Raw genomic sequence first — 57,193 nt, 5'->3', positions numbered from 1 at the left:
AGATTCCACCTCGCGATGGACACCCTTGCCCTTGGCTAGCGGTTCCGACTACTACGGCCCGCAGTGGACTTTCACCACCAAGTTGGCGCCCATGCCGGGCGCACCACCAAAAAAACGGGCTGCCCGGAGGCAACCCGTTTCCTACAGAGGCGGTAATTTAGTTAGAGGCAGTTAATTAGTCAATATCGATCTGGTGAGGATCTTGCTCCTGCTCGGTCAGCTTTGGCAAGGTGATGGTCAGAACTCCCTTGTCGTATTGCGCCTTGATGTTCTGCTCATCCACGTTCGGCAGGCGGTAGCTGCGGCTCATTGCCCCATAACTGCGCTCGCTCATCAGCACATTGCCCTTGTTGTCGGCGTGATCATTAACTTCCTTCTTGTTGACCGAAATATTCAGCACATTGTCTTGATAATTCAGGTGAATGTCCTGCTTGTCGATCCCCGGGACATCGACCTTGGCAACATAACTCTTGTCAGTTTCTTGAATGTCAGTCTTGAGCACCCGGCTCGTGTCGCTAGGCATGAAACGATCGAAGAAACGCGCGCCCAGATCATCGAAGAACGGATCCGTCAACCAGTTGTCACGATTCATAATCTCATTAGCCATGATGCAAAACTTCCTTTCATAATTGTCTGTTGGGTTAGTTCAAACAGGGAAAGCAGCCGCCCTGGCAACCGTCCGGCTCACATCTGCTCACCTTTCGATCGGGGCTTTAGCTCCTTACCTTGTTTACATAAAGTATTATGGCACGGTTTAGCACTCTTGTCAACAGAGTGCTAACTTTTTTCGAAAAAAATCCCAACGATTCGGCGGAACCGTTGGGGCTGTAGTGATTGTGAGATTAAATAAAGTGAGGAAAGCGTTAGGCAAGGCAAGGCGTAGGCGCGCTCAACTGGCAAAAGTGGGAATGGCTGACTGTGGTTGCCGTCCCGCTAAAACCGGCCACTTTCGCAGCCGGGAGTTAACAAACTTTTGCACCGAGCGCCTTCATTTCCTCACGGCGGGCCTGTTCATCGGCCGGGAGCGGCTGGGCGAAGTCGATCGTCACGGCGCCGTCCAGCACGCCGGAGTCATCATGCAGGTTCAGCATGCCGCTGTGATAATCCAGCGCCAGGCCGTGGCCGAGGTAGGACAACTCAAGCGGCCCGGTGGTCAGGTTCAGCTTCGTATTGCTGGCCAGCGGCTCGGTGTAGTCCGGATCCGGGGTGTCCGCGATCACCAGCTGGAACTTGTTGCCGATCGCACAGGTCCCGCCGAGCTTGGAGTATTTGCTGGAGCCGTCGTCAAGCGCCAAAAGCAGGCGGTCGCCCGGCACGAGCTTGTGGTTCAAGTAATCCTTTGCTGCCTCTGTAATGGTAATTTCCATATCGGTCACCCTTTCAACTAGATTGTACACAACTATTATGTCTTCATCATACCGGCTTGTTCACATCCTGTCAATTATAACTAACCAAATACTAGTGTTTGCTGCTTTCACACACAGGCTTGCACCAACTATCCCCAGCAGTTATCCACATCACCCCCTTGATCAACCCTAGCGCTGGTGTTCAGAACATTTTTTGATACCAGATTTCGTGCCCGGAAAAATCAAGCACTTTATTTTTGGCCGGGACTTATCCACGGTTTTGAACATCGGCATTTCACAAAGTGAGGCGTCCAAAATCGCGTCCTCATCGCCCGTACAAGCGTTTGGTTCACAAAGAAAAAAGTTTATCCACCGGCTTTTGACCCCCTGTGGATAAGTCTGTGCACGGGCTGAAAAGTGAGTTATAAACACTATCCACAGAGTTATCCACAAGCAAGGGGTGTGATTATCCTCAAGGCGAATTCACACTTGACAACCCTCATCCGAACAATCCTGGCCATCGAGTGTCCAACTGCCGGAAATTGCCGAAAATAGCGCACCAAAAAACCGCGCATCACTGCGCGGCTGATCTGACTCTAATTCAGTTATTTCGCGTTCCCGGTGGTGCTATCCAGCTGGTCCGTGGTTTGTGACAGCTTGACGTTGACCGTCTTCTTGTCGCTGCCGCGGTAGTAGGTCAGGGAAATGGTGTCGCCGATTGCGTGCTTGTACAGCTGGGTGTGCAGGGTCGCGACGCTGTCCACCGCGTTGCCGTCAACGGCGACGATCACGTCGTACTGCTTCAGCCCCGCCTTCTTGGCGATGCTGGTCGACGTGAAGCCGGCCACCACGACCCCGTTAGTGACACTGGCAGGCACCTTCAGCAGACTGGATTGCTGGCTGGCCGAAACGCTGGAAAGATCCCGCGCCTCGATGCCCAGTGCCGGCCGAACCACTTTACCGTTGGCCACCAGCTGATTGATGATGGACACGACCTCGTTGCTTGGAATGGAGAAGCCCATCCCTTCGATGGTGGCGTTCGAGTTGCTGGTGCCGGACAGCTTCATCGAGTTGATCCCGATGACCTGGCCGTTCAGGTTGATGAGCGGGCCGCCGGAATTCCCGGAGTTGATCGCGGCGTCGGTTTGAATGACGGTCGCCTGGCCGGTCACTTGGCCGGTTTGCTCGTCGCTGACGTCAACGGTGCGGCTGGTGGCGGAGATGATTCCTTGCGTGACCGAGGTCGCATACTGGGAGCCCAGCGGCGAGCCGATCGCAAGCACCGTTTGCCCGGCCTTGATCGCGCTGGAATCACCGAAGCTGGCCACGGTATCGACCTTGCTGCCGTCGATCGACAGCACGGCGAGGTCTGAGTCCTCATCGGTGCCGACTAACTTCGCGGTGACCTTAGACCCGTCAGCCAAAATGACTTCCAAGGCGTCTGAGCCCTCAACCACGTGGTTGTTGGTGACGATGTACGCCTTGCCGTCCTTTTTTTCATAAATGACCCCAGACCCTTCGCTGGCGTCCTCAAGCTTGCCGCTGTCTGAGCTGGACGAGCTCGAATCGCTGCCGGAGTCGCCGAACAGGTCACCGAAGGCATCCAGGCCGCTGGAGGTCGACTGCGTCTTTTGCATGTTCACGACTGAAACCACGGCGCCTTTGACCTTGGCGAAGGCCGTCGCGCTGGCGCTGCTTTCGTTCACGCTGACGTTTGAGACCTTAGTGGTCCCGGGCTTGCCTGAACTGACCGCCTCGTTGACCGAGTTGGTCGGATTGCGGCTCATGATGCCGTATGCGACACCGCCGCCCACGCCACCACCGACGACGGCCGCCACGACCGCCACCAGCGCAAGCTGCTTGATCCCCGACCGCCGCTTTGGCGGCTGCGGGGTGGGCTGCTGATTTTCTTCGGAAAAGTGATGTGATTGGTTATCCATAATGACCCTTCCTCTCTTTTTCTACATAAACCAGTGTACGGGATTGGTTTGACGAAAGTATGAAAAAGCCTGGGCTTTTTCGGCGATGATGCGCCTTAAGCTCAGGCCCCGACGGTAAATAAGGGATCGGCCACGGCGGGATCGGTGTCGAGCACCTGAAAGTCATGCCCAACGGCTAAGCCCTGCTCCTTCAGCAGGTTGACCACGGTCACATGCGCCAGCGGCTTCATATTATTGTGCGGCGACAGGTGCCCCAAGTACACGCGCTTGGTTTTCAGGCCGATCACATCCATGATCGCGTTGGCCCCGTCCTCGTTGCTTAAATGCCCAAAATCGCCCAAGATCCGCTGCTTCAGCGGCCACGGGTACGGACCCTCGCGTAGCATTTCCAGGTCATGGTTGGTTTCCATCACGTAGGCGTCGGCGTCTCTGATGGTGCCTTCGACGCGGTCAGACACGTACCCGGTGTCCGTCACGATGGCGAAGCGCTTGCCGTCGTGTTGGAACTGGTAGAATTGCGCCTGCGCGGCATCATGAGAGACCCCGAAGCTTTCAACGTCCAAGTCGCCCAAATCGAGCTGGGCCCCTTCGTCGAACACGCGGATCTGATCCTGCGGCAGCACGCCGACGCTTTTGGGCAGCGCCGCGATCGTTGGGGCGTTGGCGTACACCGTCAAGTTAGGATACTTGCGGGCCAACACGCCCACGCCGCGGCAGTGGTCGGTGTGCTCATGCGAAATAAACACCGAATCGATGTCCTTGAGGTCGCGGCCGATGCTGTGCAGCAGCTCGTTCAGCTTCTTGCCGGACAGACCGGCGTCCATCAGCACGTGATGCTGAGGCGTTTCAATGTAAGTTGCGTTGCCCGAACTGCTGGAGGCCAAAACGGACACCCGCATGCCAAAATCTTCTGTCACTCTGCTCACTCTTTTCGCGGCTATCGTACCATACGAACACCCCTCGCTAAACTGAGCGGGCTCGCCCACTAAAAAGCGGTGGAGATGAGCTGCCCCACCCGCACCGCGGGTTGCGTTATTCTTCGGCGCGGGTTTTCAGCACCGTTTTATTGATGGCGTTCACTTTTTTCACGGTCAAGTTCTTGGAGCCCTGGCTTTCGATGCCCACCGACCAGGCCGGCACGTAAACGGTGCTGCCCTTGGCGTTCAGCAGGTAGGTGTAGGACAAACGCGTCCAAAGCACCTTCGAGTTGCTGGTGATCTCGTTTTCGCGGTACAGCGTGGTGACCGCGTCCTGGGCCGAGCACAAGTTAACGTCCTGGCGCAGGGTGACCAGGTTTGGCAGGTAAGTCTGCGTGTAGCCGGTCAAGTGGCCATCGCTCACGTGAAGGGTCAACTGCGCGTGCGGATCGTTGACCAAGTGGCCGCTGATTTTTTGCGCGAACACGTAGCTGGTGGCGGTGGACAGATCCTTCTGGTAGACATAGGCGCTGCCATGCGCGACGTTGTCAGCGCGCGCGACCCACCGCTGCAGCCGCGCCGAGGCGTCGGTCTTGACGTTCAGCGCAGTGGCTAAAGTCGCCGTCAGCGTGGTGCCGTTCACGTCGCTGAAGTGCAGCTCTTGGCCCTTGACGCGGCTGGCGTCCTGGCGCAGCGGCGACGGGGTCGTGTTGGCCAGATAAGCGCCGCGCTCGGTGCTGGTGCTCAGCTTAGGCAGCTTGATGTCATCGCGCTTGATGTCCGCCAGAATCGCGGTCGTGCCGGCAGCGTCCGTTGCCAGATCGACCTGCTGGCTTTGAAAGAAGCTGATCCCCAGGAAGACGTTCAGCGCGATGAAGACGAAGAGAAAAATCATTTCGATGCGGCGAAAGTCCATAAGGCCTGCTCCTTTCTAGCGAATTGCCTGCGCGGCGGACTGGTTCTGGTTTTCCGCGGTTTGCGGGGTCAGCCACTCGGTGTAGCGCTTGTACTGCCCATTGAGCTCAACAAAGTACGTCGGTGTCAGGTCCACGACCTGCGAGCTTGCGCTTTGCGGCCGCCAGTAGTAGCCCAGGCGAATGTCTTGAATCGTCGATTGCGCGTAGCCGGCGGTGGCCAGCTGGTTCAATACCTCCTGCGTGGTCGGCAGGGTTTTGGTGGCCTGCGCGGTCGGGATGGCCACGGTCAGGTTGTTCAGCGAGAAGGTCGTGGTCAAACCACTTTCGCTGCTGACCGTTTGCACCAGCCCGTTATCCAGGCTGTTGAAAATTGGCAGCCCCTGGGCGTATGACCGAAAGCCCACGGTGCGACTGCCCTTATCGTAGCTGAAGTAATGCATCGAGGTGATACCCTGCAGGTTCAGCTGCGAAATGGCGGCCTCTCCTTTGGTCAGGGCCGTGCCCAGACTCTTACTCTTGGTGACCTTGCCCGGGTCCTCGTACTGCATCACACTGGACGAGCTGTTCAGGGTCATGCGCGTATCCCCGAGCGTGTAAATCGATTCGTCGCCGATCTCCCGGCTGTCGACCGCCGCGGCGGAATTGGCCGGCATCAGCAGCGACACAAAGTGGTTAGCGGTTTGCTGGTCCAGCAAGAAGGCGTAGGGACTGAGCGCCACCGGTTTCGCGTAGTACGGAATCAGCTTCCCGTTCAGGCGTTTTTCCACCACCGGCAGCCCACTGGGCTGAGCCTTGTTGAGGTAAGCGCGCAACTTGGTGGTCGAGCTGCTGGCAAGGGTCGCAGTGCGGCTCATGCGCGTGGCGTCGTCCACCAGCGTCAGTTTAGGCGTGCGCTTTTTCAGATCGATAATCAGCCGATCAAACTGAAAGGCGGGTGGATTCTTCAGCGGCTGGTTAAAGTAGTGCGCGTTGAACACGCCGAAGGTCACCGGGGCGCTGAACGTCAGCTGCAGCGTCTCATCCTGCGTCAGCAGCGCCGCAAATGCACTGGTGCTGAGCTGAACCGAGCTGCTGATTTTTTTGAGCCGCCACGGCCGAATTGTCCGGTGAATCTGGCCGGTCGCCGACTGGTCGGCCTGCATCAGCTGCACCTTTTGACTGCCTGTTTGATAATAGGCGGTCGTCGGGACAAACAGGTAGGCCGCCTGCTGGTTGGCCGACGCGGTCTGCGTGGTTTTAAGCGCACTGGAGGTGTCCGTGCGACCCAGCCGCGACGGATTGCGCCAGATCAGTGCCGAGAACACGAGGCTGAGCAGCACCATGGCGGTCAAAGAGACCCGTAAAATTAAGCCACTAAGCTTCATCCCAATCGCCTCCCTCATCAAGCGGCTGATACGGCAGCGAAATGTAGAACGTGCTGCCCTTGCCTTCCTGGGAATCGACCCAGATGCGGCCGCCCAGGGCCTCGACGACTTCCTTGGAAATCGCCAGGCCCAGGCCCGTGCCGCCTTGCTTGCGCGACCGGGCCTTGTCGACCCGGTAGAAGCGATCGAAGACCTTGTTGATGTCCTGGCGCGGAATGCCCAGGCCCTGGTCTTGAATCGACAAAATCACGTGGTTGTGCGTTTCAAGCAGCCGCGCCGTGATCACGCCGCCGTCCGGGCTGTACTTGATCGCGTTATTCATGATGTTGTCGATCACTTGCATAAACTTGTCCTGATCGATGTCGACCCACAGATCGCGCTTGGTGATCTCGCGGCGCAGCGTGTAGTGCTTGTGTGGGGTGGTCTTCAGCGGCTCGACCTGATTATTATCGGCGCCGGCGGCTTCGTTGTCGGTTTTCAGCATCATGTCAAAGCGGTCCAGAATGTAGTTGAAGAACTCGTTCAGGTTGACGGTTTCCTTTTCGATCTTGGCCGTGCCGGAATCCATCCGCGACAGCGACAGCAGGTCGTTGATCATGCGGATCATGCGGTCGGTTTCCTCTTGAGTGACCTTGAGGAACTGCGGCGCAATCTTCGGATCCTTCCAGGCCCCTTCGTTCAGCGCTTCAATGTACGAGCGCATCGAGGTCAGCGGCGTGCGCAGTTCGTGCGAGACGTTCGACACGAACTCGCGGCGCTCCCGCTCGTTTTTCTGCTGCTCGGTGACATCGTGCAGCACGGCGACAATCCCGGAGATAAACCCGGTTTCGCGCTGGATCAGGCTGAAGTCGACCCGCAGAATCAGCTCATGGTCGAGCTGTTCGGTGAAGTCCAGCAGCAGCTCCTTCTGGTTTTCCAAGAGGTCCCGCAGCGTGTAGTCCTTTTCAATGTTCAGCAGGCGCAGGATCGACACGCCGATCACGTCTTCATTCTTGGTATCCAAAAATTCCAGCGCGGTTTCGTTGATAATGATGACATTGCCGCGGCGATCCGTGGCGATGACCCCATCGGTCATGTGGGCCAAAACAGAATCCAGCCGGCGCCGTTCGGCCTCGCTGGCCTCCTGGGCTTCTTCGACCCGCACACTCAAGTTGTTGACCGCAACGGCCAGCTGGCCCAACTCATCCTGCCCGTAAATGCGGACCTGGCCAGAATAGTCGCCGCGGGCCATGCGAATGGCCTGCTTTTTCATTTCATCGATGGGCCGCGTGATGGCGCGGGAGATGACAATGGAGATGATCACCCCGAGAAGGCCGGCGACCAGGCTGGCGATCAGGAAAATCCGGACGATTTGATTGATGTTGTTGTACACCGTCTCCATCGAGGCCGTGATGGCCACCGCGCCGATCACCGCATTGCCGTCACCGGTCGCGTTAGGATTTTTGATGGGAATGATCTTGGTGTACATCGACCCGGACGAATCGCTGTATTCGTAGCCCTCGAACAGTTGGCCGCTGTACAGGACGTTCTTAATGCTGTTATTGGCGGACTTGGTGCCGACATCATTTTGGGAATTGATGTTGGAATTAGCGCGCACCGTCCCCTTGGCGTCGACGACCACGATCGTCGCGGTGTTGGCGACATCAGCCTGGGAAATCGTGGACTTGAGGGAATCATCGGCGGCTGAGGTATCGGACTTCATCAGATCCGTGGCGACCTTGTCCTGCAAGTAGGGATCGAGGTTGATCGCGGTCTTAAACGTATCGACGTTCTGCTGTTCCAGGGACCGCACAAAATACGCGCCAATGATTTCCACCGTCACCAAAAGCAGCAGAATAAACACCAGCGCGATCTTAAAGTTGATCGATTGAAAAAAACGAATCTTCTTGTTCAATGTAAATCTCCAAGTTGTGAGGCACGACGGTCTTAGCCCGACAGCTAGCCTAGCCTAAGGCATTGTCGGCGCTTTTTGCCGACGAGGCCTTAGGCGTAGCTAGATGCTCGGGCGTTGTCGTGCCGAGCACGATTACGCAAGTTGTGAGGAGCGGCGCACTTAGCCCGATGGCCAGCCGCTACGCATGTCAGACTATACGCCATAAATGGCTACAGTCTGATCATAGCCTAAGGCATTGCCGGCGCTTCTTGCCGGTGAGGCCTTGGGCGTAGCTGGACACTCGGGCGTTGCCGCTCCGAGCACGATTGGCCTACTCCTCGTTCGGGTTCTTCAGATAATACCCAACGCCGCGCCGCGTGACCAGCCACTCCGGATGGGACGGGTTGTCTTCGATTTTTTCGCGCAGCCGGCGAACCGTCACATCAACGGTCCGAACGTCGCCGAAGTAATCGTAGCCCCAAACCGTTTGCAGCAAGTGCTCGCGCGTCATGACCTGACCCAGGTGCTGCGCCAAGTAATGCAGCAGTTCGAACTCCCGGTGGGTCAGCTCAATTTTCTCGCCCCGCTTCGTGACGGTGTAAGCATCCGGATGAATCGTCAGGTCGCCGACGGTCAGCTCCTGATTCTCCGGCTCCTGCGCCTCGGCTTGCACCGGCGTGCCGGAGCGGCGCAGATTCGCCTTGACCCGGGCCACCAGCTCACGGTTGGAAAACGGCTTGGTGACGTAATCATCCGCGCCCATTTCCAGTCCGAGGACCTTGTCGATCTCGGAATCCTTCGCCGTCAGCATGATGATTGGGGTGTCGTGGTCCTTGCGCACCTGACGCGCCACCTCCAGCCCGTCGATCTTCGGCAGCATCAAATCGAGGATGATGAGGTCGGGATTTTCCTCGCTCACCTTGGTCAGCGCCTCTTCACCGTCTTCCGCGGTGACAACGTCGTACCCTTCCTTATTCAGATTAAATTTGACGATGTCCAGGATCGGCTTTTCGTCGTCGACCACTAGGATCTTTTTTGCCATAATTGGCCTCCATAACGTAGACGTGTTACCTACATTATAACGGTTTCGCAGAGACGGGGCAAAAGCGGGAGAATCTGACTGCATCTTGAATATATTTTGCATATTTCTCAATTTTACTTGCATATTTTCCAAAATGGGTATATATTCATTAAAAATTCAAGTTTGAGGGGTTGGCACTTATGCATAAACTTTATCGTTGGGTCATCGGCCTGCTGGCGGCGCTGCTGGTAGCCGGCACGGCACTCACCACATCTAACGCCCAGCCGGTCGCGGCGGCGGGCAGCGGCACGAGTTCGGTGCAAAAAATCAAGCAGCGCGGCTACGTCATTTTGGGCGTGTCCGCGGACTACGCACCGCTGGAGTTCCACGCCACGGTTGATGGCTCGGATACCATCGTCGGCGCCGACATTTCCCTGGCCAAGCAGATCGCCAAAGACATGGGCGTGAAGCTGCAGATTAAGGAAATGGGCTTTGACGCCTTGATTGGCGCCTTGAAGACCGGCAAAGTCGACATGGTCATCTCCGGCATGAGTGCCACGCCTGAACGCGCCAAGCAGGTCAACTTCTCCAAGTCTTACACAGAAGAGAAGCAGATCATGGTCGTCAAAAAAGACGAGGCTTCCAAGTATAAGAACATCGCGGACTTCTCCGGCAAAAAAGTCGGGGCCCAAAAGCAGTCCACGCAGGAACAAATCGCCAAGGCCGAACTGCAAGGCGCCAAGATCGTGCCGCTGGAAAAAGCCAACGACGTCATCGCGCAGGTTGAGTACGGCAAGATCGACGCCGGCGTCATGTCCAACATCGTGGCCGGCGCTTACGTCGAAAAGACCCCGAGTCTGAAGATCATCGATCCTAAGTTTGCCACTGGGAAAGCCCCAACCGTCGTCGCGCTGGCAAAAGGCGACACCGCCATGACCAACCAGGTCAACGGCACCATCAACAAGGTTCGCAAAGACCACCTGTGGGCCGGCTGGATGAGCCAAGCTTACAAGCTGCAAAACCAGAGCAACAGCTTCTGGTCCAAGTACAGCAGCTTCTTCATCAAAGGTGCCCTTTACACCTTACTGTTTGCACTGCTGACCGTCATCGCCGGGACCATCCTTGGCACCATCCTCGCCTTGATGCGCCGCTCCAGCCTCTGGCTCCTCAAGGCCATCGCCGTGGTTTATGTTGAATTCATTCGCGGCACACCGCTGATGGTTCAGGCCTTCATCGTCTTCTTCGGCCTGCAAGTCCTCGGCCTAAACCTCTCCGCCTTTGTTTCCGGCGCGATCGCCATGGGCATCAACTCCGGCGCGTATGTCGCCGAGATCATCCGCTCCGGCCTAAACTCCGTGCCGATCGGGCAAACCGAAGCCGCGCGCAGCCTGGGCCTGAGCAACGGGGAAACCACCCGCTACGTGGTTTTGCCGCAGGCCGTCAAGAACATCTGGCCGGCGCTTGGCAACGAGTTTGTCACTGACATCAAGGAATCGTCCGTCCTGTCCGTCATCGGCGCGACCGAGCTGATGTTTGAAGGCACCACCGTGCAAGGCGCGTCGTTTGAGCCGTTCTTCCCGATCATGATCGTGGCCTTGATTTACTTCGCCATGACCTTCATCCTCAGCCGCGCGTTGGGCTTTGTGGAACACCGCATGAACTAGCTTCAACTTGAACTAAATGGTTAAACGCGCCCCGCGAGCAGCCGCGGGGCGTTATGATGTAAGCGAGTACTAAACTTTTAGGAGGAATTCTTTTATGACTGAAAAAATCGTGTTGGCATATTCTGGCGGCTTGGATACTTCCGTGGCCATTCCGTGGCTGCAGGACAAAGGCTACGACGTCATCGCCGCCTGCCTGAACGTCGGCCAGCCGAACGCCGACATGGACTTCATTCAAAAAAAGGCCAAACAAGTTGGCGCCATTGAGAGCTACGCGATTGACGCGCAAGACGAGTTTGCGGACGAGTACGTGACACCTGTCATCAAGGCCAACGCCTTGTACGAAGGCGACTACCCGCTGGTTTCCGCCCTGTCGCGGCCGCTGATCATCAAGCACCTGGTCGAGATCGCCCACCAGCACGGCGCCGTTGCCATCGCGCACGGCTCCACCGGCAAGGGCAACGACCAGGTCCGCTTTGAGGCCGCCATCCACGCGCTGGATCCGCAGCTTAAAATCGAGGACCCGATCCGCGACTTCCACTGGTCCCGTGAGGAAGAAATCGACTACGCCAAGGAGCACAACGTCCCGGTCCCAATCGGCAAGAAGTCGCCGTACTCGATCGACGCCAACCTCTGGGGCCGCGCCAACGAAGCCGGCATTTTGGAAAACCCGTGGAACCAGGCGCCGGACGACGCTTGGGGCATGACCGTCTCGCCTGAAGAGGCACCGGACAAGCCAACCTTTCTCGATCTGACGTTTGAAAAAGGCATCCCTGTCGCCATCGACGGCAAGCAGATGAAGCTCTCGGACCTCATTAAGGCCTTGAACAAGCTGGCCGGCGACAACGGCATCGGCCGCATCGACAAAATTGAAAACCGCATGGTCGGCATCAAGTCGCGCGAAGTCTACGAGGCCCCGGCTGCCGCGGTGATCATGGCGGCCCACCACGAAATGGAAAACCTCACGCTGGAGCGTGACGTCGCCCACTACAAGCCGCTGATCGAGCAGCAGCTGACCAACATGATCTACGAGGCCAAGTGGATCACCCCGCTGTTTGACAGCCTGATGGCCTTTGTTGACGACACCCAAAAGGTCGTCAACGGCGTCGTCAAGATGAAGCTGTACAAAGGCTCGGCCGTACCGGTGGCGCGCAAGTCGGACACCAACTCCCTGTACGACGAGAACCTCGCGACCTACACCTCTGCCGACACCTTCGACCAGGAGGCCGCGGCCGGCTTCATCAAACTCTGGACCCTGCCGGCCACCGTTTACGAGGAAGTCAACCACGTGCACTCACAGAAGCCGGAGGATAAGTAATGACCGATAAGCTCTGGGGCGGCCGGTTTACCGCCAAGGCGGCCGAATGGGTCGATAAGTTCGGCGCGTCGATCTCTTTTGACCAGCAAATGGCCAAAGAAGACCTGACCGCCTCCATCGCCCATGTTAAAATGCTCGGCAAACAGGCCATCATCCCCGCGGAAGACGCCAAGACCATCGAAGACGGCCTTAACACGTTAATGCAAAAGCTTGAGGCCGGCGAGCTGCACTTCACCGTTGAAAACGAAGACATCCACCTGAACATGGAGAGCCTTTTGACCGACCTGATCGGCCCGGTCGCCGGCAAGCTGCACACCGCGCGTTCTCGCAACGATCAGGTGGCCACCGACTTTCACCTGTGGCTGAAGAACCGCCTGCCAGAGATCAAGGAAGCCATCACCAACCTGCAAACCGTGCTGGTGGAAAAGGCCGAGGAAAACGCCGGCACCATCATGCCGGGCTACACCCACATGCAGCACGCCCAACCGATCACCTACGGGCACTACCTGCTGGCATATTTTGAAATGCTGCAGCGCGACTATGAACGCTTCGAATTCAACCAGAAGCACACGGATATGCTGCCGCTGGGCGCCGCCGCACTGGCCGGCACCACCTTCCCCATCGACCGCGAGTACGTCGCCGAAGAGCTCGGCTTCGATCAGGTATACCATAACAGCCTTGACGCCGTGTCCGACCGTGACTTTGCCCTGGAATTTCTGAGCAACGCCGCGATCCTGATGGAACACCTGAGTCGGCTAGCCGAAGAGCTGATCCTCTGGTGCACCTACGAGTTCAACTACATCGAAATGGACGACAAGTTCGCCACCGGCAGCTCGATCATGCCGCAGAAGAAGAACGCCGACTTCGCCGAGTTGGTCCGGGGCAAAACCGGCCGCGTGTACGGCGCCTTGATGGGCCTGCTCACCACGATGAAGAGCCTGCCGCTGGCCTATAACAAGGACATGCAGGAGGACAAGGAGCCCGTGTTCGACACCTACAACACGATCCTAGGCTCGCTGCATATTTTCGCCGGCATGCTGGAATCCGTGAAGGTCCACAAGGAAAAAATGCACGATGCGACCAAGAACGACTTCAGCAACGCCACCGAGCTGGCCGACTACCTGGCGACCAAGGGCATGCCGTTCCGCACCGCCCACGGCATCGTCGGCAAGTTGGTCCTGCACGGCATCGAAACGCACCAGAGCCTGCAGGATATGCCGCTGAGCGAGCTTCAGGACGCTGCCCCGCAGATCCAAGAGGACGTTTACCAAGAACTGACGTCTGAGGCCGCGGTCAATCGCCGCACCAGCCTCGGCGGCACGGCCGTCACCAACGTCAACAAAGAAGTGGCGCGCGCCAAGCAGATCATTGCCGCGCACCACTGATCATACGAAGTCAAAATTAGGACCCTGCTCAGTTGCAGGGTCCTAATTTTATTTTGTGGTCAGAAACTGCTGCCGGAGCTGTCCGGCCAGGTCATTGATCGCATTGCGATTGCGGCCCTGCACATTGCCCAGGATCACCACGGCGTCTTTCCCATCTACCGACAGCTGCAGTGTGGTCATGTACCCGTAGCCAGACCCGTTGGCACGCAGGAAACCGGGCACATTTTGATAAAACCCGCCGTCATACATCAAGGCAGGCGTGCCCGGGCGATAGATTTGTGCCCGGCTTCCTTTGAGCAAACTGCCGGTCACCAATGAGCGCGTCGCTCGGTAGAAGTCCAGCGCACTCATGTAGACTTGCCCAGTACCGAGTTCAGCGTGCATCTGGTCAAGGCTGGTCAGCTGCTGCGTCGCGTAAGGGTTGGCACCTTGAAGAAGATACCCCGAGGCGTAGTTGCTCGTCGGGTCCAGCTGGTATGCCATCACAGTCTGCTTCAGGTGAAGCCGGTCGATATAGGTCTGTTTGAAAAGCGCCTCATACGACTGCCCGGTGATTTGTTCCACGATGCCCGCCATGAGGACATAGTTCGCGGGCGTGTAGGCCCAAGTCCCGAACTGCTTAGGGACGAAGGTCAGGTGTCTGGCGACATAATCGACCAACTGTGCGTCCGACTGGTAGTGCGGCGTGGCCATCGGGGCCTGTTTGAGCCCGGAATGCATTTGCAGCAGTGCCCCCACCGTCAGCTGCGGCACGCGCTTGAAGCGCGGGTAGTAATCCCCAATCGGCGTGGTCAGCTTCAGCTTGCCCGCGTCGATCAGCCGCATCACCAGGCCTGCAGTCAGGCTTTTCTGCAGCGAATCAATTTCAAACATGGTGTCCTCACGGTTGGCGAGGTGCCTTTTCACACTCGCCTGCCCCAGGCTCACCGAAGCGACCAGCTTATCGTGCTTGATCACAATCGCTGTGCCGGAAAAATTCTGGGCCTGCAGATTCGTTTTCAGCGTTTGTTCAATATTGGGGTTAATGGCTCGCGGCACCGCAGACACCGTCTTCGCGGCAGCGCGCTTAGCTGCGGACCGGCCGCGGTGCACCTGAGCGGGCGCTTTGGCCGCCGTTTTGGGTGCCGTTACGCGGCCCAGGGCAAACCCCGCGCCAAGCAAGCAGATGGCTGTAATCGCAAGGACCGCCAGGCGCAAGCGAACCGCCTGTATGTGGCGTTTTTGATGTTGCGCACTTCTCATCCAATTACCTCACATTAGTCGTGTTCGCCCAAGTGGTGCCAAAAAACGCATCATTCAGGTGGTAGTGTTCCGCCGGCTGCGGCTGGGTCAAAAACGGGTCAACGGTCTGGTCGACCGCCAGCCAGCCGCGCCAGCCCAAGTGGATCGTGTCCTGCATGAAGTAAGGCTGTCCGCCGTCTCGGCTCAGGTCCTCAACGTGTGTAAACCCTTGACTGGCGAGCTGGTACTTCAGCTTGGCGACCGCTTGCGCATAGTTCCCCATTGGCAGCCCAGTGTATGCCGCCCACTTGGCGTTGATCGGCGGAATGATGAACTGGACCGTCGTGTGATTTTTCGCAAATTGCTGCAACAGCAGTTCAAAATCACCGTACTCCGGCCCGTACCGGTACTCGAAGTGACGCTGACTGCCGCGGAGTGAGGCCAGCTTGCCATGCCCAAGGCGCTGGCGGTAAAAAGTATCGTCAATCCCTAACCGATTGTGCTTAGTCTTATTCTTGGCGATTTTGCCAGCGAGTTGTTCCAGTTGTTGCGGCTCATCCTTAGCCGGCAGCTGCTTTTCCCCGTCTTTGATCCTCCGCCAATTGGTCGAATGCGTGAACCGGGAAAACAGCTGATCCTCATTGTTCAGCATGCGCAGCCGTGCCTGAAGCGCCAGCCGCGCCCAGCCCCTCACTGGCCGCCCAGCGGCAATTTGATACAGCGATTGCCGGTCGAGCGTGCTTTTGGCCGGGGCATTCATTTGGAGCAGGCGGCGGGCCGCATACCGGTCGGCAACGTTCCCCTTCGCCCGCAGCAGCCAGGTGGAAAGCTGAAGCGGCGAGTAATACATGTCGAAGGCCGCCGGGATCTGCCCCTGCCTGGTAAACCATTGCATCGACACGATGAAGACGACTTTCTTGCCTTTGAGCTGGTTAAGTTCAGACTGGTCGTCCACAAAATGGGTCAGCGACTGGGTGCCCGGATTGCCCAAAAGCAGCGGCTGGTATGGCCGGTGGTACTTGGCGGCCAGCGTCGACGGGTGGAACGGGTCCATCCGCGCCAGCTCCGACGAGCCCAAAAAGGGCACGTAATGCTGGGCCAGCGCCTGCGCTTTGACCCTGGCGCCGCCAAGGACATTCGGCGACAGGGAGACCGCATCCGCCTGCAGCCGCGTTTTACTGATGTGACCATTTGGCAGCGGGGCCAGCAAAATGCCGACCACCAGCAAGGCGGCCAGGATGACCGGGCCAAAAATCTGCCAGAGGCGCCTTGTCATTAGTCCGCGTCCTCGGCTTTCTTGATGATCTTGGCTGGCGTGTTCCACTGGTTGCGGTCAAACTCGGACACCGGCACGTCCATCCCCAGTTGGGATTGCAGCTGAAGCAGCAGTTGCACCGTGTCCATCGAGTCGATCAGGCCCGAGGCAAATAAGTCTTCGTCCAGGTTGTTGGTGAAGTCCTCACCGGTGAGATCGTTCAAAATTGAGAGTACAGTAGCTTTTTTATCCATGATTGAGTTCTCCTTTTGTTGAAAAGATAGTGAGTGCACCTAGTCGCGCTCGGCGGGCTAAAACCGCCCCGCTTCGCAGCCTTACTTAAACCACAACGTATTCAAAAATCCCGAAAAGATCAGGAAGCTGAAGCAGACGACGCAGAAGGTGGTCGCGATGGCCAAAGCCTCGGTCCAGCGGTTGTGCGGTAGCTGCTTGCGGTGCTTTTTCTTGAAGCGCAGCCAGATGTCGTTGATGATAATCGCGCAGGCGTGAAACAGGCCATAAACGATGTAGTACCAGGTCACCCCGTGCCAGAAGCCCATGATCAGGAAGTTGATCAGGTAGGCGACCTGGGAGACCCGGATCGGGTTTTTGATCAGCTTGTGCTTCATGATGAAGAAGGTCACGCGCATGAAAATGAAGTCGCGGAACCAAAACGACAGGGTCATGTGCCAGCGATTCCAGAAATCCTTGATGTTATGCGCCTGAAACGGCCGGTTGAAGTTCATCGGCGTGTCGATCCCCATCACCAGACTGGTGGCGACGGCAAACAGCGAGTACCCGGCAAAATCAAAGAACAGGTACATCGAGTAGACGAAGGCGACGCCGATCAGCGCCGGGCTGAGGCCCAGCCAGTACATGTGCCGCGCGGCCAGCGCCGAAAACTCGATGCGCGGCAGCAGTACCGTGCCAAACAGGTAGCCGAGCATGTACTTGTAAAAGAAGCCCAGGAACAGGTACCAAATTGCGCGTTCCAGCATTCCTAAATACTGCGTCCGTTCGGGCACCTGCTCGTAGTCTTTTTGGAAACGCCGGTAGCGGTCGATCGGGCCGCTGGAGATGACCGGCATGAACAGCATGAACCGCAGAAATGGCATCAGCTCAACGTCCTTCATCGTGCCGTCGCGCAGCTCCATGATCACCTGCACCGCCTTGAAGGTCAGATACGAGATCCCCAGAAAACCCAGCAGCGACGGGTGCAGTACGACAGCCGGGGTCACCTTCACGATGACCAGCGGCAGGATGCTGAGCAAAACGGTGAGCACAAACACCCCTGTTTGATTACGCTGCTTGCGGTAATGCAAGTAGCCGAACACGATGGCCAGCTGCCACAGTATGTATCCGATCAGCGCCACGCCTTGCTGCCACTTGGCGCCGGTGAACATCAGGATGATAAACAGCAGTGAAATCAGGGTTTCGTACGTTTTGAAGCGGCGCCCGTGGTACAACCCGATCATGACCGGGAGCAGCCCCAGCATCAGGAGCAGGAAGTACTGCGGATCCGCGTAAGGTTGTAGGTTCAGCATTAGGCATTGACCTCACTGATGAGCGCCTTGACCGCGACCTTACCGTTTTGCGTCAGCGGCAGACTGTCCTTGTAGATGAAACGCTGTGGGATCATGTAGGGCATCATCACCTGCTGCAGATGCGCCCGAATTTTCTTGGTCAACGCCAGCCCGCCTTCCTCGCCTGCCGCTGGCACAACATAGGCCAGCATCTGCTGGACCTTATGCTCGGCGTTGTACTTCGGCACGGCGACGGCCTGGTGGATCATCGGCGCCTGGTTGAGGTAGTGATCGACTTCCTCCAGCTCGATGCGGTAGCCGTTGAGCTTGATTTGAAAATCGGTCCGGCCGCGGTAGAAAATCAGCCCGTCCTCGGCAATCGTGCCCAAGTCCCCAGTGCGATAGCCGCGCATGCCGTGTTCTTCGGTGAACGCCGCCGCAGTTTTCTCCGGCCGGTTCAGGTACCCCTTGGAGATGCTGGGGCCGATAATCTCCAGCTCGCCGACCTGCTGATCGTCCTCCTCGCGAACGGTGCCGGGCACGAGCGTCATCGTGGTGTCGGGCTTGGCGTAACCAATTGGCAGCCGCGGGTAATCGGCCAGCACGGCATCCGTGATCTGAATCGCCGTCACCGCCACGGTGGCCTCCGTTGGCCCGTAGGTGTTGTAGAGCTTGGCCTGCGGGAAGCGCTGGCGCAACTTTTCGGCGGTCGCGTGGGTCAGCTCCTCGCCGCAGAAGTAAAACTGCTTGAGCGCAGGATAAGCGGTCGCGTCAAACAGCGGCGACAACAGGCAAATGTCGACAAAGCTGGGCGTTGAGACCCAGACGTCGACCGGCACATGCGGCAGCGTTTCAAACAGTGCCTTCAGGTTGTCCGTTTTCTCCTTGGGCAGGATCTGCAGGCAGCCACCGGACGTCAGTGTCGGGTACAGGGACATCACCGACAGGTCGAAGGAAAACGGCGCCTGGGCCAGCATCCGCGGCCGGCGCGGCAGTTTGAAGCTCGCCATCCAGGACACAAACGAGATCAGGTTGGCGTGCGAGATCTGCACCCCCTTGGGCTGCCCGGTCGTCCCGCTGGTGAAGATGATGTAAAAATTATCGTCTGCCGCAAGCGCCGCGTTCTCCACCGGCGCCGTGGTCATCATTTCGCGTAATTGAGCCGCTTCGACGGTCTTGGTCTGCAGTGTCAACGGCAGCGGGATCGTCGCCAGCACCAGTGCCGGATGCGCGATTTCCTCGATCATGGTCAGGCGGTCGTTAGGTGAGTGGCTGCCGACCGGAATGTAGGCATGACCCGCCTTCACGCAGCCCAAAAACGTGGCGACCGCGGTGAAGCTTTGGTCGCAGTACACCATCAGCGGCGCCTTGGCGGGGAGCCTTTGCGCCTGCAGCGCAGCGGCGATACCGTCTGAGGCGGCCTTGAGCTCGCCGTAGGTTTTGAGGTCGCCGAGCGTGTTGACTGCGGGCCAGTCGGGATGGGACAGGGCGATCTCATCAATGATTTCGATCAGAGATTTCATAGGTGCCTCCTAGAATTCGTTATAGATAAAGTGCCCACCGGCAACACCGCGATAGCTGTACAGGTACACCAGCGCCAGCAGCACCACGGCGTAAAATAACGTTTTTAACACAAACCGGACGCCGTGCCGGGCAAAGAATGGTTTCATCGGGAAGCCTCCTTGGCATAAAAAAATAAGCAACGACCACAGTGTAGCGGTCATTGCTTATTCGGTCAGGAGCGGTTTCTAAAGGTCACATTAGAGATTTTCAGAATCCGGTGTTTTTAGATTAATGATGAAGCGGCTGCCGCGCGGCTGATTATCGACCACGCGAATCGTCCCGCCGCTTAGTGTGATCAGCCGGCGGGTGATGGCCAGCCCCAAACCGGTGCCAGAAATGGCCTTGGACCGGGATTCATCCAGCCGGAAAAAGCGGTCAAAGACGTGGCTTTTTTCGCTGTCCGGGATCCCGGGGCCCAGGTCAGCCACGCTGAGCTCGACGTGGCCGCCCACTTTTTCGCCGCTCACGGTGACAATAGTGTTAGCCGGCACATACTTGTTGGCGTTTGAAAGCAAAGATAACAGTGCGTGCTCGACGCTTTCCGCGTTAGCGAGAACCGGCAGCTGCTCAGGGAGCACAACTTTGAGCGTCTGCTTGCTTTGAGGCGAAAAGCGGCTGACCACGCGGCGGGTCAGCCCGGCAAGGTCAAACGGGGCTACCTGGACCTCGGCGTGATCCATGCGCGACAGGGCCAGCAGGCTTTCGATCAGCTTTTGCATTTTCATTGATTCGTCGTCGATCACGGCCAAGGAATCCGGGATCAGCTCGGGGTGAGCCTGGCCGTGGCGCCGCAGCAGCGCGACGTGCCCGCGGATGGCCGTCAGCGGCGTGCGCAACTCGTGCGACGCGTCGGAGACGAACTGGTTGTCGCGGATCACCTGGTCATTCAACGAGTGCAGCAGCCGGTTGAACTCCTGCGACAGTTCACGCACTTCCTGCGGCGCTTCAGGTACTGGCAGACGCTCGTGATAACTCGAGTCAGGCTGGTCCGTGATCTGCTTGGTCGCCTGCGTCAGCGCCACCAGCGGGCGGTTGAGCCGCTTAGCCAGCCACTTGGTCCCCAGCGTCCCGAGGATCACCCCAACGGCCGTGACCAACAGCGTCATCAACAAGATCAGCTTGAAGATCTCGATCATATTATTCAAGCTGAGCCACACCGAATACGTCGTTCGCCAGCCGCTTTGGTCGACCACCTTGCGGACATGGTAGTAAACACCCTGGCCGCGCTGATACTGGACGTTTGAGAACAGCGGCCAGGTGCTGAAGTTATCCTCGAGAAAATCCTTGGTGTGCCGCGTGTAGTAATCGGTCACTTGCCCATCGGGTTGGCGGACCCGCACGCGGACAAACGTCAGCCGCGTGTTCAGCGGCGCGTTGTCGCGCCAGTAGTCCCAGTCGGGCTCGTGGTTGGCAAACGTGTGCTGCAGCGTCGTCATCACCTGCACGGCGTCATCGCGCTTGTTTTTGATCAAGCGCCCGCCGACCACACTGATCACCGAAACAAAGATCATCACCATCAGGGCAATAATCAACCCGTTGTAGGCGCGCGCCATCCGGACAGCGCTGCTGCTCCTATTTGGCATGGGCCGCTGCCTCTTCGAGCATGTAGCCGACCCCGCGCACGGTTTGGATCAGCGCCGGTTCGCCAGGGCACTCCAGTTTCTGGCGAAGGTAGCGGACGTAGACATCCACGATGTTAGCCTGGCCATCAAACTCGGTACCCCACACCGCGTCAAGCAGCTGATCGCGCGAGCAGACCGCCCCGCGGTGCTGCATCAGCACCAGCAGCAGGTCATACTCCCGCTGCGTCAGCTGGGCGAGCTGACCGGCGCGGCGCACCTGACGCGCCTTGGTGTCGAGCACCAGATCCCCGACCGTGTAAGTGGCTGGCACCAGTTTTTGCCCGCGGCGAATCAGGACGCGAATGCGCGCCAGCAGCTCCTCGATTTCAAACGGCTTGGTGATGTAATCATCCGCTCCGTTATCTAACCCGGCCACCTTATCCCCGACGTAATCACGCGCTGTCATCATCATAATCGGCACGTCCGAGGTTTTGCGGACGCGCCGCATGACCTCCAGGCCGTCCAGTTTGGGGATCATCCAGTCCAACAGAATCAGGTCGATCGCCGCCTGCTTAGTCTGCCAGGTGTCCCAGGCCGCCTGCCCGTCCTGGGCCGTCAGGACCGTGTAGCCCTCAAAATGTAATTCAGAATCCAGGTACGAAATCAGCCCCGCCTCGTCTTCCACCAAAAGAATCGTTGCCGCCACTTTGGCCACCTCTTCCACTACAGTCTTTATCCAGTCTATCACCCGGTTCGAGCCAACCACCTTTCACTTCTGTTATCTTAACTATTCCCCGGGTAATTACTGGCACTGTCAGACAGCAAAAAGCCCCTGCCGCGACGGGCAGGGGCTCAGCAAACCTAATCTTTGGCCTGTTTATCTTTGGAAAAATACCGGGCCTTGATGTTGCGCAGGTAGCCGCCGAGGATCTTGAGAAAAGTCCGCGACTGCACTAAGTTCTTCGGGTCCACGTACACGCGGATCGCGCGCAGCGTGCGCTTGGGATCGCGCGTGGCAAACGGGAAGCTGCTGCTGGTTTTGGTGTGAACGGTAAAGCGGGGAATGTACTTGCCTTTAAACATCACCGTGACTTCAACGAACGTCACCTCACCCCAAGGAATCTGGATGTACTTCTGGACGTTTTTGTCGGCGTACCATTCGAGACCGCGATCGCCGATCATCATTTTGCCGTAATCGGCAATGCCCATGTAGGATGTGGCATCGACGGTCAAGTCGACTTTCGTATTGATTGACTTCACTGGTTGTTGCATCGATATCCCTCTTTTACCACTTTACTGTCTATTATACGCCGCGAACCCGCGGTGCTCGCATCAAAAAGAAAAGCCTCGGAGCAGCCGCCCCGAGGCCGAGAGGTCTGAACTTACATGAGACCCCAGACATGGAACACAATACCAACAACGAAGAGGCCCAGGATAACGATAATCGGGGAAACCTTCTTCTTGAGGAGCCACATGCAAAGCAGTGTCAGCAGCAGCGCTGCCAGCCCTGGAATCAGCTGATCCAAGTTGTTCTGCAGCGTGGTGACCTTCATCTTGTCAAGCGCCAACCCGTTTGCTTGGTCAGTCAGCGCCTGCTTGATGCCGGCAGCACCCTTTGGCAGCTTCGACCATTCGATGTAAGCACCCTTTTGCTGGGTGATCGTGGAAACCACTGGGGTGAACTTAACTGTGACCCAACGGTTGATCAGAGAACCCAGGATGAACATACCCAGGATCGAAGCACCCTTGGTAACATCCTGCAGCAGCGAACCGGACATGTCGTCCGCGATCCGTGACCCGGCCTTGTAGCCGAATTCCTGAGTGTACCACATGAAGGCCACACGCATCAGGTTCCAAACGACGAAGAAAATGATTGGGCCCATGATGTTCCCAGCCAGCGCCAAGGACGCAGCCAGACCACCAAGGATAGGACGAGCGGTGAACCAGAAGACTGGGTCGCCGACACCGGCCAGAGGACCCATCATGCCGACCTTAACGCCCTGGATGGCAACGTCATCGATTGGGGCGCCATTGGCACGTTCCTCTTCCAGCGCCAGGACCACACCGATAACCGGTGAAGCCAGGTACGGGTGAGTGTTGAAGAACTCCATATGCCGCTTCAAAGCGGCGATCTGGTCGTCCTTCTTCGTGTAGAGCTTCTTGATGGCAGGAACCAAGGAGTAGCACCAGCCACCATTTTGCATACGTTCGTAGTTCCATGAACCCTGAAGGAAGGTAGAACGCCAGCAAACCTTCATCCGGTCAGCTTTCGTCAAACTGTACTTGTGTTCAGCCAAACTTGCTTGTACTTCAGCTGTATCAGCCATATTTTTCTACCTCCTTCTCTAATAGTTGTCGATGATGTCGCCGACTGGATCGCCGGAGCCACCATTGTTGTCAGAAGAGCCGCCATTGCTGCTAGAAGAGCCGCCCATCTTGGACAGGGTCAGGTAGATCAGCGCCAGGGACACACCGATCGCGCCAAGGCCGATCAGGGTCAACTGGGAAATGGTTGCCAAAACGAAACCGATGATGAAGAATGGCCATACTTCGCGGGTCGCCATCATGTTCAAAACCATGGCGTACCCAACGGCAACGACCATGCCACCACCGATGCCCAGACCATCCGTCAACCACTTAGGCATGAGGCCAAGCAGAGAACGAACAGGACCGGCACCAACAGCCAGGATCAAGCCGGCAGGGATCGCGATACGCAGACCCTGCAAAGCAATGGCAACGTACTGCCAGAAGTCCAGCATCTTGAAGCTGCCTTCTTCGGCCGCGTGGTCCATCAGGTGGACAACCGCGGTCGCAACCGTACGAACCAAGGTGGTCAGCAGCAAGCCGGCAACCGCCAGCGGAACCGCAAGGGCGATCGCGGAGTTAACTCCGGCGCGGCCCTGACCGCCAAGAACCAGAATAATAGCAGAAGCAACTGAGGCCAAGGCAGCGTCAGGTGCAATCGCGGCACCAACGTTCGCCCAGCCAAGGGCAATCATCTGTAAGGTCCCACCCAAAATCAGGCAAGGCATGAGCTGGCCAGTGACCAACCCGATCAGCGTGCACGCTACAACTGGCATATGGAATTCGAATTCATCAAGAACCCCTTCCATCCCTGCCAGGAACGCCACGATGAGGACCCCGATGATTTGAAGAAAGTTCAAATCCATGTGAATATCCTCCTTAAATTTAATTAGGAATATAATCTATTGCTACTTGTTCTGTGCATCCAGCGCGTCTTGCGCCTTCTTGAGGATCGCGTCCATGTTGTCCTTGTTGTCGGTTGGGACCTTCCGAACATCGAAGGTGACGCCTTCCTTTTCCAAGGCCCTGAACGTGTCGATGTCGGTCTGGTCAAAGGCCAGAACCTTGTTCGGCTGAACCTTGCCAACTGAGTGCGCCATGGAACCAACGTTCAGTTCCTTCAGCGGCACGCCGCCGTCAATGGCCTTTTTCGCGTCTTCCGGTGTTTCGAATAATAGCAACGCTTTTTCGCCGCCGAAGTGCTTGTCGTCTTTGGCGATCTTGATCATCTGATCAATTGGAATGACGTGAGCCTTAACACCTGATGGAGCCGCTTCAGTGATCAGCTGTTTACGCAGCTTGTCGTGTGCGACACCGTCCGATACAACAATGATCCGCGTTGGCTTGGTCTCTTTGCTCCAAGCCGTCGCAACTTGCCCGTGAAGCAGACGAGAGTCGATCCGAGCCAGAACGTAACTCATCTTCCCTGGCTTACCGCCGCTGACGTGCTGTGCTGGTGCTGCAGCAGGCGCCGCCTTTGGTGCCAGTTCTTCAGGCTTGACTTTGATACCGTCTTTACCTGACTCAATAATGTGCGCCGCAATATCGTGCGCTGAATCCATGGACAAACGGGAACCGTATGCCTCGATGAGCATTGGTAAGTTCAGCCCAGTGACGATGGCCCACTTATCTTTGTGTTGCTCGAACAACCCGTTAGACTGGTTGAACGAAGAACCGCCCCACAAATCGATAAGGAACAGGACCTGATCATCTGAGTCGAGCTTCGCAATGGCTTCCTCGAGGTGTGCTTTCAAGTCGTCTGGACCCTCGTTGGGCTGGAATGTCACTGCTTCAACATTCTTCTGCTCACCGAAGATCATCTGACCTGATTGCATAATGCCTTTGGCAAAATCGCCGTGGCTAGCAAGGATGATTCCGACCATTGTTTGTCGCCTCCTATATGTATTTAGACATGATAGCGCCACCATTCGGGTTTAGGTCAAACCAAGGGTGACGTGTCACATGTCCGACAGTTAGTATGCACAAAAATGGTTGCGATTGCAAAGGTTTACCCCTGCGAAAAAACAATCGTTTTCATGAAAGCTCACTTTTTTCTAAGGCTCTCGGCTAAAAAATTTTTATGATTAAATTTGGCTAAGGCCGCGAACCGGACCAGTCTGGTCTGAAACGGGTACCAGCCTCTGCGTTCCCTAGGGCTAGGTCGCCCAACCGGCCGGTCGCACGCAACATTCTAATAGAAGAATAAACCTTTAGTTAGTAAAATAATTCATAGAAACCGCGACCGCGCCCCGAGCAAATGTGACGGAAGCCTGCCGCGCTTGCCGCCTGTGCCCACCACCATGGTGTTCACCGGATGTGACACTCGGCCAGGACCGGCCGCCCGCTGAAACCGTTATCTTTGTAAGCCGCCTTGACACGGCGTTTTCAGACGCATAAACTGGCAAACGACAACTGAATTTACCACTAAGAAATAGAGGTCGCGGAAACGACGAACGCTGAGGAGTGCCTGTCACGTTGAATCAGCCGTAAGCGAATCCGCCGAAACGTATCCTGCCACAGGGGCAAGACGCGTTGGGCCAGTTTGGGGAAACCCGCTGGACTGTCGAAGCCTAGCTTCGGAGCGCTATGATTCTGGTTTAACCACTGAAATCATCGGTCGGCCTATTTCACATATAGGCCGACCTTTTTACTTCTCTATTTCCCGCGTGGTTCACCAAGTCAACTTGGGACAACACGAAGGGAGTTTTTAATGATGAAGAAGCATTTCTGGGGCCGCCTTGTCAGCGGACTCGCACTGCTCGCCATGGTGGCGGGCATCGCCTCGGGGACGTCGCAGCACGTTGGCGCGGCCACCAAAGGCACATTCAAGGTCGGCATGGAGGCCGGCTACGCACCGTTCAACTGGACCCAAAACACGGCTGCCAACGGCGCCGTCAAGATCCAGGGCAGCTCGGACTACGCCAACGGGTACGACGTGCAGATGGCCAAGAAGGTCGCCAAGGCCTTGAATAAAAAGGTCGTCGTCGTCAAAACGTCCTGGAACGGCCTGCCGCCGGCTCTGACCTCCGGCAAGATCGACGCCATCATTGCCGGCATGAGCCCGACGCCTGAGCGCCGCAAAACCATCGATTTTACCAATACCTACTACGCCAGCAAGCTGACCGTCGTGGTGCGCCGCGACAGCAAGTACGCCAAGGCCAAGAGCATCAATGATTTCAAGAACGCCAAAATCACGGCGCAGCTGTCGACCTTCCACTATCAGGCCATTAAGCAAATGAAGGGTGTCATCAAGGAACCCGCCATGGATAACTTCCCGGCCATGCGGGTGGCGCTGGAATCCGGCACCATCGACGGGTATGTCTCCGAAGTTCCCGAAGGCATCACCGCCGAAAACGCCAACCCTGATCTGACCTACCTGCGCTTCTCCAAGAAAAATGGCTTCAAGACCAACCCGGAGGATGTGGATCTGGCAATCGGGGTCCGCAAGAACGATCCGGACAAGGCCAAGATCAACGCCGAGCTGGCCAAGATCTCTCAAAAGCAGCGCGACCAGCTCATGAACGAGGCCGTGGCCAACCAGCCGTCGACCACCAGTCAGGGCAACTGGTTTATCGCCCTGCTCAAGCAGTACGGCCCAATGCTCCTACGCGGGACCGGCATGACGCTGTTCATCTCCCTGATTGGGACCGTCGTGGGCTTTTTGATCGGCCTGCTCGTCGGCATTGCCCGCACCACACCGGTGCCAAAGAGCCGCGGCAAGCGCGGTCTGCGCGCCATCGGCAACTGGCTGCTGGCCGTTTACATTGAAGTCTTCCGGGGCACGCCAATGATCGTGCAGGCCGCCGTCGTCTACTACGGCGCCGCCCTCGCCTTCCACGTCAACATGGACCGCACCGTGGCCGCCCTGTTCATTGTTTCCATTAATACCGGGGCCTACATCTCCGAAATCATCCGCGGGGGCATCACCTCCGTCGATTCCGGCCAGTTCGAGGCCGCCCACGCGCTGGGCATGACCCACTGGCAGACCATGACCAAGGTCATCCTGCCGCAGGCGATTCGCAATTCCCTGCCGGCCGTCACCAACGAATTCATCGTCAACATCAAGGATACGTCAGTGCTGTCCGTCATCTCGGTTTCCGAACTGTTCTTCAGCGCCGAAACCGTCGCCGGCCAGAACTTCCAGTTCTTCCACACCTACCTGGTCGTCGCCGGCATCTACCTGCTGCTCACCTTCACCATCAGCCGGCTGTTCAGACTGGTTGAGAAGCGCATGGATGGGCCCAAGGATTACGACCTGATGACCAATCAGATGCAAGTTGACACCCCAAAGATCAAGTAAGGAGGACGTAAACATGTCAGAACCCATCATTGAAGTGCGTAATTTGAAAAAGTCCTTCGGCAATCACGAGGTCTTGAAGGACATCAACCTGTCAGTCGACAAGGGCCAGGTGGTGTCGATCATCGGCCGCTCCGGTTCCGGGAAGTCGACCCTGCTGCGCAACATTAACCTGCTCGAAACCCCGACGGCCGGCGACATTTTGTTCCACGGCAAAAGCATCCTGACCGATGATTTTAACCTGCCGCTCTACCGCGCCCACGTCGGCATGGTGTTCCAGTCGTTTAACCTGTTCAACAATTTGACCGTGCTGCAAAACGTCATGGTCGGTCAGCAAACCGTCCTGAGTCGCGGCGCCGATGAGGCGAAAAAGCACGCCCTGGAGCTGCTGAACAGTGTCGGCATGGACCCGTTCGTCAATGCTAAGCCGGCCCAGCTTTCCGGCGGCCAGCAGCAGCGGGTGGCCATCGCCCGCGCCGAGGCCATGGACCCCGAGGTGCTGCTGTTCGATGAGCCGACCTCGGCCCTCGACCCCGAAATGGTCGATGACGTGTTGAATGCCATGACCGCCCTGGCCCACACCGGGCTGACGATGATCATTGTCACTCACGAAATGGCTTTTGCCCGCGACGTTTCTGACAAGGTCGTCTTCATGCACGAAGGCGTCATTGCGGAAACCGGCACGCCGGACGAACTGTTCGGCCATCCGCAAGAGCAGGCCACTCAGGACTTCCTGAAGCGGTATTTGAGCCGCATCTAAATCATCGCAACTCAACCAATTAAGGCAATCGACCAGCGTCGGTTGCCTTTTTTCGTCCCTGTTTACTTCATTACAGGCGTGGACGTCAAGGTCCAATCAATCGTGGTGCTGTGCTTGCCGACGGTCGCGTGTGGATACGGCGCAATCGTCAACGTCGGCTGCGAAACGGCGCCATCGGGCAACTGACTGCCGGTCACATTAAAGAGCTCGGTCTCGCTGTTGTCGTCAGTCAGCGTGCGAATGGCGCCGTTGTAATTAAAAGTCAGGTGCGCGCTGCCGGCTTGGTAACCTGGTCCTAGCTGAAAAGACGCCATTTTGGCGGTTAGGCGGTTAGTCGCGCCATCAGGGATCGCGGCAGAAATATTCCCTGAGGCAATGCCCGGCTTGGCGTTCAGGCCATCAATCAGCTCACCCACCGTAATTTTCTGTGCGCTGCCTTCGCCAAAGGTAAAACTTGGCACCGAGTCGAGGGCTAAGGGCTCAGGTACCACCGCAGGCAGAGAGACGTTTGTCGTTGCCTGGCCGTTATTACCAATTACGGTGCCAGCGGACACTGTTTCAGCACCACCTACATCGGTCGCAATGATTGGGGCACTGAACTTAAGTTCCTGCATCGTCGTGTTTTTGGGAAAAGGCGGCACGGTATCCAGCGCAATTTTATTCACGACCCTCACCGGGTTACCGGCCCGATCAGTCATATCGCGGGGTTGTTCGCCGGATTCGTTCTCGGCCAACAGCTCCTTCCCGCCACCCAGGTCCAAGTGGATTTTGCCGTCGTCAGCCATGAGAAACCCGTAGTGGCTGCCAGTTAGCAGCTGGGCGTACAAGGAACTCTGCTGCCCGTTGCTCGGCTGCGGCCAGGCCTGAAGACTGGCGTTTGGATCGTAAGTGATGGTGTAATTCTGGCTTAATGTTGTACCCGGATACACAGCGTCTGTAGCCACATCTGCTGTCATACTGTTATCCAGCACCCCGGGAATACTCTGAAAAGCGACCACCGCGTCTTCGACGTAAGCCCCAGTCGTCCCGGTGAAGCCCCAGTAGACGGTTGTGCTGTCGAAGTACTTCGAGACATCATCCGGAGACCAGGTCAGCGACTTGCTAACTACATCGCTGCCAACCTCAAAATCAAACGAAAACGTGCCGCCACCGTCACCTGCTGCCTCCCAATGAATGTGCAGCGGATGCCACGTGCCGTCAGTCATTGCATTGTCGAGTGCCTGGTAGCCGCCCAAGCCCGGATCGCCATAACTATTGCCCGAAGCCCACTGAATCGGCAAGTCTTCTAGCCCAGTGTCCAGCATTCCTAAGCTTTTGGCGGACTGGTTAGTTTGCGCGGGATAGCCCCAACCAACGTACTGACCCGCCTTCATTTGGACAACGTTATGGTCCTGGCGGTCGTGATTATCCGTGGTATCAAAGGCAATGGCAAAGCTCTTGGGCAGCGCGGCCATTTTCGCGCCATCTCTAAGCTGAGACCGCCAGATACCAAGCGCCGAGCCAATGCCATAGACCTGGGTTGGTTTGGCGCCGCTCATGACGAATGCCATGCCATCTCCCAGATTTGTGCCGTTATTAAAGTAAAGATTCATCCGTGCATCAAAGCTTTTGGTCAAATCCAGCGTGTAAGTGCTCCAGATTGAGCCACTTTGGGTCGGCCCGTCGGTCACCTGCACGGCGACGTGGTTCCCATCTCCATTTGTCAGGACTTTGCTGGAGTCCCTCGTCCCAGAAAGGGGGCTCATCACCTCTTCAAACGGGACAAAGGCCGGAAGCCCTGTGGCGGGATCAATCGGTTCTGGGTATGAGCCGGTCAGCCAAGGCAGGTAATCTACCGCGGGCGCGGCCTTAACCACTGCGATCTGACTGCCGATAGCCAGGGCACCCGCAATAACGAGGGAGATGAGAGCAATACTTTTATGCCTCACGATCATCCCTCCTTACCATGACTGCTAGACCCAAACTGCCGATCATGACCCCACCAAGAATCACGAGCCAGTGGTTAGTCCGGTCCCCGGTGTGCGGCAGCTGCCGCGTGTTACCGGTACCAGGCAGCAGGTCATGCGGGGAATAGTGCACAACCGACGGAGGCGCCGGTTTCTGCTGTGGCGGCCTTTTACCGGTTACCACAAACTCGGCGACGGTCGCCCCCGACCCGGCGCTTGCACTCACTATTGAAGCCGGCGCGGCAATCACCGCCAGTACGAGCACGATCAACCCAACGTGTAGTCGGCGCATCATGCCTCCCTCCTTTCGCGAAGCAGCGACTTGCTCGGCCGGTGCAGCACCCACCAGCACGCCGCGACCACTAACAAAAGCGCGAGTCCGATCAGCGCCCAACCCCACCACGGCATGACGAATCGCCGCTTGAGGCCGACCTCTTTGTTGATGCTCTCCGCTTCACCAACCAGAATGGAAAAATTACGGCGAAACTGCCACTGCCCATGCGGCCCGGTCACCGCCAGATTCAGGGTGTAGTCGCCGGGGTCCAGCGCCTGCTGATTGGTCACCGCAAAATTAAAGTGGGAGTTCGGCGCGACCGCGTAATTAGCCGCCTCGCGCTGCATCACGACGGCCTTTTGATCGCGCTTGGTGACCGTCGCCTTCAGGTGCATTTTGCCCCAATACGTGGGCCGGTCGTTTTGTAGTGTCGCAAGGACGCACGGCTGGTTGTCATGCACACCGGCCCCGACCCTCAACAGTTTCAAATGCGGCACGATACTGTTGATCGCGCCAGTCGAGGTTTGCAGCTGCACCCCGACGACCGTTGCGAACCGGTTTTTGATGGCCACGCCGCCGCTATCTTCGCCGCCCGAGCGCTCATTATCCACCAGGTACAGCGCGCCCAGCAGCGCACCGCTGAACCCGGCTTCCGGAATCTTGAGCGGGACCGTGACATTTTTGACTTCCTTGGGCGCCAGGGTCAGCGTCATCGGCGGCGGGGCCAACTCGGTCAGGCGATACTCGGCCGAGTCGTCTGCCGGCGCACCTGGGCCATAACTGACCTGCCCGTTCGACTGCGACCATGCGTCGGTCACACTCAGGCGCACGTGCCGCACTTCCGCCGTCCGGTTGGTAACCGAAAGCGATAGGTTCTGCGTCGCCCCTGGCTTCACCACCAGATCATAGTAATTCGAGACTGCTGAGCGCTGATTCTCCGGAATCTGCGGTGCCACTGAAAAACTGGCCCCTTCCGCCTGAACCACGTGCCCGGTTTGCAGCCAAAAACTGCCGGCGATCAGGATCGCACCCATTAACCATTTCCGCACCTTCACGCCTGTTCCCCCAATCTATAAGCAAAACGACCAAGGTAAGTCCTTGGCCGTCAAGGTGTCACCCGCAGAGATTACTTGATCGCAGGTGTGCCAGCCAACGTCCAGGTAATAGTGGCATCATACTGGCCCTTGGTCGCATTGGCATTTGCGTCGGTTTTAAAAGTTGTTTTACCATCAACGGTTGCCAAATTGACACCGGTGCCTTCTCCTGGAGTCGCCTCAGTATCTCCTGTAGCAGGGGTCCCAGCATTGGCATTCCAAACCATAGCGGACTCCTTACCATCGGCAGTCAAATCAGCCGTAAGCACTTTCCCATTATCAGGGACATTAACATTACTAAATGTTGTAACGGGGGCATTGATGTGAAGTGTCCCGGTCAGTGTACTTGAGCCATTTGATGGGGAAGCCATGGTGGCTGATAAATTCCACCCAGCGTTGGTGCCGCGGTAGTCCAGAATCTTGATGGCACCAATTTGATTTTCCGCCTTATCCACCGGATCAATCTGCTTCTTCACCGCACCATCTGTATAACTCAAGATGCTACCGTTCATGAGGTTGCCAACAGTAGGATCGCTGCCGTTTAGTGTAAAACGAAGATCCGGGATCTGGTTGAGGATCAAATCCTTATCATCCCCAGTGTCCCCACCGTCAGTTCCCCCGTTACCAGCAACCACATTAAATTCAGCATTCGATTTCCCTACTGCATCGGCGGCGAAAACTGTTTGCGCCCCAACCAACGCCCCAGCCGCGGTCATGGCCACAACCGCGGCCGTCACAAATAATGTCTTCTTCATTCTGATTACCCTCCCTAATTAACATCACTCAATAATTGGTCAACACACACCGTCAGAGTATTCGCCATTTTCAATACTCTAAACATCGGTAGTATAAGCGCACCCCGCCGGGAGTTGGTGGCGGCTTGAGCCAAACTGACCATTTCGGGGCAAGCGCGCCTTGAGTGCCCACAACCCGGGTGCAAATGCTTGTATAGCAAAAAGAGACCCGACTACAATGCAGTCGGAGCCTATTTCACTTCGCCAGAGCCGAATTGTCTGTGTGAGGAGAAGATAATGTGTTAAATCCAAATGATCTGAGAGTCCGCAAAACACGGCGAGCCATTACGACCGCCTTTTATGCGCTGCTGCGAGAGGAGTCCTTCGACAACATCAGCGTGCGCCAGCTGGCCAGCCGGGCGGAAATCGGGCAAACCACCTTTTACAATCACTATCAGGACAAGTTTGCGTTGGCCAGTGCGCTGATTCAGGCCACGACCACGCAGCTGACGGCCCTGTTTTTGGCGCAGTGTCATCTGCCCGCAATGGTCGCCCCTGGCGCCCCTGGCGGTGAGGACCCAGCGCTGCTCTGCCACGCGCGGCTGCTGAGCAAAATAGACACGGCTGAGGTCAGCTTCACGCGCGTGGCGATCCAGCACATCGCCGCCCTTTATCAGCACGACCTCGGCCGGCGCGGCGTTAAGCTGGCGCATCTGCCGGCCATCGCGCAACACTTGGCCGTTTTGACCTACAGTTTCATCACGGCGCTCATCAACCAGCTTGACAGTCAGGCCGTGCCAACCTTAGCCTGCCAGCTGGCCGAGTTCGCCCAAGTCCTGACTGGCCTGGGCATTGTCGGCGTGGCCGCCAGTGCACCACCGCAGCAACAGACGCGCAGCACCCACTTTTAGCCGACACCAAAAAGGCAGTGCGAACAAAACGGTCGACACTGCCACAATTTTTCAATTTAAAAAACAGTCACCCGACGTTCAGAATCCACATGAACCCAATGAAGACGAAGAACAGGCCGTACATGATTGGGGATACTTCCTTGCCGCGGTGCGCCGCAATCATCGTGATCGGGTACATGATAAAGCCCAGCGCAATGCCGTCGGAAATGCTGTAAGTCAGCGGCATACCGATCATGATCAGAAACGACGGAATGGCGATTTCCAGCTTCGACCAGTTGATATTCTTTAATGACTGCGCCATCAGCACGCCGACAATGATGAGTGCCGGGGCGGTGACTTGGTCAGTCACGACTGACAACAGCGGTGAAAAGATCATACCGACGAGGAACATCACGCCGGTGGTGATGGCGGTGATCCCGGTGCGGCCGCCAACTGCGATGCCGGCTGAGGATTCAACATAGGCCCCAACAGGACTGGTACCCAGCACCGATCCGACCAGCATGGCGGTGGAATCTGAGGCCAGCGCCTTGCCGACCCGCGGCATTTTATTATCCTTCATAAAGCCCGCCTGATTGGCCAGACCGACCAATGTGCCCGCTGTATCAAAGAACGTGACCAGCAGGAAGGTGAGGACCACGACTGCCAGTTGCAACGTATTAATGTCGCCGACATGCATGATGGCCACGCCGAATGTCGGTTTCAGACTGGGCGCCAAGGAAATCAGCCGGCTCGGTGCCTTGATTTGACCGGTGACGAGACCAAGGATGATGGTCAACACCATCCCGATGAAAATCCCGCCTGGGACTTTTTTAACCATCAGAATCGCAGTCACGATGAGGCCAAAAATCGTCAGCCACACCAGCGGGTTCTCAAGCGACCCCAGGCCGACAATGGTGGATTTGTTAGCAGTAATCAGCTTCCCGTTGCTCAGGCCAAGAAAGGCGATGAACAGCCCGATGCCGCCGGAAATCGCGTACTTCAAGTCGGCCGGGATCGCGTCGATGATCATTTCCCGCAGCTTGAAAATCGTGATCAAAATAAAAATAAGGCTGGCAACGAACACGCCGGCCAGCGCCGTTTGCCAAGGAATTTTCATGCCGATGACGACTGAATAAGCGAAGAAGGCGTTAATCCCCAGCGCTGGTGCGGTCGCGATCGGATAGCGGGCCAGCGCCCCCATCAGGATACAGCCCAGCGCACTGGCTAAGGCGGTCGCCGTGAAGACGGCCCCTTTGTCCATGCCAGCCGCCCCGAGCACAGACGGATTGACGAACAGAATGTAGGCCATTGAAATGAACGTGGTGAACCCCGCCAAAATTTCGCGGCGCACCGTACTACCAAGTTTTTCGACTTCAAAGTAATCAAGGAGCTTCTGTTTCATGAAATAATTGCCTGCTTTCTGAAATTTTCAAATCAGCACGCCATCCATCATAGAATATTCGGTTAAAATTGTAAATAGTGCAGCCTGACTAATTTAATGTTCGTGTTTTATCCATTTTTAGACAAAAAGAAAAGCCGACCTGCGTCGACTTCTCTCTCTTGTTCGGGTTTGCTAATCTTTTGCGGCGTCCTCGTTGACCCGCGAAATCAGCACGTTATTAGTTGAACCCGCCTGATATAAGGGCAGGCCGACCACAATGACAATCACGTCACCTGCAGCCACCACCCCTTCTTTGATCAGACGCTGCTCCGCCTGGGCAATCAGGTCTTCATAGGCGTCACCCTTCGGCAGCACCATCGGGGTCACACCCCATGACAGCAGCAGCTGCGACGCAGTGCGTTCCGTGTAAGTCAGCGCGATAATTGGGGCGGCTGGCTTCAACCGGCTGATCTGCCGGGCCGTGTAGCCGCTGGAGGTCAGCGTGATGATGGCCTTGGCGGACACGCGCTCGGCGGCGGTCACCGCGGCAATCGCCGTCGTTGTGGTGATGGAGCCGCTTTGCTTCAGCTCGTTCAGCACTGGGCTGTGCAGCGGGCGCATTTTATCGGCGCGTTCGTCGATCACGGCCATGGTGTGCACGGATTCGACTGGGTAATCGCCGTTAGCGGACTCGCCGGACAGCATCGTCGCGTCGGTGCCTTGCAGCACCGCAAACGCGACGTCAGTCACTTCGGCGCGGGTCGGCCGCGGGTTCTCCTGCATCGAATCCAGCATCTGCGTCGCGGTGATGACCGGCTTGCCGATCAGGTTGGCCTTGTGGATCAGCTCCTGCTCAACGGCCGGGACTTCCTCGTAAGGAATTTCCACACCCATGTCGCCGCGGGCCACCATGACGCCGTCGGCCAGGCGGATGATCTCATCGGCGTTGTTGATGCCTTCCTGCGACTCGATCTTCGGGATGATCAGCACGTCCTGGCCGCCAACTTCCTCCAGCAGGTCGCGCAGGTCCTGCACGTCACTTGGCTTGCGGACAAAGCTGGCCGCGATGAAGTGAATGCCCTGCTCGACGCCAAACTTGATGTCGTCGCGATCCTTGTCGGTCAGGCCCTTCAGCTTCAGGGACACGCCAGGGGCATTGACGCCCTTCTTGCTGCCGAGTTCCGCCGGGTTTTGCACGCCCAGCGTCAGCTCGCGTTTCTTGGCGTCTTTGGACAAAATGGTCGTGCCCAGCAGGCCATCGTCAAACAGGATTTGGCCGCCGACTTCCACGTCGTCAAACAGCCCGGCGTAGGTCACGTCAATGCGGTCCTTGACGTTTTGGATGCCCGTGTTCATCGTCAGGATGATCTTGTCGCCAGTGTCGTAGTGGAACACGGCATCGTCAACGTTTTCGCCGGTGCGGATCTCGGCGCCCTTGGTATCGAGCATCAGCCCCACCTTGATGCCGGTTTCCTTCATCGCCTGTTTGACCAGATTCATCCGGCCCAGCTGCTCGGGGTGATCCCCATGGGAAAAATTGAACCGGAACACGTTGGCGCCGGCGTGGATCAACGCGACGATGGTCTCCAGGTCATTAGATGCCGGCCCCAGAGTCGACACGATTTTTGTCTTACGCATGTTTGTCCTCCATACTTTTGATTGCCCTGCTAATTTGACTACGTGAATGCAGTCACAAGTTTATTTTAGAAGAATCCGGGCGATTATACAAACGCTTTCTTTCCGCTATGGTTAAGCCGGTAAACTTGACAGGATAATTATCGATTCGGTAAGCTATACTTAATCAATGTTAGACATTCGGTTGGGCGCTGCGCTCAAGTTCGCTTTCTCGGGGAGGAAAGCCGCTTGTACGCTGTGCCCTTTTGTCTTTTAAGGAGGAAGAAAATGAACCCCCACAACGAACACAAAGCAGACGTCCTTTCGCGCCTGCACACCAGTCGCAGCGCCGGGCTCAGCCAACAGGAAGCCGACCGGCGCCTGAGCGAGCATGGGCCAAACGCACTCGCGCAGGCCAAGCAAGTGCCAGCCTGGAAGCAGTTCCTGCTCAGCCTCAAGGAACCGCTGGTCATCATTTTGTTCATTGCGGTCGGGCTCGCCTGGGCCAGCGCCGGCTACGACTTTTTCGTGCGCGATGACCCGGCTCACGGCATGGCGGCGGTGTACGAAAGCATTGCGATCCTGCTGTTGATCTTTATCAACGCCGGCCTCTCGTTCTGGCAGGCAAAAAGCGCGCAGAAGTCGCTGGATGCGCTGAAGGTGATGGCCGACCACCACGCCAAAGTCCTGCGCGACGGCGAGTGGGAAACCGTGCCGGCCAGCCAGCTCGTGCCCGGCGACATCATCAGCGTCAAGACCGGTGACTTCATCGAGGCCGACGTGCGCTGGCTGCACGTGGCCGAACTGCAAACAAACGAGGCCCACCTGACCGGCGAGGCCGAACCGGTGCAGAAGCAGACCCACGCCCTGGAAGGCGACGCCCAGGTCGGCGATCGCACCAACATGGGCTTCTCCGGTGCCACCGTCACCCACGGCAACGGCCTCGGCGTCGTGGTGGCCACCGGCATGGACTCCGAGCTGGGGAAAATCGCGACCCTGCTCAACCAAGTTGAAACCAAAAAGACTCCGATTGAGCGCACCATCGCGGCGCTGTCGAAGAAGCTGATGATCGTCGCCATCGTGATCGTCGCCTTCACCCTGATCCTCGAAATGGTGAAAGCCGTGCAGCAAACTGGCCAGCTCTCGTTTGCCGTGCTTGCCGAGTCCCTCTCGACCGCCATCGCTTTGGCCGTGGCCGCCATCCCCGACGCCTTGCCGGCCGTGCTGTCGATCGTGTTAACCATCGGCGCGACCATGCTGGCCAAGAACAACGGCCTGATCAAGTCGCTGAACTCAGTGGAAACGCTGGGTGCCACCAGCTACATCGCCTCGGATAAAACCGGCACGCTGACGCGCAATCAAATGACCGCGGTCCGCTTTTACGCCAACGGGGCCAGCTACGTGGTCGAAGGCGACGGCTACGAACCCGTCGGCGAGATCCTGCCCGATGAAGAAGAAAACACCCCGGGCTTTACCCGCTTTATGCTCGCCAGCGTGCTGAACAACGACGCCGCAATCCAGGCGGACGAGGACGGCCGCAGCCAGCCCTATGGCAACCCCACCGACGTCGCCTTAATCGTCATGGGGCACAAGGCTGGCGTCGATCGCGACACCGTGCTCAACAAGGACCAGGCCCTGGACATCGATATTATCCGCGAGCTGCCGTTTGATTCCGAACGCAAAATGATGAGCGTGGTGATCAACGACGGCGGCCAGTACCAGGTGCTGACCAAGGGCGCGCCCGACGTGCTGCTGGCCAAAACCGACCTGATCGAAGACCACAACCAGCTGGTGCCAATCGAGACCGGCCGCGCTGCCGTCGAGGCCCATGTCAACCGCTTTGCCGAACAGGCCTTGCGCACCCTGGCTGTGGCCGTGCGCGACATTGACGAGGACCTCGCCATGCACGGGACCACCGAGCAGCTTGAGCAGCACCTGACCCTGCTGGGCATCGCCGGCATCATCGACCCGCCGCGCCCGGAAGTGCGGCAGAGCGTGCGTGAGCTGCACCAGGCCGGCATCAATGTCGTGATGATCACCGGCGACCACGCGGTGACCGCACGCGCCATCGCCTTAAAACTCGGCATTGTCACCGACCCGAACGCCCGCGTCATCGAGGGCAAGCAGCTGGCCGCCATGGACGACGACACTCTGTTCCGCCTGGCGCCGGACATCCGCGTGTATGCGCGCGTTTCCCCTGAGCACAAGCAGCGCATCGTGCACGCCTTGCAGCGCCAGGGCGAAACCGTCGCAATGACCGGCGATGGCATCAACGACGCGCCAGCTTTGCGCGCGGCCGACATCGGCATTGCCATGGGGATCAACGGCACCGAGGTGACCAAAGACGCCGCCGACCTGATCCTGCTGGACGACCAGTTCACCACCATTGAAAACAGTGTGCGCGCCGGCCGCACCATTTTTGCCAACATCAAAAACTTCATGCGCCACGAGCTGACCACCAACGTCGCCGAGGTTCTCGCCCTGCTGTTCGGGGTGCTCCTGATGACCCAGCCGATCGGTCAGGTCGCAGCCACCACGCCGACGCTGACCGCCTTGATGGTGCTGTGGGTGAACATGGTCTCCGACGCCCTGCCGAGCTTTGCGCTGGGCTACGACGTCCCAGAGGCTGACCTCATGAAGCGCCCACCGCGCAACGTCAAGCAATCCATCCTGTCCGGCATGCTGGGCCGCATCTTCCTGCGCGGCACCGTGATGGGCGGCCTGGTCTACGTCGCCTTCATCTGGGGCGCAGCGGCTGGCATGCCGGCCGCCCAGGCGCAAACCCTGGCCTTCTTGACCCTCGTGTTCGGCCAGCTGTGGCACGTGTTTGACGCCCGCAGCACCCGCACCCTATTCCGCCGCAACCCCTTCAACAACCCGCGCCTTCTGATGGCGGTGGCCTTCGCCGCCAGCGCGTCCCTGCTGGTGACCCTGATGCCGTTTTTCAACGAGGTGATGGGCACAGCACCTTTGACCACCGAACTCTACGCGGCGGTGATCTTCCTCCCGGCGGTCCCAACCTTCATCCTGTCCGGCCTGAAGGAACTCTACTGGGCGCTGCGTCCAGGCAAAGGTGGCAAATCCCAGTCTGCGTCAGCTCACGAAATCCCAGAGGCCGATTGACGGCCCAACGGGGGGTGCAGAAGGAGGATGGTCGGAGGCGGGATCGGCTCAGTGGCGAAATTGTTGTTAGCGGTTTACCGCTTACAACAAGATCCGACTGAGAGACTCGCTTGCGAAGCTCGAAGCGGTATCCGCCACGTTCCAGCCGAATCCCGCCGGAGGCCATCCTCCGCCCCTGCCTCCAGTTTCGCCGTTGTATTTTCCAGGTAGAATGCCTACAATCGGGGTAACAATAGTGAGGTGAAAACTGTGGATGTTTATCACGCCATCAAAATGCTCCAGATCGAGCACCAACCGTTGAACCACTCGCAAGTCGTGATCATTGACGGCAACGGCAAGCCGCAATCACAGCTGAGCGACCTGCTTTTCGACTGCATGAGCAAGATCGACCTCTTCACCGACCTCAGCACCACCGACACCTCGAGCGACGTGATCGACGACCTGCACCTGCTGACGCCCCTGCCAAACGACGTGCTGGATGAGTACCAAAAGATCCTCGACCAGCCGATTTCCGGCATCAACATCGCGTCGCACAAAAACCTGGTCGAGCTGGTTTACGAGCCGCTCGTCTGAAGTTGCCACTAAGCCCAACCGCGCCTGCGGCTGGGCTTTTTTGCGCCATTCAAACCAAAAAAGGCCACCGGCACGATCCGTGTCAGTGGCCCAGCCAAAACTAGTTGTTGCTGAGGTCTTCGCCATTTGTGGCGATGACTTTTTTGTACCAGTAAAATGAATCCTTCGTCGTACGATTAAGCGTACCGTTGCCCTGGTCGTCGCGATCGACGTAAACGAAGCCGTACCGCTTCTTCATTTCGCCAGTGCCCGCGGAGACCAAGTCGATGCAGCCCCACATCGTGTAGCCCATCAGGTCAACGCCGTCCAGCGTGACGGCATCGCGCATGGCGGCAATGTTCTGCTGCAGGTACTCGATGCGGTAGCTGTCGTGGATCTTGCCATCGGCGGTCAGCTCATCGGCCCAGCCAATGCCGTTTTCAACGACCCACAGCGGCTTGTGGTAGCGGTCGTACAGGTTGTTCAGCGCAATGCGCAGCACCTGCGGGTCGGTCGCCCAGCCCCAGGCATTGGTCTTCAAATAAGGATTCTTGACGCCCGCCATGAAGTTGCCGGCGTCGCTGCCCTCTGTCTTGTGCGTCGTGACCGTGTTGGAACCGTAGCAGGAGAAACTGAGAAAATCGGCCGGATAATGCGCCAGCAATTCGAAATCTTCTGGGGTGTCGTCGAGCTTAATGCCGTCGCGGGCGTACTTCTTCAGGCGGTATGCCGGATAGTGCCCGCCAGTTTGCACATCAGAGAAGAAGTAGGTGTCCTGCATGTCGACCTGCCCCTTGAGCTGATCATTGGGGTCAGCCGTCAGCGCGTACAGCGGACTGTACGCCAGCATCTGGCCGATTTTGACATCCGGATCGATCTTGTGGGCGGCCCGCACCGTCAGGGCACTGGCGACAAACTGGTTGTGCGCACCCTGCGCCTTGGTCTGCTCGGTGGCGTTGATGATGCCGCCGCCAAGAAAGCCGCTCATGTCGATCATGTTGATCTCGTTGAAGGTGAGGTAGTAATGAACCTTGCCCTTGTAGCGCTCGATCACCGTCGTCGCGTACTTCACGAAGAAGTCGATCAGCTTCCGGCTCGCCCAGCCATTGTACTTGATTGCCAGGTGCAGCGGCGTCTCGTAGTGCGACAGCGTCACCAGCGGCTCGATGTCGTACTTCTTGCACTCATCGAAGACGCGATCGTAAAAGGCCAGGCCGGCCTCGTTGGGCGCTTTGTCGTCCCCGTTCGGGAAAATGCGCGCCCAGTTGATGCTGAGGCGGAACACCTTGAAGCCCATCTCGCTCATCAGCTTGATGTCTTCCTGATAATGGTGGTAAAAGTCCGTCGCCACGTGGCTCGGGTAATATTCCCCGGGTAATACTGCCGGCTCGGTACCTTCTGGGACCTGCCGGCCATCCTGGTCAAACTGCATCGCGGTGGCGCCGGTTTCGCCGGTCGCCGGGTTCTTCCAGGTGACACGCCGCGGCTTATCGTAAGCGCCGGCCGTCATCACGTCCGCCGTGCTCAGGCCCTTGCCGCCGTCTTGGTAGCCGCCTTCGTACTGGTTCGCGGCAGTGGCGCCGCCCCACAAAAAGTGATCATCAAATGCCAAGTTAAAAACTCCTTTCTAACTCACCACTGGTCATAATGAAACCACCCAGCGGCCATGATTAGTGTAACCCAGAAGTCCTGAAAACGATGCCACTTTTTTATTCCAGGCCCGCCGAAGCGGCGTGGTGTGCTACGCTTGTCATGAGAAAGAAGGAACACACCATGGCTAAATCTGACCGCACCACTTCGCCTGATTGGGTGCTGATCCTGCTGCTGGCAGCCGGTTACCTCATTCCCCAGTTGGGCCTGCAATGGCTGCACAAAATCAGCTGGCTCGCCTTAGCCTTCCCGGTCGTGGGGGCGCTGTGCCTGTACCTGGCCTTGAAGCGCGATCCGCAACCGATGTACAAACGGCTCATCCCCTGGGGCTTCGTCCTAGCCGCTGGGGTCCTGGTCGGCATGTTGTTTTTCGCCTAATTATCAAAGGAGCTTTATCACCATGAAAATTGAACCCATCACCCCAAAGCAGTTTGACGCCAGTCTTGACGTCATCAGGCAAGCCTTCGCCGGGGCCGCCCACACCGACGGCCACGAGGCGGCGCTGGTCGAGAAACTGCGCAAGAGTCCCACCTACGATCCCGATTACGATGTCATTGCCACCAGCGACGACGGTGCCGTGATCGGCAGTGCGCTGCTGTCTGAAGCCAAGATCATCAGCGACGCGCAGACCTGGCCCGTGTTTGTCCTCGCCCCGCTGGCCGTGTTGCCTGCCTACCAAAACCAAAGCGTGGGCAGCAACCTCATCAAGTACCTCGAAATGCAGGCCGGCGAAGACGAGCGCATGGCCATCAGCATTTTCGGCGACCCCAAATTTTACGGCCGCTTTGACTACAAACCTGCCAGTCAGTACGGTATCACCGGGCCCTTCAAAGGCGACGAATTCATGATCAAGCCGATCCGCGAAGGCGGCCTGTTCAACGTCTCCGGCCGGCTCGAATACGACCCGGCGTTCGGACTTTAACGAATCCCCGGTGCCGGCAACCGGCCAGTTTCACGTGAAACAACCCGAAACGCGCCTTTGCGCCCGGCTCATGGTGTCATAAAGTGTTATCAATGGGTATAATGAAAGTATCATCATCAAAAGCGTTACCAAGGAGGATCATTGTGAAAGTAAGAAAAGCCGTTATTCCAGCAGCCGGGCTCGGGACCCGTTTCCTGCCGGCAACCAAGGCCCTAGCCAAGGAAATGCTCCCGATTGTCGACAAGCCGACCATTCAGTTCATCGTCGAGGAAGCCAAAGCCAGCGGTATCACCGACATCCTGATTGTCGAAGGCAAGAACAAGCGCAGCATCGAGGATCATTTTGACTCCAACCCTGAGCTTGAACAGAACCTTCAGGAAAAAGGCAAGACGGCGATGCTGAACCTGGTCCACTCGACTACCGACATGGGCGTCAACCTCTTCTACGTGCGTCAAACCCACCCCAGGGGTTTGGGCGATGCGGTGCGCCTTGCCAAGTCCTTCGTCAACGACGAGCCATTTGTGGTCATGCTGGGCGATGACCTCATGATGGACAAAGTGCCGCTGACACAGCAGCTGATCAACGAGTACGAGCGCACCCACGCCTCGATCCTGGCCGTCAAGCGCGTCCCGCACCAGGACGTTTCCGCATACGGGGTCATCGATCCCGAAGCCGAAGTCTCCAAGGGCCTGTACAACGTTCGCAAGTTCGTTGAAAAGCCAGCCGTTGACGACGCTCCTAGCGATTTGGCCATCATCGGCCGCTACCTGCTGACCCCAGAAATCTTTGACATTCTGGAGCACCAGAAACCGGGCAAGGGCAACGAGGTCCAGCTGACCGACGCCATCGACACGCTGAACCAGACACAGCGCGTGTTTGCCCACGAGTTCACGGGCAAGCGCTACGATGTCGGCAACAAGTTCGGCTTCGTCGAGACCAGCATCGAATATGGCCTCACCCATCCCGAAATCAAGGACGAGCTGCACGACTACATTCTAAAGCTGGCCGATCGCATCAAAAAAGAAGACGGGGCCAAGGCCAAGCCCAGCAAGTAAGTAATCGCTTAGCGAAGCCACAAAGCAGGGCACCAACCGGAATCAAACTTTCGGTTGGTGCCCTGCTTGCGTCTGAGTTTATTTGTAATACCCGCCGTAGTAATAGTACCCCGAGCCGGTTTGTTGTGGCACCCGATTCATGACCACGCCAATAATGTTAGCGTTGACCTTCTGAAGCAGCACCTTTGCGTCCAGCACAGCCGCCTTCTGGGCGATGCCATAAGGCACCACCAGGATAGTAGCGTCAGCATGTGACGCAACTATCTGAGCGTCTGTCACGCTCATTAGTGGCGGCGTGTCGAGAATGATTCGCTCGTACCGCTGGCCCAGTTCTTTAAGCAGCGCCAGCATCTGGTCAGAGCCGAGCAGCTCTGACGGATTGGGTGGCGTAGGACCAGACGTCATGACGGCTAGATTGTCGATGTCGGTGTCCTTGCAGTACAGGGATAGCATGCCCGCTAAGTCGTCTGCGTCATTCGTCAGCAGCGTTACCAGCCCGCTGGTATTCTGCAAGCCAAACGTCGCGTGAACAGTTGGGCGACGCATATCGAGATCGACCAAGATGGTCTTCAGACCCTGCGCCGCGAACGTCACAGCCAGGTTGGCACTGACGGTCGACTTGCCTTCCGCGGGGGCATCAGAAGTGACGCCAATTGTCTTAATGGAACCGCCAGCCTTGGAGAACGAAATATTCGTCCGCAGCGTCCGGTACTCCTCACTGACGTGCCCAGTCGGGTCATAATTAGTGACAAGCGCAACGCCTTGGCGGACACTCTGATTGGCGAGGCGCTTCTTGCTTTTACGATTAAACCATGCCATGTGCGTGCCCTCCTATCGGCGAGACCGGCCAGTGATTGGCCGTAGTCCCTTGGTGCCCAGCTTTAAATTCTGATTGTCAATATCCGTGATTGTCCCGAGCAGCGGTAACTCTAAGGTGTCCGTGATGAATGAAGGGTCCTTGACCGTGCGATCGGTCAGCTCGCGCAAGAAGGCGAAGAAAATCCCAATCACAAGCCCAGCCGCCAGCCCAATCAAAATGTTGAGCTTCTTACGTGGACTCACCGCGTTCTTGTTCAACGTCCCGCGGGAGATGATTGTCACGTTCTTGGCGTTGGTCATGATCGAGGTGATCTTACTACGGAAAACCTCCGCTGTTTCGTTCACAATCGACCGCGCGGTGTAGGGGTTGTCGGCCTTGGCAGTGACGCTCATGACCTGCGAATTGGTGTTGTTAGTCACACTGATGTCTTTCGCCAAATCGCCAGTGCTGCCGACCACCACGCCCTTCTTCTGCAGATTCTGACGCACCGATCCAAGGACAACATCCTTCGTAATAATGTCCTTGTAGGTATTGATCATCTGCAGGTCAGTTTGCAGGTCATTGTACTGGCCCGCTGCGGTCGTCTGCTTGCGGTTGACTAGCACCATTGCGGTGGATTCGTACTTCGGCTCCATCACCAGATAAGTGACTGCCGCAGCAAGCACGCCGCCAGCACAGGTCGCCACAATGATGGCAATGATGTGCTTCTTGAGAATGGCAAAAACCTGTCCTAAGCTAATTACTTCGTCGTCCATTTGATTCTCCTAAAATGTGTGGGGGCCAGTTACAATCGAAGCGTCACCCTCGGGAAGCCACCCAGCGGTGACGCTTGGCTTAGTTTACCTGATCGGCGCCTTGAACGGTGTACTTCACAGCACTATTACCAGCGTTCCAGTCAAACTGAGGATTCAACGCATTCTGTTTGGTCTCCTCATTGTTGAGGGTTGCCGTTGGTAAATCAAGGCTCCTATTGATTAAATCAGAGACACGCTGTAATTCCTTGGTTGAGCCAATCTGGTAGGATGATCCGTTCAGGTAAGCGCCGACTCCTTGCAAATGGTCCTGTTTGACGTGCTTGCCAGCATCCCGGTATTTGCTGTACAGCGCCACCATATCATCGAACTGCAGGTTCGTCCGAAAATTGCTTTGCACCTGACTCATGAGTTCCTGGAATTTGGTTAATGTCTTCAGAGACGGGGCCGCCTTAATGATTCCTGTGATTACCTGGCGCTCCCGGTCCTGGCGACCGTAATCGCCCTTTGGATCGTTATACCGCATTCGAATATATGCCAAGGCTTGCTTACCGTCCATCTCAGTGGCCTTGCCCTTGGTGAAGGTGTAACCCGTGTTGGTAAAACTCAGGGTTGGTGTCACCGTCACACCGCCCAGAGCATTGATGATCTTCTCAAGACCGCCCATGTTGATGACCGCGTAGTAGTTAACTGGCACACCGAGCAGTGCCGTCGTCGAATTGACCGCCATATCCGCACCGCCAATGCTGTATGCGGCGTTGATCTTCTGAATATTCGTGCCGTCGTCACCAATCATCTTCGCCATCGTATCCCGGGGAATGCTGACCATGGTGGTCGTCTTCTTGGCCGGATTCAGCGTGGCAAGAATCATGGTGTCTGACCGACCGTTCTTCTCCGTCCGGCCGAATGCACCAGTATCCGTCCCCATCAAGAGAATACTGATAGGCTTGTTCTTGTTCAATGCTGACCCAGACTGATTCTGGTTGTTTAACGGGATATACGTGTGATTCGCCGTCGAATGCAGCGTGTGGTAGACATAATATGCACCACCGGCCGCAACAATCACCAGCGCCGCAACAACACCAGCCACCCAGCGCCAGATGTGGAACCGACGATGGTGCCGGTGATGATGATGGTGATGTCGATGAACCGGCTGCTGCTGGATCACTTGATCTTTATTCTTGTCCATAATTCATCTCCTCCAGTTACTTCAACAACTGGCTGATCGCCTGGGTCACTGCATTAGCAATGTCTACATTGCCGCGATCATTCGGCCAATCACCGCTGGGCGTGCCCGCCCAAGACTTGGTGTTAGCGGCAGCTGAGGTGTCAGTTGCGGCCTTAATGCTCGAAATATCGATGACTGTCGCACCGGCAGCTTGACCGACCGCCAGTACCGCACGTTGATAAGCTGCCTGCTGGCGCCATGGCGTGAGCAAGATAATCTTGGCCTGCGGTAGCTTGACCTTGAGCTGGGTAACCGCCTTCGTTAAGTTGGATTGGTAGAGCCTGGCTGTCCCACCGGGAGCAGACTGCTCATTATTGCCATACTGAAGCGAGACAATGTCTGGCTTGCTTTCAGCCACCTGATCAAGGTTTGGCAGACCGCCAGTCCCAATTGTTGCACCAGCACGCCAGGAATCCGTCAGTGTGACCTTGAACCCCATCGATTTCTGAAGCCTGGCTGCTACCAAATATGGATAAGCCGCCTTCTCGGTCGTCGTATAATGCCCTGCCGCAATATCATCGCCCATCGCCGCGTAGGCCAACAACTTTTTGGGCTGAGTTTTTGCTTTAGCGGAAGACGCTGAGGCATGTTTTGAGGTCTTAGGCTTCGGATCCGATGCACCGCTTTTTCCGGTACGGGTAAAGCTCGCAGACTGTGCTTGAAGCTCAGTTCGTTCACGCTGCTGGCCAATCATGGCCAGCCCAGCAATCATGATCATCGTGATAACGACGATCATGAAGCCCCCAATTGTTTTTCGCATACACTCTACTCCTATAAATACACATGTTTTCACTATACCACTAAAGGCATCCTCTGCCGATGGTTACAGCGTTTGAAAACCGGGTTCATCTATATAGCAGCGCCAGAAAAATGAGAGACTGACTGCTGTCATTGCGCTTCATTATTTCCGTTTATTTCAGAAAATTACTTGCGTGTAGTGCTTCAACGGTGCTACTTTCTTAAAAACATGTTAAGATACTCCTAGACTTTTAAAAAGACACACAATCACCGCTAGCACAAACAGGGTTTGGGGGAATAGTCATCGCATGGAAAATTATCTAGGAAAGAAGCCACAGACTGCATCTATCGATGCCGACATACTCGCTGAGCAGCATGGCTATACTGCCGTCAAGCGACTCATCGACGCGGTGGGTAGTGCAGTGGGCCTCGTCTTGCTGTCACCACTTTTTTTTGTTCTCGCCATTCTGATCAAGCTGGATGACCCAGCTGGTCCTGTGTTCTTCTCCCAAATCCGTATTGGGAAAGACGGCCAGGAGTTTCGCATGTATAAGTTCCGCTCGATGTGCGTCGGTGCAGAGTCCAAGCTGGCTAAGCTCGTTGAAAAGAACGAAATAGATGGCCCTATGTTCAAAATGAAGGAAGACCCGCGAGTCACTCGAATAGGCCGTTTCATCCGCAAATCCAGCCTCGATGAGCTGCCGCAACTGTATAACGTGCTGCGCGGCGATATGAGCTTGGTAGGCCCACGGCCATGTCTGCCGCGCGAATACCAAGAATATAGTGAACATGACAAGCAGCGTTTACTGGTGCTCCCTGGCTGCACTGGCTTGTGGCAGGTCTCCGGGCGCAACGCTTTGAGCTTCGACCAAATGGTTGGCATCGACTTGGAATACATCAGTCATCGCAGCATTCTGAACGATATCGTGATCTTATTCAAAACCGTTAAAGTTATTTTCGTGCCTAATCAAGCCTACTAACATTGAACAAACTGCACCGCTTTCAATCGAAGCGGTTTTTTTCTTGTCGTTAACCGTAGACCCTGCCCAGCCAAACTGATACGTTATTGTAAGAGCACGATATCGGAGGTTATTATGACAAACAACCACTTTATTGAATTACCACATTCCATCAACCTGCGGACGCTCGCCGGTTATCAGACCAAGGATGGACGATTCATTAAACCGAACAAGATACTACGCTCAGGCGCCCTTGACCAACTAACCGTTGAGGACAGCCAACGTTTAGCGGATGACTATGGTGTGGGGCTCGTCATTGATCTGCGCACAGACGAAGAGGCCAGGCGGCATCCCGACTGCTTGCCACCAGATGCGCGTTACTATCAGTTGCCAGTGATGCCCTTCAGCGACCACGCAAGTTTCTCACAGCGACTCAAGCGCCACTTCACCAAGTCTGAAGATCCGGTGGTGCACATGTACAAGAAGATGCTAACGGATTCGCACGCAAAGTCAGCTTACCAAGACATGTTTACTCTACTTTTAAATCACACTGATGACGATCAATCCGTCCTAATTCATTGTACTGCCGGCAAAGATCGTACAGGGGTTGCAGCCATGCTAGTCGAAGCAGCATTGGGTGTCCCTGAAGAAACGATTCAGGCTGACTACTTACTATCAAATGTTAGCTTGGAGTGCTCGAAAATCCAACTCGCGGTTACCCGTTCCAATCAGAGTGATCAGGTTGAAACAATGGGTTCCTTGCCGGTAAATAGAGCAAATCTACAAGCCGTGTTCAGACTTATAGCTCATGACTATGAATCATGGGCAGATTACCTAGAAACGGAACTTAACGTCTCTCAAGATAACCTAGCCACAATGCAAAGAGCCTATCTCATTTGAATGAAACTGACAGAAGATCAAAAAACGTGATAGTACGGTTATAATCATCAGGTAAGTTATGGTGTCTCAGCTGACAACCAAAGCAGGATTGTCACAGTCATTAAATCTTCGTCTAATAAATTTTGGTAATTTCAAATTATTCAGCGATCCTTTATTATTCTGCTGATGCGACATACTTGGCCAGGCCTTCCTCTAGCCGTGTGTGCGTCATAAACCCAAGTGAATTAATCTTAGAAGTATCGGCATAAGAATCATGGATATCTCCGGAACGTTCCGGTTTAAAACTCACGTTCAATTTCTTACCTGTCAAACTTTCCAGTTGCTTAGCCACTGTCATCAGGCTAGTTTGCTTGCCATTAGCAATGTTATAGACATCATTACGCGCCGCAGATGTGTGCAATAACCCGCTAATGGCGTTCACAACATCCCCTACAAAAACAAAGTCACGCGTTTGTGATCCATCTCCAAAGAATGAAAATGGCTTGTCGTTAGTTAGACAATCCAACAGAATTGACAGAACTCCGCTGTAAGGTGAGGCGGGGTTCTGTTTAGGCCCATAGACATTGAAGAAACGTGCACAGACCATCGGCATATCGTAAAGCCGCCCATAGTTGATAATGGCGCGTTCCGTTGCATACTTATCAACAGCGTATTGCGTTAGCGGCTGGACCGCCTGATCCTCGCGCTTCGGCATTTCAGGCGTCTGCCCGTATACGGCCGCGCTGCTGGAAAAGAACAATTTCTTAAAAGACAGCCTCTCTTGGCGCAACGTTTCAATAATGTTCAGATTGGCCTCTTGATTGACTTGATGGGTTTCGTATGGACGATCGACCGAGTCAGCGACACTGGCAATTGCCGCAAGTAAGACATAGTAATCAAATTTATTCTCTCTTATCAACCGACTCATAAATTCATGATCTGTAATCGAGTGTTGGATGAATGTGATTCGATTTGATCGAGGTAGGTTAGAAACGCTACCCATGGATAAGTCATCGACAATCGTAATTGAAGAGCCATTTTCGTGTAGCAAAAGCTCGGATAGGTTAGAACCAATAAAACCAGCTCCCCCGGTAATCAAATAACTAGTCATAGATATTACTCCTCCAATTTCTTCTTAGAGCTATTTTAAGTCCACAGCAAATATCGTTGTTGCAATCACTTATAAAGATTGGCTTGTATTTAGTTGCCTACCACAAATATACATTGCCAGCACCACCGCATCTGCGAGGTGGCTAGTGCAATTGTAAGGCCACTACTTTGTCTGAAAACTGCCACGGCGTGTCTCAGCAATGATCACGTCAGAACCTTCATCCAAATCGCTGAAGCTCAGAGCATTCTGTTAAAAAGCCATCCAACGGTAGACCCAGGAACAAATCATTTCGATCTGAAATCAACGAAAATGTGACTAACAAGAAACAGCCATCACGTCTGCCTGATGGTAAAGTAAAAAGTAAGTAGAACTATGACATCCAAAAATCAGTCATATACTTTCAAGGGTTTAGTTGTGCACACCCATTTTCTTCATCAATCCCGTATAGGCACTGTTGACAATGACATCCACACGTAATTTACGGAACAGAGCTATCCTTATCGAATCAAGATAGATGAACAAGGTGAAGAAAAGAACACTCATCATGACTATCACACTAACCATGATAGCAGCCGAACCGTCTACAAGTGGAGCAAATAAGTCCTTCAAAAAATATTTATATAATAGAGAGCCGTCTATAATATATACGCCTAACGTTGCAGGAGACATGCGCAGCAGAAGCTGCTGACAAGGTGGTGATGTTACCTTAACTCTTGAAATGGCTAAGAAGAAGAGAACAGACTGAGCGACTACAAGTGGAGAATTGTAAGAAAGCATTATGTCAAAGCTAATTTTAATATTGTGTCTATGGCAAAAGAAATCAATCATTAACGCAATAAACGCAAATAAAAAGTAGCCAAACCATAGTACGAAAGTTGGTATATTTGTTAGCAGTTTAAATTTTCGAATATAATAACCCATTAAAAAGAGAATTAGAAGCCAAAGTACCGACATACCACCGTCGAGGGAAAAATGACCAATAAACCCGACCGTCACTGAGATTAATAAGAGCAGACCGAGAATTAAAGTTAGCTGGCTGCGTTTAAGCTTTTCCAGAGTGTCCTGAAAAAGTGGAACCAACAGCATAAGACCAATATAACAATTGATATACCAAAATAAAGTGATTGGAAATAAACCAATGAGGACATCTTTTAATGAAACGTGAAACCCAAATACAATCAATGCAAAGAGGACAATCCATGACCAGAAGATTGTTTGCACAATTATTAATAACACCCTGCTTACATGAAATTTTCTCCCGAATGATAGATATCCGGTTATCATCCCAAATAGATTGACTGCAATAATAGCAAGATTCTCAAGAAACCAGGCCGCCAAGAAATTACTTCCTCGTAAATCCGGATTGTATAGAACCCCCCCCTGCAGTAGATTGTGTAATAGCACTACAAAAAACATTGAAATAATACGTGCAAGATCAATCCCATAATTCCGTGCCTTTATTTTCTTCATAGTATGCTCCCGCCGTCAATGTAGATGAAATATGTGCTTCTATACGAGGAGAAGACAGATATTTATCAAATTTAAAAATCAATTCTTCTTCCTTATTGTATTAAATATCTGCGTAATATCCTCAAATATTGGGAACCGAAGCAACAATCCCAGTAAGCCATACACAAATACACCCAACATACCCTCTACCAATAAGCCTGCAAAATTACTTGAAACGACTTTTTGAACCATGATAACAAATATAGACATTAAAATGCTTGCTAATAAATATCTGTAACACCTTATAAAGCTATCGAATTTAAAGTTGCATCTATGGAGCCACAGAATCTGAATGAGCGTCACAGTTGTCTCCGAGACTATTGTGGCGATGGCTGCACCATTAATGCCTCTATAAGGTATCAGTAGTAAGTTTAGAATAACATTGACCACGCAACCGGCAATAACCGAGATAGTGTAACCAGTGGTCTGCTTAATAGAGACCAACGCTGATCCAAATAAACCGCTGTATGCCATAATTATGACTAGTGGCGCTAGAATTCGCACGACTCCGCCTGCGGTTCGAAAGTCAGACCCTAAAAACCATTTGACAAAGTCTGGAGCGATAGCGGCAAGCCCAAAAGCTAATGGTAAAGAGAGAAAGGCAATTGCCTCGACTGCTTTTCGAAAATACTTATCGATTGTTTCTTGATCATTCTTCGCATAAGCACTGGCCAGGTGAGGAAGTAAGACAGTCCCAATCGAGGTAACAATAGCAAGTATTGTCCTAATAATTTTGTCCGAATAGTCATAAATCCCAGCTGAGGTGACACTGATCATGTTACCAAGCATTACCTTATTTAAGACCGTATATATCTGCACCGCAACTTGTGGTACAAACAAAGCTAAAGAGGGCAATAGATATCTTATCGGATTCCCTATTTTGGCCTTCCATGGGGCAATAACCCTGGTTCTCATAAAAGGCCACAAGGTCATATTACCCAGAACGGCAGTTGCCACCATGATGACAGTATATATAAATAAATCTGAAGGGTTCTTAACCAGAGTGAAGATGAGTAACAAGCTTAATATTTTAAAAAGTGCGTTTCTTAGTACGACATCTTTGAAATCTTCGATACCCACAAAATACCAAGAAACATCTGTCGCCAGTGATAAGATCTGAAGTCCCTGAATAATCAGATAGTTGTGATAATGAGCGTACTCATTAGTAAAACAGTAAAATAACGTCATCGCGATAGCAGTGGTGCAGATTTGTAAGCCAACTATGCCCCAGAACACAGCTGACCGCTTCTCAATGTTATCCCGTACGTAAGCAATTTCCCTAGTGCCAAACATGGTTAAGCCTAAATCCGCTACAAGTACAAAATATTGTGTAAGAGAGTTTGTATAACTATATATACCCACTCCATGTGAACCAATGACTCTCGCAATATACGGAGTCGACAATAAAGGCACCATTATGACTAGAAGTTGATAGCTCGAATTATAGAGAAAATTTTTAAGGACCTTCAAAAAAGTTACCTCACCCTTGTCGATTTTTAAGAAACATACGGAACCCCCACACAATCTGACGATATCTAGATCTGAGAACAAAAAAATCTGCTTCCATCAATATTAGGGACATTTTGTTCTTCACGCTTAGATTATGCCACTGTTTCTTTGCCACTCGTATATATGTCATTTTAATTTTGCGACGCAACCGTCTTACCTGCTCAGCATGATCACGAATATCAAATGTACGAGCGTATGCTAGTCTAAAGATTCTGAACACGAGTTTTTCTTTATCAGTTGTGCTAAAAGGCAGCGTACTAGCCTCAATTTGACACGCTATTGAAAACACATCATTGGTATCTTTTACAGACGCAAAATGAACGATAGAGTCACTACGCTGACGGTACCAATAAAAAATAAAACTTGTTTGATAGCACGTCCCGCAATTACTTAGAATTCTATATTTTGTAGCCACATCCTCAAAAGTTGTCCCTACTGGAAAACTAAAATTCATTTTAGAATAGACATCTCTGCGTACTATATGACCAACAGCGTAATTCTCAATTCGTGCATCAGCCAGCTCAGCGAATAGCTCCTCAGGTGAGCTCTGTATGAATTTAGGCGTGCCATGGCTAAGCTCAACCTTTTCCCCGTCCATAAATTGCTCTACATCAATCTGAAGCATGTCAGGCTGTCGAGTTGTCAAAAATAGCAACAGCTTGTTTAAATATCGAAGATCGAGAACATCATCACTATCGACAAACCAAATATAGTCTCCTTCCGCATTGTCAAGGCCTATGTTTCTGGCAAGGCCAAGTCCTCCATTTTCCACGCTGATCACCCTAGCGTGCAAATCCTTATGAGATCTACAAAACTTTTGAATCAACCGTTCTGATCCGTCCGTAGAGCCATCATTGATGAACAGCAGTTCTACAGATGGGCTAATCCTAACAAGGCTTCGAAAAAACTCAGGTAAATACTTTTCAACATTATATACTGGCACAATAATACTTAATTGCACAATGAGCCCCCTAAAGTTACGATACACTGTCCTGCTTCGGGTTACCCAAGTAGAGAACAGACTGCCCAACAAAATAAGCTCTCGCCTGTGATGGAGGCATTTAATACTCGAGATTTAAGTGATCTTGAGGAAGCCAAGAGCTCTGGATAGCTAATGGTAAGCCGATGAATCTCTTCTAACATTTGACGCTGAGCACTTAAAGAGAGTTTTCTTACCCGTCCGAAAGCTTTCGAAGAAATATGCTCTCGCCAAAAGTCCAAGGCGGCCCCAGATCGCTGAATTCCAAGAACATCTTGTTCTTTAAACAATACACGGAGTATCGTAATATGCTCAATGCTACGACTACTTCGCGCAGCTGAGCGTGTTATGCCATGAGGGTTGTCCACATAGGCCTGAGCGCAGGTCGAAGAGAGTACATAATTATTAACCCTGGGCCAAATTAGCGCTGGTATTACTGTGTCTTCGAACCAGAATCCTTCCGGAAATCCAAAAGGACACAGAAGTGTACGCCTGAATAGTTTGCCCCAAGGGTACCCACTCCATTGCTCTGTGAACACATCAGCATTCCGGAAGAAGAAATCATTGAACCTAACAAGTCGACGTACTTGTCCCTGTGAATTGACGCGTTGAAATGAAAATTGAACACAGTCAGCCTCTGTAACTGTATAGTCCAAGAATGCTTTAACTGCTCCAGGTAAAAGATAATCATCACTGTCTAAAAAATAGAGATATTTCCCGGTAGCCAAGGATATGCCGGCATTTCGCGCAGCTGAAAGGCCTTTATTCTTTTGACGGACCACCTTGAGATGGAAGTTATTCTCGTATCGCGAAATTACATTCTCTGAATTATCGGTAGAACCATCATCAACAATAATAATCTCCACTCTATCTTCAACGTCACGGACTTGTTGACACACACTATTCAAACATTTCATCAAGTCTTGAGAAGCATTATACACCGGTATAATAATACTAAGATCATAATTATCCATGTCATTCCCGGCTATGTGTTTGAGCTCTATAGATGACGTTTCTACGCTATTCGGAATCGGCTGCCTCCTCCTAACTATTAGGACTAATAAATACAGCAAGAAATACACAACACTTGCGCAGAAAGTCGCACAGAAAAATAGCATCTTCCAAAAACAACTGCCATTCTGTTTCGCACTCAATTTTGAAATAATCAAGTTGTCGTCAGTCCCTCATATTCAGGCTCCGGCCGTTCCATTCTTAGTCCATAGATCACGGGTAAGATTAACTCAAGGTGTTGTAATATAGTCTCGCTCATTCCCAAAAAAAAGAATGCAAAGATGATTGCGGCAAGAGTTAATGAAAGGTACTTCCTAGACAAAATCACCATAGTAAAGACGAACATCAACAGGATGGTAAACAACGTCCCTTTGGTAATTAACATCTGGATATAACTGTTGTCAATCATCGTAATACTACTGTTTTGCGTACCAAACACATGAATACCAAATTGGTTAAAATACATTCTGTAAATGGAGATACGACCAGATAAAAGTGCATCAAATCGCTGCTGTATCCATGGGATATAGAGTGTCAAGATGGACATAACAAGGAAAATCCACGGGACGAGCGCTAGCACAAAACTGCGCAAACGAATATGGACGTGAGTTCTTTGCAAAATCGTTTCAATGAGTTTCACTGCTAGCACGAATAAGACCAGGTATGTGGACGATCTAGACTTTGTCAGTTGGTAAAGGGGCAGTAGGACTAAAACAAAAATCAAAATAGCTAGAATTTTATGTTTCCTAGTTCTTATTAGAACAAAGGACATCATTAAACCAAGCCATCTTACCAAGGCAACATTGGGGTGCTCGAATCCAATCGAGAGTCTTGGAACTGTAGTGATATTCCTCCAGATCGTAAATTGATAATTATGAACGCCAAACACTAAAGCCATAAAGACGACCATAGCAAATAAGAAAAGCCCTGTGTAAAAATATACTTTATTGGCAAACCTCACACTAGATGTGTCGCTAGCTTCCGTCATAAAGAAGAGGCAAGCAATAACCGCTGGACTTAAAAGGGTGATTTGTTTGTTTACAATCGCCACGAGCGAGCTTATCAGTACAATAACAATCAGGAATATGTTGATTGAATTAGATTCAAGCACAGTGATCAAAGTGATAACCATTATTGCAAGAGAGATAAGAGCATTCGTAACGTTCCCTGCCGAGCTCACTCCGGACAGGATCGAGGACAGTCCTATTAAGAAAGCCAACGTAGTGACTGATAAAAAATTGATCCTTATTTTACCTGGCACTTCTTCACCTCCTAAAAGCTTTCTTTAATCTCACTACTGTGTTAATCCCTAAAGTTTGGCCAATGACCCTCAAAACAAAATCAACAGCTTTTTGCTGGCCCGTTTTCCAAGTTGCATTATATTCATGAATGCAATAGGTTGTTTCATGAATTTGCGTGGAAAAATGGTAAAAAGACTTTGGAGAAAAATATTCCTCTGGAAATATCTTAGGCTTCTCGGCCACACCAAGAGTTTCTAAAAACGACTTGATGTAGCTAGAATTTGGAGTCAAGTCTAAGCCACCATTCTGCTGAACAAACTTGCGCTGTCTGTAATCGGTCAGCAACGCCTGAATCCATTCTACATGTGGCTCTGAACCAATAACCGCTGTGCACAGTTCTGACTCGGACTCCCGACCCAGAAAAGATTCATTCCCTAGCAAATCGTCAAAGGACTTAATAACACGCACATCCGTATCCAAATATATACCACCAAATTCGTCAAGCACCCATAAACGAATATAGTCAGAAACGAACGCCCATTTTCTTTCTTTGTTCGCCTGCTGAACATAAAGGGGGGCCGTATCAATTGGAAAAGTTTGATCATTCCATTCTCGAAAATTGTAATCAGGCAACTTTGACTTCCAATCTTCAATGTTTTTCTGAACCTTTGCAGGCTTTTCACTTGGCCCAAACCAAACATAATGAATTGTTTTGGGAATCATGGTCTAACCCCCTATTAGATTGTCTACCAGCACGCCTAACTGACGATTAAACTCAGCATTGTGACTCTCAAAGTGAAAAACCCTTCCGCGAACATCAGAAAGCAAGTGCGGAATTAGCGTAAAGTCTGTTACGATCCTGATCGGGTATCCAGCCTTGAGGACTTCCTCACAGAAGGTGAGTTGATGATTATTAACCCTGGATTATTCACCTCGGTATTTGGGACATGAAATCGCATCTGGCCGGTCTGAAAGCAACGTTTGGAGCGTTGCGA

At 54.5% G+C, this 57,193-nt stretch carries 51 protein-coding genes and 1 riboswitch; of the genes, 13 read left to right on the top strand and 38 right to left on the bottom strand.

Annotated elements, in window-relative coordinates; translation table 11 throughout:
- Positions 1-175 precede the first annotated feature (175 nt).
- The 8 genes from EKM86_RS07080 to yycF form a co-directional block, all read right to left on the bottom strand.
- Positions 176-607, bottom strand: a complete 432-nt coding sequence (locus EKM86_RS07080) for an Hsp20/alpha crystallin family protein (RefSeq protein ID WP_125756476.1) — start codon at positions 605-607, stop codon at positions 176-178.
- Positions 608-962: 355 nt separating this feature from the next.
- Entirely contained in the window at positions 963-1,367 is a 405-nt protein-coding gene (locus EKM86_RS07075) for an iron-sulfur cluster biosynthesis family protein (RefSeq protein WP_125756474.1), read from the bottom strand.
- 584 nt (positions 1,368-1,951) lie between these two features.
- Complete coding sequence (locus EKM86_RS07070) at positions 1,952-3,286, bottom strand: S1C family serine protease (protein WP_125756472.1); 1,335 nt, start codon at positions 3,284-3,286, stop codon at positions 1,952-1,954.
- A 101-nt stretch (positions 3,287-3,387) separates the two neighbouring features.
- The gene (locus EKM86_RS07065; protein ID WP_164506203.1) at positions 3,388-4,185 is read right to left on the bottom strand and encodes an MBL fold metallo-hydrolase; all 798 of its coding nucleotides are present in this window, start codon (positions 4,183-4,185) and stop codon (positions 3,388-3,390) included.
- A 133-nt stretch (positions 4,186-4,318) separates the two neighbouring features.
- Positions 4,319-5,119 (bottom strand): two-component system regulatory protein YycI, encoded by an 801-nt coding sequence (locus EKM86_RS07060; RefSeq protein WP_125756469.1) that lies wholly within the window; start codon positions 5,117-5,119, stop codon positions 4,319-4,321.
- A gap of 15 nt (positions 5,120-5,134) precedes the next feature.
- On the bottom strand, positions 5,135-6,484 hold the full coding sequence (locus EKM86_RS07055) for a YycH family regulatory protein (RefSeq protein WP_164506202.1): 1,350 nt from the start codon (positions 6,482-6,484) through the stop codon (positions 5,135-5,137).
- On the bottom strand, positions 6,474-8,378 hold the full coding sequence (gene walK, locus EKM86_RS07050) for a cell wall metabolism sensor histidine kinase WalK (RefSeq protein ID WP_125756465.1): 1,905 nt from the start codon (positions 8,376-8,378) through the stop codon (positions 6,474-6,476). The genes EKM86_RS07055 and walK overlap by 11 nt, the downstream gene beginning before the upstream one ends.
- 310 nt (positions 8,379-8,688) lie before the next feature.
- A complete protein-coding gene (yycF, locus tag EKM86_RS07045) occupies positions 8,689-9,399 on the bottom strand; it encodes a response regulator YycF (RefSeq protein ID WP_125756463.1) in 711 nt (236 codons plus the stop codon).
- A gap of 179 nt (positions 9,400-9,578) precedes the next feature.
- On the opposite strand from yycF, the gene EKM86_RS07040 reads away from it, so the two are divergent.
- The 3 genes from EKM86_RS07040 to argH all read left to right on the top strand — a co-directional run bounded on the left by EKM86_RS07040 (position 9,579) and on the right by argH (position 13,742).
- Positions 9,579-11,042 carry an ABC transporter substrate-binding protein/permease gene (locus EKM86_RS07040; protein ID WP_125756461.1) on the top strand — a complete coding sequence of 488 codons (1,464 nt, stop codon included), beginning with the start codon at positions 9,579-9,581 and terminating at the stop codon, positions 11,040-11,042.
- A gap of 94 nt (positions 11,043-11,136) precedes the next feature.
- Positions 11,137-12,357 (top strand): argininosuccinate synthase, encoded by a 1,221-nt coding sequence (locus EKM86_RS07035; RefSeq protein WP_125756459.1) that lies wholly within the window; start codon positions 11,137-11,139, stop codon positions 12,355-12,357.
- Entirely contained in the window at positions 12,357-13,742 is a 1,386-nt protein-coding gene (gene argH / locus EKM86_RS07030) for an argininosuccinate lyase (protein ID WP_125756457.1), read from the top strand. Before EKM86_RS07035 ends, argH begins: the two co-directional genes overlap by 1 nt.
- A gap of 48 nt (positions 13,743-13,790) precedes the next feature.
- On the opposite strand, the gene EKM86_RS07025 is transcribed toward argH, so the two are convergent.
- From EKM86_RS07025 to EKM86_RS06970, 12 genes are all read right to left on the bottom strand, one after another.
- Positions 13,791-14,984, bottom strand: coding sequence for a serine hydrolase domain-containing protein (locus tag EKM86_RS07025; RefSeq protein WP_125756455.1), 1,194 nt, complete (start codon positions 14,982-14,984; stop codon positions 13,791-13,793).
- A gap of 4 nt (positions 14,985-14,988) precedes the next feature.
- Positions 14,989-16,239, bottom strand: a complete 1,251-nt coding sequence (gene dltD, locus EKM86_RS07020) for a D-alanyl-lipoteichoic acid biosynthesis protein DltD (protein ID WP_125756453.1) — start codon at positions 16,237-16,239, stop codon at positions 14,989-14,991.
- A complete protein-coding gene (gene dltC, locus EKM86_RS07015) occupies positions 16,239-16,472 on the bottom strand; it encodes a D-alanine--poly(phosphoribitol) ligase subunit DltC (RefSeq protein ID WP_125756451.1) in 234 nt (77 codons plus the stop codon). The genes dltD and dltC overlap by 1 nt, the downstream gene beginning before the upstream one ends.
- Before the next feature lie 81 nt (positions 16,473-16,553).
- Positions 16,554-17,762, bottom strand: coding sequence for a D-alanyl-lipoteichoic acid biosynthesis protein DltB (gene dltB / locus EKM86_RS07010; RefSeq protein ID WP_125756449.1), 1,209 nt, complete (start codon positions 17,760-17,762; stop codon positions 16,554-16,556).
- Complete coding sequence (gene dltA / locus EKM86_RS07005) at positions 17,762-19,264, bottom strand: D-alanine--poly(phosphoribitol) ligase subunit DltA (RefSeq protein WP_125756447.1); 1,503 nt, start codon at positions 19,262-19,264, stop codon at positions 17,762-17,764. The genes dltB and dltA overlap by 1 nt, the downstream gene beginning before the upstream one ends.
- Positions 19,265-19,273: 9 nt before the next feature.
- Positions 19,274-19,411 carry a teichoic acid D-Ala incorporation-associated protein DltX gene (locus tag EKM86_RS07000; protein ID WP_125756445.1) on the bottom strand — a complete coding sequence of 46 codons (138 nt, stop codon included), beginning with the start codon at positions 19,409-19,411 and terminating at the stop codon, positions 19,274-19,276.
- Positions 19,412-19,501: 90 nt separating this feature from the next.
- A complete protein-coding gene (locus EKM86_RS06995) occupies positions 19,502-20,887 on the bottom strand; it encodes a HAMP domain-containing sensor histidine kinase (protein WP_125756443.1) in 1,386 nt (461 codons plus the stop codon).
- On the bottom strand, positions 20,877-21,572 hold the full coding sequence (locus tag EKM86_RS06990; protein WP_125756441.1) for a response regulator transcription factor: 696 nt from the start codon (positions 21,570-21,572) through the stop codon (positions 20,877-20,879). Before EKM86_RS06990 ends, EKM86_RS06995 begins: the two co-directional genes overlap by 11 nt.
- Before the next feature lie 155 nt (positions 21,573-21,727).
- Complete coding sequence (locus EKM86_RS06985; RefSeq protein WP_125756439.1) at positions 21,728-22,138, bottom strand: DUF956 family protein; 411 nt, start codon at positions 22,136-22,138, stop codon at positions 21,728-21,730.
- Positions 22,139-22,248: 110 nt separating this feature from the next.
- On the bottom strand, positions 22,249-23,193 hold the full coding sequence (locus EKM86_RS06980; protein WP_374706428.1) for a PTS system mannose/fructose/sorbose family transporter subunit IID: 945 nt from the start codon (positions 23,191-23,193) through the stop codon (positions 22,249-22,251).
- 18 nt (positions 23,194-23,211) lie between these two features.
- Positions 23,212-24,036, bottom strand: a complete 825-nt coding sequence (locus tag EKM86_RS06975) for a PTS mannose/fructose/sorbose transporter subunit IIC (protein WP_056989243.1) — start codon at positions 24,034-24,036, stop codon at positions 23,212-23,214.
- A 42-nt stretch (positions 24,037-24,078) separates the two neighbouring features.
- Positions 24,079-25,053 carry a PTS sugar transporter subunit IIB gene (locus tag EKM86_RS06970; RefSeq protein ID WP_125756437.1) on the bottom strand — a complete coding sequence of 325 codons (975 nt, stop codon included), beginning with the start codon at positions 25,051-25,053 and terminating at the stop codon, positions 24,079-24,081.
- Between the two features lie 541 nt (positions 25,054-25,594).
- Positions 25,595-25,765: riboswitch (Lysine riboswitch) on the top strand.
- Positions 25,766-25,883: 118 nt separating this feature from the next.
- Between EKM86_RS06970 and EKM86_RS06965 the strand changes: the two genes are divergently transcribed.
- Together EKM86_RS06965 and EKM86_RS06960 are read left to right on the top strand one after the other, a co-directional pair.
- Positions 25,884-27,470: an ABC transporter permease subunit gene (locus EKM86_RS06965; RefSeq protein WP_125756478.1), complete on the top strand. Its 1,587-nt coding sequence runs from the start codon at positions 25,884-25,886 to the stop codon at positions 27,468-27,470.
- A gap of 13 nt (positions 27,471-27,483) precedes the next feature.
- Positions 27,484-28,227, top strand: a complete 744-nt coding sequence (locus EKM86_RS06960) for an amino acid ABC transporter ATP-binding protein (RefSeq protein WP_125756435.1) — start codon at positions 27,484-27,486, stop codon at positions 28,225-28,227.
- 62 nt (positions 28,228-28,289) lie between these two features.
- Here EKM86_RS06960 and EKM86_RS06955 read toward each other — a convergent pair whose 3' ends face one another.
- The 4 genes from EKM86_RS06955 to EKM86_RS06940 all read right to left on the bottom strand — a co-directional run bounded on the left by EKM86_RS06955 (position 28,290) and on the right by EKM86_RS06940 (position 32,296).
- Entirely contained in the window at positions 28,290-30,155 is a 1,866-nt protein-coding gene (locus EKM86_RS06955; RefSeq protein WP_125756433.1) for a lectin-like domain-containing protein, read from the bottom strand.
- A complete protein-coding gene (locus EKM86_RS06950; RefSeq protein WP_164506201.1) occupies positions 30,145-30,465 on the bottom strand; it encodes an LPXTG cell wall anchor domain-containing protein in 321 nt (106 codons plus the stop codon). Before EKM86_RS06950 ends, EKM86_RS06955 begins: the two co-directional genes overlap by 11 nt.
- Positions 30,465-31,502, bottom strand: coding sequence for a DUF916 and DUF3324 domain-containing protein (locus EKM86_RS06945; RefSeq protein ID WP_125756429.1), 1,038 nt, complete (start codon positions 31,500-31,502; stop codon positions 30,465-30,467). The genes EKM86_RS06950 and EKM86_RS06945 overlap by 1 nt, the downstream gene beginning before the upstream one ends.
- A gap of 71 nt (positions 31,503-31,573) precedes the next feature.
- Entirely contained in the window at positions 31,574-32,296 is a 723-nt protein-coding gene (locus tag EKM86_RS06940; RefSeq protein WP_125756427.1) for a WxL domain-containing protein, read from the bottom strand.
- Between the two features lie 278 nt (positions 32,297-32,574).
- Between EKM86_RS06940 and EKM86_RS06935 the strand changes: the two genes are divergently transcribed.
- Positions 32,575-33,186 carry a TetR/AcrR family transcriptional regulator gene (locus EKM86_RS06935; RefSeq protein ID WP_125756425.1) on the top strand — a complete coding sequence of 204 codons (612 nt, stop codon included), beginning with the start codon at positions 32,575-32,577 and terminating at the stop codon, positions 33,184-33,186.
- Between the two features lie 67 nt (positions 33,187-33,253).
- Here the strand turns inward: EKM86_RS06935 and EKM86_RS06930 are convergent, their stop codons facing one another.
- Positions 33,254-34,567 (bottom strand): NCS2 family permease, encoded by a 1,314-nt coding sequence (locus EKM86_RS06930; protein WP_125756423.1) that lies wholly within the window; start codon positions 34,565-34,567, stop codon positions 33,254-33,256.
- A gap of 171 nt (positions 34,568-34,738) precedes the next feature.
- Positions 34,739-36,184 (bottom strand): pyruvate kinase, encoded by a 1,446-nt coding sequence (gene pyk, locus EKM86_RS06925; RefSeq protein ID WP_125756421.1) that lies wholly within the window; start codon positions 36,182-36,184, stop codon positions 34,739-34,741.
- 264 nt (positions 36,185-36,448) lie between these two features.
- On the opposite strand from pyk, the gene EKM86_RS06920 reads away from it, so the two are divergent.
- Both EKM86_RS06920 and EKM86_RS06915 read left to right on the top strand, forming a co-directional pair.
- The gene (locus tag EKM86_RS06920) at positions 36,449-39,283 is read left to right on the top strand and encodes a cation-translocating P-type ATPase (RefSeq protein ID WP_125756419.1); all 2,835 of its coding nucleotides are present in this window, start codon (positions 36,449-36,451) and stop codon (positions 39,281-39,283) included.
- A gap of 273 nt (positions 39,284-39,556) precedes the next feature.
- The gene (locus EKM86_RS06915) at positions 39,557-39,856 is read left to right on the top strand and encodes a hypothetical protein (RefSeq protein ID WP_379909673.1); all 300 of its coding nucleotides are present in this window, start codon (positions 39,557-39,559) and stop codon (positions 39,854-39,856) included.
- Positions 39,857-39,956: 100 nt separating this feature from the next.
- Here EKM86_RS06915 and EKM86_RS06910 read toward each other — a convergent pair whose 3' ends face one another.
- A complete protein-coding gene (locus EKM86_RS06910) occupies positions 39,957-41,447 on the bottom strand; it encodes a glycoside hydrolase family 1 protein (RefSeq protein ID WP_125756417.1) in 1,491 nt (496 codons plus the stop codon).
- A 140-nt stretch (positions 41,448-41,587) separates the two neighbouring features.
- On the opposite strand from EKM86_RS06910, the gene EKM86_RS06905 reads away from it, so the two are divergent.
- From EKM86_RS06905 to galU, 3 genes are all read left to right on the top strand, one after another.
- Positions 41,588-41,863 (top strand): hypothetical protein, encoded by a 276-nt coding sequence (locus EKM86_RS06905; protein WP_164506200.1) that lies wholly within the window; start codon positions 41,588-41,590, stop codon positions 41,861-41,863.
- Positions 41,864-41,885: 22 nt separating this feature from the next.
- The gene (locus tag EKM86_RS06900; RefSeq protein ID WP_125756413.1) at positions 41,886-42,407 is read left to right on the top strand and encodes a GNAT family N-acetyltransferase; all 522 of its coding nucleotides are present in this window, start codon (positions 41,886-41,888) and stop codon (positions 42,405-42,407) included.
- 143 nt (positions 42,408-42,550) lie between these two features.
- On the top strand, positions 42,551-43,462 hold the full coding sequence (gene galU / locus EKM86_RS06895) for a UTP--glucose-1-phosphate uridylyltransferase GalU (RefSeq protein ID WP_125756411.1): 912 nt from the start codon (positions 42,551-42,553) through the stop codon (positions 43,460-43,462).
- A 78-nt stretch (positions 43,463-43,540) separates the two neighbouring features.
- On the opposite strand, the gene EKM86_RS06890 is transcribed toward galU, so the two are convergent.
- From EKM86_RS06890 to EKM86_RS06875, 4 genes are all read right to left on the bottom strand, one after another.
- Positions 43,541-44,281 carry a CpsD/CapB family tyrosine-protein kinase gene (locus EKM86_RS06890; RefSeq protein ID WP_125756409.1) on the bottom strand — a complete coding sequence of 247 codons (741 nt, stop codon included), beginning with the start codon at positions 44,279-44,281 and terminating at the stop codon, positions 43,541-43,543.
- A gap of 12 nt (positions 44,282-44,293) precedes the next feature.
- A complete protein-coding gene (locus EKM86_RS06885; protein WP_125756407.1) occupies positions 44,294-45,037 on the bottom strand; it encodes a YveK family protein in 744 nt (247 codons plus the stop codon).
- A gap of 79 nt (positions 45,038-45,116) precedes the next feature.
- Positions 45,117-46,223, bottom strand: coding sequence for an LCP family glycopolymer transferase (locus EKM86_RS06880; RefSeq protein WP_125756405.1), 1,107 nt, complete (start codon positions 46,221-46,223; stop codon positions 45,117-45,119).
- A 16-nt stretch (positions 46,224-46,239) separates the two neighbouring features.
- A complete protein-coding gene (locus EKM86_RS06875) occupies positions 46,240-47,022 on the bottom strand; it encodes an SGNH/GDSL hydrolase family protein (protein WP_125756403.1) in 783 nt (260 codons plus the stop codon).
- Between the two features lie 286 nt (positions 47,023-47,308).
- Between EKM86_RS06875 and EKM86_RS06870 the strand changes: the two genes are divergently transcribed.
- Positions 47,309-47,980 carry a sugar transferase gene (locus tag EKM86_RS06870; RefSeq protein ID WP_125756402.1) on the top strand — a complete coding sequence of 224 codons (672 nt, stop codon included), beginning with the start codon at positions 47,309-47,311 and terminating at the stop codon, positions 47,978-47,980.
- Positions 47,981-48,094: 114 nt separating this feature from the next.
- Positions 48,095-48,859 (top strand): tyrosine-protein phosphatase, encoded by a 765-nt coding sequence (locus EKM86_RS06865; RefSeq protein WP_125756400.1) that lies wholly within the window; start codon positions 48,095-48,097, stop codon positions 48,857-48,859.
- Positions 48,860-49,013: 154 nt separating this feature from the next.
- Here EKM86_RS06865 and EKM86_RS06860 read toward each other — a convergent pair whose 3' ends face one another.
- The 7 genes from EKM86_RS06860 to EKM86_RS06830 form a co-directional block, all read right to left on the bottom strand.
- A complete protein-coding gene (locus EKM86_RS06860) occupies positions 49,014-49,949 on the bottom strand; it encodes a GDP-mannose 4,6-dehydratase (RefSeq protein ID WP_125756398.1) in 936 nt (311 codons plus the stop codon).
- Positions 49,950-50,357: 408 nt separating this feature from the next.
- Complete coding sequence (locus tag EKM86_RS06855; protein ID WP_125756396.1) at positions 50,358-51,419, bottom strand: acyltransferase; 1,062 nt, start codon at positions 51,417-51,419, stop codon at positions 50,358-50,360.
- A gap of 78 nt (positions 51,420-51,497) precedes the next feature.
- A complete protein-coding gene (locus EKM86_RS06850) occupies positions 51,498-52,928 on the bottom strand; it encodes a flippase (RefSeq protein WP_225419375.1) in 1,431 nt (476 codons plus the stop codon).
- Positions 52,929-52,938: 10 nt separating this feature from the next.
- Entirely contained in the window at positions 52,939-53,928 is a 990-nt protein-coding gene (locus tag EKM86_RS06845; RefSeq protein ID WP_164506198.1) for a glycosyltransferase family 2 protein, read from the bottom strand.
- 41 nt (positions 53,929-53,969) lie between these two features.
- A complete protein-coding gene (locus EKM86_RS06840) occupies positions 53,970-54,920 on the bottom strand; it encodes a glycosyltransferase family 2 protein (RefSeq protein WP_164506197.1) in 951 nt (316 codons plus the stop codon).
- Between the two features lie 191 nt (positions 54,921-55,111).
- Positions 55,112-56,218 (bottom strand): hypothetical protein, encoded by a 1,107-nt coding sequence (locus EKM86_RS06835; RefSeq protein WP_125756388.1) that lies wholly within the window; start codon positions 56,216-56,218, stop codon positions 55,112-55,114.
- A 4-nt stretch (positions 56,219-56,222) separates the two neighbouring features.
- Entirely contained in the window at positions 56,223-56,921 is a 699-nt protein-coding gene (locus EKM86_RS06830; RefSeq protein ID WP_125756386.1) for a glycosyltransferase family 32 protein, read from the bottom strand.
- Positions 56,922-57,193 lie beyond the last annotated feature (272 nt).

Source organism: Lacticaseibacillus hegangensis (assembly GCF_003946465.1).
Lineage (GTDB): Bacteria > Bacillota > Bacilli > Lactobacillales > Lactobacillaceae > Lacticaseibacillus > Lacticaseibacillus hegangensis.
The sequence above is the reverse complement of the archived record's forward strand: the minus strand, read 5'-3'. Positions and strand labels throughout refer to the sequence as shown.

Excerpts from the sequence above, each read along its gene's own strand:
- EKM86_RS07080 (WP_125756476.1), bottom strand. The coding sequence starts at position 607 with ATGGCTAATGAGATTATGAATCGTGACAACTGGTTGACGGATCCGTTC.
- EKM86_RS07075 (WP_125756474.1), bottom strand. The coding sequence starts at position 1,367 with ATGGAAATTACCATTACAGAGGCAGCAAAGGATTACTTGAACCACAAG.
- EKM86_RS07070 (WP_125756472.1), bottom strand. The coding sequence starts at position 3,286 with ATGGATAACCAATCACATCACTTTTCCGAAGAAAATCAGCAGCCCACC.
- EKM86_RS07065 (WP_164506203.1), bottom strand. The coding sequence starts at position 4,185 with ATGCGGGTGTCCGTTTTGGCCTCCAGCAGTTCGGGCAACGCAACTTAC.
- EKM86_RS07060 (WP_125756469.1), bottom strand. The coding sequence starts at position 5,119 with ATGGACTTTCGCCGCATCGAAATGATTTTTCTCTTCGTCTTCATCGCG.
- EKM86_RS07055 (WP_164506202.1), bottom strand. The coding sequence starts at position 6,484 with ATGAAGCTTAGTGGCTTAATTTTACGGGTCTCTTTGACCGCCATGGTG.
- yycF (WP_125756463.1), bottom strand. The coding sequence starts at position 9,399 with ATGGCAAAAAAGATCCTAGTGGTCGACGACGAAAAGCCGATCCTGGAC.
- EKM86_RS07040 (WP_125756461.1), top strand. The coding sequence starts at position 9,579 with ATGCATAAACTTTATCGTTGGGTCATCGGCCTGCTGGCGGCGCTGCTG.
- EKM86_RS07035 (WP_125756459.1), top strand. The coding sequence starts at position 11,137 with ATGACTGAAAAAATCGTGTTGGCATATTCTGGCGGCTTGGATACTTCC.
- argH (WP_125756457.1), top strand. The coding sequence starts at position 12,357 with ATGACCGATAAGCTCTGGGGCGGCCGGTTTACCGCCAAGGCGGCCGAA.
- EKM86_RS07025 (WP_125756455.1), bottom strand. The coding sequence starts at position 14,984 with ATGAGAAGTGCGCAACATCAAAAACGCCACATACAGGCGGTTCGCTTG.
- dltD (WP_125756453.1), bottom strand. The coding sequence starts at position 16,239 with ATGACAAGGCGCCTCTGGCAGATTTTTGGCCCGGTCATCCTGGCCGCC.
- dltC (WP_125756451.1), bottom strand. The coding sequence starts at position 16,472 with ATGGATAAAAAAGCTACTGTACTCTCAATTTTGAACGATCTCACCGGT.
- dltB (WP_125756449.1), bottom strand. The coding sequence starts at position 17,762 with ATGCTGAACCTACAACCTTACGCGGATCCGCAGTACTTCCTGCTCCTG.
- dltA (WP_125756447.1), bottom strand. The coding sequence starts at position 19,264 with ATGAAATCTCTGATCGAAATCATTGATGAGATCGCCCTGTCCCATCCC.
- EKM86_RS07000 (WP_125756445.1), bottom strand. The coding sequence starts at position 19,411 with ATGAAACCATTCTTTGCCCGGCACGGCGTCCGGTTTGTGTTAAAAACG.
- EKM86_RS06995 (WP_125756443.1), bottom strand. The coding sequence starts at position 20,887 with ATGCCAAATAGGAGCAGCAGCGCTGTCCGGATGGCGCGCGCCTACAAC.
- EKM86_RS06985 (WP_125756439.1), bottom strand. The coding sequence starts at position 22,138 with ATGCAACAACCAGTGAAGTCAATCAATACGAAAGTCGACTTGACCGTC.
- EKM86_RS06980 (WP_374706428.1), bottom strand. The coding sequence starts at position 23,193 with ATGGCTGATACAGCTGAAGTACAAGCAAGTTTGGCTGAACACAAGTAC.
- EKM86_RS06975 (WP_056989243.1), bottom strand. The coding sequence starts at position 24,036 with ATGGATTTGAACTTTCTTCAAATCATCGGGGTCCTCATCGTGGCGTTC.
- EKM86_RS06970 (WP_125756437.1), bottom strand. The coding sequence starts at position 25,053 with ATGGTCGGAATCATCCTTGCTAGCCACGGCGATTTTGCCAAAGGCATT.
- EKM86_RS06965 (WP_125756478.1), top strand. The coding sequence starts at position 25,884 with ATGAAGAAGCATTTCTGGGGCCGCCTTGTCAGCGGACTCGCACTGCTC.
- EKM86_RS06960 (WP_125756435.1), top strand. The coding sequence starts at position 27,484 with ATGTCAGAACCCATCATTGAAGTGCGTAATTTGAAAAAGTCCTTCGGC.
- EKM86_RS06950 (WP_164506201.1), bottom strand. The coding sequence starts at position 30,465 with ATGCGCCGACTACACGTTGGGTTGATCGTGCTCGTACTGGCGGTGATT.
- EKM86_RS06940 (WP_125756427.1), bottom strand. The coding sequence starts at position 32,296 with ATGAAGAAGACATTATTTGTGACGGCCGCGGTTGTGGCCATGACCGCG.
- EKM86_RS06930 (WP_125756423.1), bottom strand. The coding sequence starts at position 34,567 with ATGAAACAGAAGCTCCTTGATTACTTTGAAGTCGAAAAACTTGGTAGT.
- pyk (WP_125756421.1), bottom strand. The coding sequence starts at position 36,184 with ATGCGTAAGACAAAAATCGTGTCGACTCTGGGGCCGGCATCTAATGAC.
- EKM86_RS06920 (WP_125756419.1), top strand. The coding sequence starts at position 36,449 with ATGAACCCCCACAACGAACACAAAGCAGACGTCCTTTCGCGCCTGCAC.
- EKM86_RS06915 (WP_379909673.1), top strand. The coding sequence starts at position 39,557 with ATGCTCCAGATCGAGCACCAACCGTTGAACCACTCGCAAGTCGTGATC.
- EKM86_RS06905 (WP_164506200.1), top strand. The coding sequence starts at position 41,588 with ATGAGAAAGAAGGAACACACCATGGCTAAATCTGACCGCACCACTTCG.
- EKM86_RS06900 (WP_125756413.1), top strand. The coding sequence starts at position 41,886 with ATGAAAATTGAACCCATCACCCCAAAGCAGTTTGACGCCAGTCTTGAC.
- EKM86_RS06890 (WP_125756409.1), bottom strand. The coding sequence starts at position 44,281 with ATGGCATGGTTTAATCGTAAAAGCAAGAAGCGCCTCGCCAATCAGAGT.
- EKM86_RS06885 (WP_125756407.1), bottom strand. The coding sequence starts at position 45,037 with ATGGACGACGAAGTAATTAGCTTAGGACAGGTTTTTGCCATTCTCAAG.
- EKM86_RS06880 (WP_125756405.1), bottom strand. The coding sequence starts at position 46,223 with ATGGACAAGAATAAAGATCAAGTGATCCAGCAGCAGCCGGTTCATCGA.
- EKM86_RS06875 (WP_125756403.1), bottom strand. The coding sequence starts at position 47,022 with ATGCGAAAAACAATTGGGGGCTTCATGATCGTCGTTATCACGATGATC.
- EKM86_RS06870 (WP_125756402.1), top strand. The coding sequence starts at position 47,309 with ATGGAAAATTATCTAGGAAAGAAGCCACAGACTGCATCTATCGATGCC.
- EKM86_RS06865 (WP_125756400.1), top strand. The coding sequence starts at position 48,095 with ATGACAAACAACCACTTTATTGAATTACCACATTCCATCAACCTGCGG.
- EKM86_RS06860 (WP_125756398.1), bottom strand. The coding sequence starts at position 49,949 with ATGACTAGTTATTTGATTACCGGGGGAGCTGGTTTTATTGGTTCTAAC.
- EKM86_RS06855 (WP_125756396.1), bottom strand. The coding sequence starts at position 51,419 with ATGAAGAAAATAAAGGCACGGAATTATGGGATTGATCTTGCACGTATT.
- EKM86_RS06840 (WP_164506197.1), bottom strand. The coding sequence starts at position 54,920 with ATGGATAATTATGATCTTAGTATTATTATACCGGTGTATAATGCTTCT.
- EKM86_RS06830 (WP_125756386.1), bottom strand. The coding sequence starts at position 56,921 with ATGATTCCCAAAACAATTCATTATGTTTGGTTTGGGCCAAGTGAAAAG.